This window comes from Inquilinus limosus (assembly GCF_002195995.1).
Taxonomy (GTDB): domain Bacteria; phylum Pseudomonadota; class Alphaproteobacteria; order DSM-16000; family Inquilinaceae; genus Inquilinus; species Inquilinus limosus_C.
The window spans coordinates 1-51,403 of sequence record NZ_NHON01000052.1; the positions used below are offsets into that span (position 1 = coordinate 1).

Annotated in this window: 49 protein-coding genes and 1 riboswitch; of the genes, 22 read left to right on the forward strand and 27 right to left on the reverse strand. The window is 71.8% G+C overall.

The window, feature by feature from the left end:
* Positions 1-295: hypothetical protein (locus BWR60_RS23380; RefSeq protein WP_218823639.1), on the reverse strand; the 295-nt coding region annotated here is incomplete at its 3' end.
* A 178-nt stretch (positions 296-473) separates the two neighbouring features.
* Here BWR60_RS23380 and BWR60_RS23385 point away from each other — a divergent pair.
* Positions 474-1,301, forward strand: a complete 828-nt coding sequence (locus tag BWR60_RS23385; RefSeq protein ID WP_179221916.1) for a universal stress protein — start codon at positions 474-476, stop codon at positions 1,299-1,301.
* Between the two features lie 537 nt (positions 1,302-1,838).
* A complete protein-coding gene (locus BWR60_RS23390) occupies positions 1,839-3,350 on the forward strand; it encodes an aminoacyl--tRNA ligase-related protein (protein ID WP_088153452.1) in 1,512 nt (503 codons plus the stop codon).
* Here the strand turns inward: BWR60_RS23390 and BWR60_RS23395 are convergent.
* Complete coding sequence (locus tag BWR60_RS23395; RefSeq protein WP_088153454.1) at positions 3,344-4,561, reverse strand: MFS transporter; 1,218 nt, start codon at positions 4,559-4,561, stop codon at positions 3,344-3,346. The two genes, BWR60_RS23390 and BWR60_RS23395, sit on opposite strands and share 7 nt — an antisense overlap.
* 33 nt (positions 4,562-4,594) lie before the next feature.
* Positions 4,595-5,548 (reverse strand): arginase family protein, encoded by a 954-nt coding sequence (locus BWR60_RS23400; RefSeq protein WP_230983156.1) that lies wholly within the window; start codon positions 5,546-5,548, stop codon positions 4,595-4,597.
* 147 nt (positions 5,549-5,695) lie between these two features.
* On the opposite strand from BWR60_RS23400, the gene BWR60_RS23405 reads away from it, so the two are divergent.
* On the forward strand, positions 5,696-6,691 hold the full coding sequence (locus tag BWR60_RS23405) for an aldo/keto reductase (protein ID WP_088153456.1): 996 nt from the start codon (positions 5,696-5,698) through the stop codon (positions 6,689-6,691).
* A gap of 172 nt (positions 6,692-6,863) precedes the next feature.
* Here the strand turns inward: BWR60_RS23405 and BWR60_RS23410 are convergent, their stop codons facing one another.
* Entirely contained in the window at positions 6,864-8,129 is a 1,266-nt protein-coding gene (locus BWR60_RS23410) for an NAD(P)/FAD-dependent oxidoreductase (RefSeq protein ID WP_088153458.1), read from the reverse strand.
* A 189-nt stretch (positions 8,130-8,318) separates the two neighbouring features.
* Between BWR60_RS23410 and BWR60_RS23415 the strand changes: the two genes are divergently transcribed.
* Positions 8,319-9,281, forward strand: coding sequence for a hypothetical protein (locus BWR60_RS23415; RefSeq protein WP_144445723.1), 963 nt, complete (start codon positions 8,319-8,321; stop codon positions 9,279-9,281).
* A gap of 13 nt (positions 9,282-9,294) precedes the next feature.
* Here the strand turns inward: BWR60_RS23415 and BWR60_RS23420 are convergent, their stop codons facing one another.
* A complete protein-coding gene (locus BWR60_RS23420) occupies positions 9,295-9,921 on the reverse strand; it encodes an FMN-binding negative transcriptional regulator (protein ID WP_088153462.1) in 627 nt (208 codons plus the stop codon).
* 209 nt (positions 9,922-10,130) lie between these two features.
* On the opposite strand from BWR60_RS23420, the gene purB reads away from it, so the two are divergent.
* Positions 10,131-11,420, forward strand: coding sequence for an adenylosuccinate lyase (purB, locus tag BWR60_RS23425; RefSeq protein ID WP_088153464.1), 1,290 nt, complete (start codon positions 10,131-10,133; stop codon positions 11,418-11,420).
* Positions 11,421-11,576: 156 nt separating this feature from the next.
* On the forward strand, positions 11,577-12,728 hold the full coding sequence (locus BWR60_RS23430) for a trans-sulfuration enzyme family protein (protein WP_088153531.1): 1,152 nt from the start codon (positions 11,577-11,579) through the stop codon (positions 12,726-12,728).
* Between the two features lie 225 nt (positions 12,729-12,953).
* Here BWR60_RS23430 and BWR60_RS23435 read toward each other — a convergent pair whose 3' ends face one another.
* Together BWR60_RS23435 and BWR60_RS38730 are read right to left on the reverse strand one after the other, a co-directional pair.
* Positions 12,954-14,726 (reverse strand): ABC transporter ATP-binding protein, encoded by a 1,773-nt coding sequence (locus BWR60_RS23435; RefSeq protein ID WP_088153466.1) that lies wholly within the window; start codon positions 14,724-14,726, stop codon positions 12,954-12,956.
* Positions 14,723-16,444, reverse strand: a complete 1,722-nt coding sequence (locus BWR60_RS38730; RefSeq protein WP_275542398.1) for an ABC transporter ATP-binding protein — start codon at positions 16,442-16,444, stop codon at positions 14,723-14,725. The genes BWR60_RS23435 and BWR60_RS38730 overlap by 4 nt, the downstream gene beginning before the upstream one ends.
* A gap of 275 nt (positions 16,445-16,719) precedes the next feature.
* On the opposite strand from BWR60_RS38730, the gene BWR60_RS23445 reads away from it, so the two are divergent.
* Complete coding sequence (locus BWR60_RS23445) at positions 16,720-17,001, forward strand: hypothetical protein (RefSeq protein ID WP_144445724.1); 282 nt, start codon at positions 16,720-16,722, stop codon at positions 16,999-17,001.
* 109 nt (positions 17,002-17,110) lie between these two features.
* Positions 17,111-17,461, forward strand: a complete 351-nt coding sequence (locus BWR60_RS23450) for a hypothetical protein (protein WP_088153470.1) — start codon at positions 17,111-17,113, stop codon at positions 17,459-17,461.
* 19 nt (positions 17,462-17,480) lie between these two features.
* Here the strand turns inward: BWR60_RS23450 and BWR60_RS23455 are convergent, their stop codons facing one another.
* The 8 genes from BWR60_RS23455 to BWR60_RS23490 form a co-directional block, all read right to left on the reverse strand.
* Positions 17,481-18,359 carry a phosphotransferase family protein gene (locus tag BWR60_RS23455; RefSeq protein WP_088153472.1) on the reverse strand — a complete coding sequence of 293 codons (879 nt, stop codon included), beginning with the start codon at positions 18,357-18,359 and terminating at the stop codon, positions 17,481-17,483.
* Positions 18,360-18,363: 4 nt separating this feature from the next.
* Positions 18,364-18,945, reverse strand: a complete 582-nt coding sequence (locus tag BWR60_RS23460) for a histidine phosphatase family protein (protein ID WP_088153474.1) — start codon at positions 18,943-18,945, stop codon at positions 18,364-18,366.
* A gap of 254 nt (positions 18,946-19,199) precedes the next feature.
* Positions 19,200-20,309: an ABC transporter substrate-binding protein gene (locus BWR60_RS23465; protein WP_230983157.1), complete on the reverse strand. Its 1,110-nt coding sequence runs from the start codon at positions 20,307-20,309 to the stop codon at positions 19,200-19,202.
* Positions 20,306-22,711: a TonB-dependent siderophore receptor gene (locus tag BWR60_RS23470; RefSeq protein ID WP_179221917.1), complete on the reverse strand. Its 2,406-nt coding sequence runs from the start codon at positions 22,709-22,711 to the stop codon at positions 20,306-20,308. The genes BWR60_RS23465 and BWR60_RS23470 overlap by 4 nt, the downstream gene beginning before the upstream one ends.
* A gap of 151 nt (positions 22,712-22,862) precedes the next feature.
* On the reverse strand, positions 22,863-23,813 hold the full coding sequence (locus tag BWR60_RS23475; protein WP_088153478.1) for a FecR family protein: 951 nt from the start codon (positions 23,811-23,813) through the stop codon (positions 22,863-22,865).
* Positions 23,814-23,881: 68 nt separating this feature from the next.
* Positions 23,882-24,397, reverse strand: a complete 516-nt coding sequence (locus tag BWR60_RS23480) for a sigma-70 family RNA polymerase sigma factor (protein WP_088153480.1) — start codon at positions 24,395-24,397, stop codon at positions 23,882-23,884.
* Positions 24,398-24,635: 238 nt separating this feature from the next.
* Complete coding sequence (locus tag BWR60_RS23485; RefSeq protein ID WP_088153482.1) at positions 24,636-25,700, reverse strand: dipeptidase; 1,065 nt, start codon at positions 25,698-25,700, stop codon at positions 24,636-24,638.
* 82 nt (positions 25,701-25,782) lie between these two features.
* Positions 25,783-26,697, reverse strand: a complete 915-nt coding sequence (locus BWR60_RS23490; RefSeq protein WP_088153484.1) for a LysR family transcriptional regulator — start codon at positions 26,695-26,697, stop codon at positions 25,783-25,785.
* 118 nt (positions 26,698-26,815) lie between these two features.
* Here BWR60_RS23490 and BWR60_RS23495 point away from each other — a divergent pair, with 118 nt between their 5' ends.
* Both BWR60_RS23495 and BWR60_RS23500 read left to right on the forward strand, forming a co-directional pair.
* Positions 26,816-27,529 carry an SDR family oxidoreductase gene (locus tag BWR60_RS23495; RefSeq protein ID WP_088153486.1) on the forward strand — a complete coding sequence of 238 codons (714 nt, stop codon included), beginning with the start codon at positions 26,816-26,818 and terminating at the stop codon, positions 27,527-27,529.
* Positions 27,530-27,562: 33 nt separating this feature from the next.
* Positions 27,563-28,357, forward strand: coding sequence for an SDR family NAD(P)-dependent oxidoreductase (locus BWR60_RS23500; protein WP_088153488.1), 795 nt, complete (start codon positions 27,563-27,565; stop codon positions 28,355-28,357).
* A 114-nt stretch (positions 28,358-28,471) separates the two neighbouring features.
* Here the strand turns inward: BWR60_RS23500 and BWR60_RS23505 are convergent, their stop codons facing one another.
* Positions 28,472-29,392 carry a helix-turn-helix domain-containing protein gene (locus tag BWR60_RS23505; protein WP_088153490.1) on the reverse strand — a complete coding sequence of 307 codons (921 nt, stop codon included), beginning with the start codon at positions 29,390-29,392 and terminating at the stop codon, positions 28,472-28,474.
* Between the two features lie 131 nt (positions 29,393-29,523).
* On the opposite strand from BWR60_RS23505, the gene pobA reads away from it, so the two are divergent.
* Positions 29,524-30,690, forward strand: coding sequence for a 4-hydroxybenzoate 3-monooxygenase (pobA, locus tag BWR60_RS23510; protein ID WP_088153492.1), 1,167 nt, complete (start codon positions 29,524-29,526; stop codon positions 30,688-30,690).
* A gap of 153 nt (positions 30,691-30,843) precedes the next feature.
* Here pobA and BWR60_RS23515 read toward each other — a convergent pair whose 3' ends face one another.
* Both BWR60_RS23515 and BWR60_RS23520 read right to left on the reverse strand, forming a co-directional pair.
* Positions 30,844-32,457, reverse strand: coding sequence for a GMC family oxidoreductase (locus tag BWR60_RS23515; RefSeq protein ID WP_088153494.1), 1,614 nt, complete (start codon positions 32,455-32,457; stop codon positions 30,844-30,846).
* A 10-nt stretch (positions 32,458-32,467) separates the two neighbouring features.
* A complete protein-coding gene (locus BWR60_RS23520) occupies positions 32,468-33,685 on the reverse strand; it encodes a mandelate racemase/muconate lactonizing enzyme family protein (protein WP_088153496.1) in 1,218 nt (405 codons plus the stop codon).
* 224 nt (positions 33,686-33,909) lie between these two features.
* Here BWR60_RS23520 and BWR60_RS23525 point away from each other — a divergent pair, with 224 nt between their 5' ends.
* From BWR60_RS23525 to BWR60_RS23550, 6 genes are read left to right on the forward strand one after another with little or no spacing between them, the layout of a single operon-like run.
* On the forward strand, positions 33,910-35,070 hold the full coding sequence (locus tag BWR60_RS23525) for an extracellular solute-binding protein (protein ID WP_088153498.1): 1,161 nt from the start codon (positions 33,910-33,912) through the stop codon (positions 35,068-35,070).
* Positions 35,067-35,948, forward strand: a complete 882-nt coding sequence (locus BWR60_RS23530) for an ABC transporter permease (protein WP_218823641.1) — start codon at positions 35,067-35,069, stop codon at positions 35,946-35,948. Before BWR60_RS23525 ends, BWR60_RS23530 begins: the two co-directional genes overlap by 4 nt.
* A complete protein-coding gene (locus BWR60_RS23535) occupies positions 35,945-36,763 on the forward strand; it encodes an ABC transporter permease (protein WP_088153500.1) in 819 nt (272 codons plus the stop codon). Before BWR60_RS23530 ends, BWR60_RS23535 begins: the two co-directional genes overlap by 4 nt.
* Before the next feature lies 1 nt (position 36,764).
* The gene (locus BWR60_RS23540; RefSeq protein ID WP_088153502.1) at positions 36,765-37,847 is read left to right on the forward strand and encodes an ABC transporter ATP-binding protein; all 1,083 of its coding nucleotides are present in this window, start codon (positions 36,765-36,767) and stop codon (positions 37,845-37,847) included.
* Positions 37,840-38,685, forward strand: a complete 846-nt coding sequence (locus tag BWR60_RS23545; protein ID WP_088153504.1) for a glycerophosphodiester phosphodiesterase — start codon at positions 37,840-37,842, stop codon at positions 38,683-38,685. Before BWR60_RS23540 ends, BWR60_RS23545 begins: the two co-directional genes overlap by 8 nt.
* Positions 38,686-38,744: 59 nt before the next feature.
* Positions 38,745-39,872 (forward strand): mechanosensitive ion channel family protein, encoded by a 1,128-nt coding sequence (locus BWR60_RS23550; protein WP_179221918.1) that lies wholly within the window; start codon positions 38,745-38,747, stop codon positions 39,870-39,872.
* 192 nt (positions 39,873-40,064) lie between these two features.
* On the opposite strand, the gene BWR60_RS23555 is transcribed toward BWR60_RS23550, so the two are convergent.
* Positions 40,065-40,916: an inositol monophosphatase family protein gene (locus BWR60_RS23555; RefSeq protein WP_088153506.1), complete on the reverse strand. Its 852-nt coding sequence runs from the start codon at positions 40,914-40,916 to the stop codon at positions 40,065-40,067.
* A gap of 130 nt (positions 40,917-41,046) precedes the next feature.
* On the opposite strand from BWR60_RS23555, the gene BWR60_RS23560 reads away from it, so the two are divergent.
* Both BWR60_RS23560 and BWR60_RS23565 read left to right on the forward strand, forming a co-directional pair.
* Positions 41,047-41,394 carry a TfoX/Sxy family protein gene (locus BWR60_RS23560; RefSeq protein ID WP_088153508.1) on the forward strand — a complete coding sequence of 116 codons (348 nt, stop codon included), beginning with the start codon at positions 41,047-41,049 and terminating at the stop codon, positions 41,392-41,394.
* 6 nt (positions 41,395-41,400) lie between these two features.
* Positions 41,401-42,090, forward strand: coding sequence for an endonuclease III domain-containing protein (locus BWR60_RS23565; RefSeq protein WP_088153510.1), 690 nt, complete (start codon positions 41,401-41,403; stop codon positions 42,088-42,090).
* A gap of 112 nt (positions 42,091-42,202) precedes the next feature.
* On the opposite strand, the gene msrA is transcribed toward BWR60_RS23565, so the two are convergent.
* From msrA to BWR60_RS23580, 3 genes are all read right to left on the reverse strand, one after another.
* The gene (gene msrA, locus BWR60_RS23570) at positions 42,203-42,814 is read right to left on the reverse strand and encodes a peptide-methionine (S)-S-oxide reductase MsrA (RefSeq protein ID WP_088153512.1); all 612 of its coding nucleotides are present in this window, start codon (positions 42,812-42,814) and stop codon (positions 42,203-42,205) included.
* 89 nt (positions 42,815-42,903) lie between these two features.
* Positions 42,904-43,467 carry a histidine phosphatase family protein gene (locus BWR60_RS23575; RefSeq protein ID WP_088153514.1) on the reverse strand — a complete coding sequence of 188 codons (564 nt, stop codon included), beginning with the start codon at positions 43,465-43,467 and terminating at the stop codon, positions 42,904-42,906.
* A 24-nt stretch (positions 43,468-43,491) separates the two neighbouring features.
* Positions 43,492-43,812 carry a zinc ribbon domain-containing protein YjdM gene (locus BWR60_RS23580; RefSeq protein ID WP_230983158.1) on the reverse strand — a complete coding sequence of 107 codons (321 nt, stop codon included), beginning with the start codon at positions 43,810-43,812 and terminating at the stop codon, positions 43,492-43,494.
* Positions 43,813-44,000: 188 nt separating this feature from the next.
* Positions 44,001-44,149: riboswitch (cobalamin riboswitch) on the forward strand.
* Between the two features lie 32 nt (positions 44,150-44,181).
* Between BWR60_RS23580 and BWR60_RS23585 the strand changes: the two genes are divergently transcribed.
* On the forward strand, positions 44,182-44,397 hold the full coding sequence (locus BWR60_RS23585; RefSeq protein ID WP_088153516.1) for a CbtB domain-containing protein: 216 nt from the start codon (positions 44,182-44,184) through the stop codon (positions 44,395-44,397).
* A gap of 11 nt (positions 44,398-44,408) precedes the next feature.
* Positions 44,409-45,176, forward strand: coding sequence for a CbtA family protein (locus BWR60_RS23590; protein WP_088153518.1), 768 nt, complete (start codon positions 44,409-44,411; stop codon positions 45,174-45,176).
* A gap of 3 nt (positions 45,177-45,179) precedes the next feature.
* Here BWR60_RS23590 and BWR60_RS23595 read toward each other — a convergent pair whose 3' ends face one another.
* Together BWR60_RS23595 and BWR60_RS23600 are read right to left on the reverse strand one after the other, a co-directional pair.
* Positions 45,180-45,827 carry an HAD-IA family hydrolase gene (locus BWR60_RS23595; protein WP_088153520.1) on the reverse strand — a complete coding sequence of 216 codons (648 nt, stop codon included), beginning with the start codon at positions 45,825-45,827 and terminating at the stop codon, positions 45,180-45,182.
* A gap of 34 nt (positions 45,828-45,861) precedes the next feature.
* Complete coding sequence (locus tag BWR60_RS23600; RefSeq protein WP_088153522.1) at positions 45,862-46,473, reverse strand: DUF1287 domain-containing protein; 612 nt, start codon at positions 46,471-46,473, stop codon at positions 45,862-45,864.
* Positions 46,474-46,664: 191 nt separating this feature from the next.
* Here BWR60_RS23600 and BWR60_RS23605 point away from each other — a divergent pair, with 191 nt between their 5' ends.
* On the forward strand, positions 46,665-48,467 hold the full coding sequence (locus BWR60_RS23605; RefSeq protein WP_088153524.1) for an IlvD/Edd family dehydratase: 1,803 nt from the start codon (positions 46,665-46,667) through the stop codon (positions 48,465-48,467).
* A 112-nt stretch (positions 48,468-48,579) separates the two neighbouring features.
* On the opposite strand, the gene BWR60_RS23610 is transcribed toward BWR60_RS23605, so the two are convergent.
* From BWR60_RS23610 to BWR60_RS23620, 3 genes are read right to left on the reverse strand one after another with little or no spacing between them, the layout of a single operon-like run.
* Positions 48,580-49,392, reverse strand: coding sequence for a purine-nucleoside phosphorylase (locus tag BWR60_RS23610; protein ID WP_088153526.1), 813 nt, complete (start codon positions 49,390-49,392; stop codon positions 48,580-48,582).
* Positions 49,393-49,415: 23 nt separating this feature from the next.
* Positions 49,416-50,324 (reverse strand): ABC transporter permease, encoded by a 909-nt coding sequence (locus tag BWR60_RS23615; RefSeq protein WP_179221919.1) that lies wholly within the window; start codon positions 50,322-50,324, stop codon positions 49,416-49,418.
* Positions 50,324-51,349, reverse strand: coding sequence for an ABC transporter permease (locus BWR60_RS23620; protein WP_088153528.1), 1,026 nt, complete (start codon positions 51,347-51,349; stop codon positions 50,324-50,326). Before BWR60_RS23620 ends, BWR60_RS23615 begins: the two co-directional genes overlap by 1 nt.
* Positions 51,350-51,403: the final 54 nt, after the last annotated feature.

Sequence of the window (51,403 nt, forward strand, 5' to 3'; positions counted from 1 at the left end):
CGGCGGTGCTGCCGGCCGGCACGGCCGTGCCGGCCGGCAGCACCGCCGGCCCGGCCATCCCGGCCGCGGCGGCGGCGCAGGCCAGGGTGCAGCAGAGGTCGCCATGCGGCTGATCGGGCGCCGCCGGCGCCTTCGGGTCGGTGCGGCCGGAGGCGACGGCGCAGAGTGCCGACAGCGGGTCGAGGGCCGACGCCTCGGCGGCGCGCACCAGACCGGCCTGGGACCACAGCGCCTGGATGATCAGGGCATAGCCCAGCAGCACGGCCACCGCCGTGCGCCTCCAGCCCGCCTGCATCCAGTGTCCCCGCCGCATCCGACCACCGTCCTGTCAGGACGCGTCGCGGTCAAGGGGCCGCGATGGGCAAAGCGACGCAGCCCGACGCAGCCGCACGGCAGCCATGGCACCGAAACGGTGGATCACAGGTTTCTCAAGGTGAACAATGACTCAGAAACTTGAGAACCCCGGAGGTTCCATGACCATCCAGCACCTGCTCGTCCCCCTCACCGGCCATGCCGGCGACGCCGCCGCGCTCGACGCCGCGCTGCGCGTCGCCCAACGCTTCGACGCCTCGGTCGAGGTGCTGTCGCTGCGCCCCGACCCGCAGCGGGTCCTGGCCTATACCGGGGCCGAGATGGCGGTCGCCACCAGCATGCTGCTGGAGGGCGCCGAGAAGGCCTCGAACGAGGTCGCCGCCCGCAACCGCGCCGTGTACGAGGCCGCGAAGGCCGAGACCGGCGCCGGGCCGGAGGTGGAGTTCCGCGAGGACACCGGCAGCGAGACCGCGGCCGTCGCCCGCCGCGGCGCGGTGGCCGACCTGATCGTGACGCCGGGCCCGGGCCAGGACCCGAATGCCAGCCGGGCGGTGCTGGAGGCGGCGCTGTTCGAGACCGGCCGCGGCGTGCTGATCGTCCCCGGCCCGGTGGCGGAGGATTTCGCCGACCGCATCCTGGTGGCCTGGGACGGCGGCAAGGAGGCGTCACGCAGCGTCGCCGCCGCCCTGCCCTTCCTGGAGGCGGCGACGGCGGTCAGCGTCTACACCCGCGACGAGGGCGAGGACCGCTGCACCGCGGCCGAGCTGGTGCGGTATCTCAGCCGCCACGGCGCGCCGGCCAACCGCATCGCCGACGCGGATCCGAAGCAGGGCGTCGACGCCGCCATCCTGGCGGCGGCGCAGCAGGCCAATGCCGGGCTGATCGTCATGGGCGGCTACAGCCACAGCCGGTTCCGCGAGATGATCCTGGGCGGCGTGACCGAGCACATGCTGTTCCACGCCGACCGCCCGGTGCTGATGGAGCATTGAGCGGGCCGTTGAGGCCGGAGCGGATTGCAAAAGGCCATAACGTGTTGCCTCTCCCGCTTGCGGGAGAGGTCGGAGGCGCTTGCGCCTCCGGGTGAGGGGATTTCGTCGAGGCCGGGACCCGCCCTCACCCGGTCTCGCTGCGCGAGCCCGACCTCTCCCGCCAGGCGGGAGAGGCAACACGTGAAGACGCTCGATATCAGCCCCTGACCGATGTCGTGGCGCGCTTCCCGTGTCGGGGCCGATCCGCTAGTCTCATCCCGCCGTCATCCCCGACGGCACCTTCGAACGAGGATTTCCGGTGACCATCGCCGGCACCCAGCGCGCCCCCCTCTCCCCCGCCTGCGGCGGCGGATGGGTCGTGCCTGCCCTCGTTCCGACCATCGGGCGACCGTTCCCGGCGCGCTGACCGCGTCCGGACCGTCCAGCCAGGCTTCTGAAGCTCACGCAACGCTCCCGGGCCCGGTCCGCGCCGCGGTCCCGTGCGTCGTTGCGTCCGGACCGTCCGTCCCTGCTGTCTCTCCCGCCAGGAACACTCCGATGACTCAGACGAAAGCCACCTCCGTCACCCCCACGCGCGCGGACGATTATGCCGGCTGGTACCAGGCCGTTGTGCGCGCCGCCGATCTGGCCGAGCCCGCCCCCGTGCGCGGCTGCATGACGATCAAGCCCTGGGGCTACGGCATCTGGGAACGCATCCAGGCCATCCTCGACCGTCGGTTCAAGGAGACCGGGCACCGCAACTGCTACTTCCCCCTGTTCATCCCCCTGCAATACCTGCAGGCGGAGGCCGAGCATGTCGAGGGCTTCGCCGCCGAGGTGGCGATGGTCACGCATCACCGCCTGGCCAATGTCGGCGGCCGTCTGCAGGTCGACGCGCCCCTGGAGGAGCCCCTGGTCGTCCGCCCCACCTCGGAGACGATCGTCGGCGAGGCGTTCTCGCGCTGGATCCAGTCGCATCGCGACCTGCCCGTGCTGATCAACCAATGGGCCAATGTGGTGCGCTGGGAGAAGCGGCCCCGCATCTTCCTGCGGACCTCGGAGTTCCTCTGGCAGGAGGGGCACACCGCCCACGCCACCGAGGCCGAGGCGGTGGAAGAGACCGGGCGGATGCTGGGCATCTACCGCGAGGTGGCGGAGGACGCCTTGGCCCTGCCGGTCATCGCCGGCCGCAAGACAAGACGGGAAAAATTCCCCGGCGCCGTCACCACGTTGTGCATCGAGGCGATGATGCAGGATGGCCGTGCCCTGCAATCCGGCACCTCGCACTTCCTGGGGCAGAACTTCGCCCGCGCCGCCGGCATCCGCTTCACCGACGCGGACGGCGCGATCCGGCTGCCCCACACCACCTCCTGGGGCGCCTCGACCCGGCTGATCGGCGCGCTGATCATGACCCATGGCGACGATGACGGGCTGCGCCTGCCGCCCGCGGTGGCGCCCGACCAGGTGGCGATCCTGCCCGTGCTGCGCGGCACGCCCGAGGATGCCGCGGTGCTGGCCCGCTGCGACGAGATCGCCGGGCGGCTGCGACGCGAGTCCTGGCGCGGCGAGGCGGTGCGGGTGACGATCGACCGGCGCCCCGGCAGCGGCTCGGCCAAGCGCTGGGACTGGGTGCGCAAGGGCGTGCCCGTGATCGTCGAGCTCGGCGCCCGCGACCTGGCCGGCGGCAAGGTCATCGCCTGGCGCCGCGACCGGCTGCGGGACGGCAAGGCGGAGGCCGGGCTGGACGAGTTCGTCGCCGCCCTGCCCGGCCGGCTGTCCGAGATCCAGGCCGCCCTGGCCGCCGAGGCCCGGGGCTGGCGCGACACCCGGCTGCGCGACGCGGCGACGCTGGACGAGGCCCGCGCCCTGCTCGGCGACGGCGGCGCCGAGGGCTACCGCAGCGGCGCCGGCTTCGTCCGCCTGCCCTGGAGCGGGTCGGAAGCGGAGGAGGCCGCTTTGGCCGAGACCGGCGTGACCATCCGCTGCCTGGTCCCGGCCGAAGGCCCCGCCCCTTGCGCCGTCACGGGCGTGGCGACGACCGACCGCGCGATCCTGGCGCGGGCCTACTGACCCGCGGCGGCCGCCCGGCGGGGCAGCAGCCACACGGCGCCGGCCAGGCCGATCACGGTCAGGCCGGCGCCGGCCAGGAAGGTGGCGCCGGGGCCGACCCAGCTCCACAGCCCGCCCGCCAGCGCGCTGGCCAGCAGCAGCGCCAGCCCGCTGGCCAGGTTGAACAGGCCGAAGCCGGTGCCGCGCCGGTCGGCCGGCACGGTCTCGGCCACCAGCGCCGCCAGCAGCCCCTGGGTCATGCCCATATGCAGCCCCCACAGCGCGGTGCCGGCGATCACCGCCCATACCCCGCCGTCGAGCGCCAGCACCAGGTCGGCCGCGACCAGCACGGCGAAGCCGAGGACCAGCAGCCGCTTCGGGTCGTGGCGGTCGGACAGCACCCCGACCGGATAGGCGGACAGGGCATAGGCGATGTTCATCACCACCAGCACCAGCGGCACCAGGGCCAGCGCCAGCCCGGCCTCCTGCGCCCGCAGCACCAGGAAGGCCTCGCTGAACCGCGCCAGGGTCAGCACCGCCGCAACCGCCACCACGCGCCAATAGGCACCGCCCAGCCGGCGCAGCTCGTCGCGCCGGATCGGCGACCGCGCCGTCTTGGCCGGCCGCGCCGTGTCCGGCTCACGCACGCCGCCGATGAGGATGGCGACCGAGATCGCGGCCGGGATCGCCGCCAGCCAGAACACCAGCTGGATGTCGCCGCCGCTGGCCAGCATCAGCCCGATCGCCAGGAGCGGCCCGGCGAAGGCGCCGACGGTGTCGAGCGACTGGCGCAGCCCGAAGGCGGCGCCGCGGATCGCCGGCGGCGTCAGGTCGGCCACCAGCGCGTCGCGCGGCGCGCCGCGGATGCCCTTGCCGACCCGGTCGACGAAGCGCGCCGTCAGCACCAGCCCGGCGCTGCCGGCCAGCGGGAACAGCGGTTTGGACAGCGCGCCGAGGCCGTAGCCGATCACGGCCAGCAGCTTGCGCCGGCCGAACCAGTCGCTGAGCACGCCCGAGAACACCTTGACGATCGAGGCGGTGGCCTCGGCCACCCCTTCGATCAGCCCGATCACGACGGCGCTGGCGCCGACGGTGGTGAGGAGGAAGACCGGCAGCAGCGCGTGGATCATCTCCGACGAGATGTCCATGAACAGGCTGACGAAGCCCAGCATCCACACGCCGCGCGGAATGGCAACGCGGACGCCCGAACCGGCAGGAGTTTCGGCGGCCATCAGCTGCTCCGGTCGCGACAATCGGCGATGGCTCTACGGCCGGCGGCAGGCGGCTGTCAACGGCGCCAGCCCCTCGGTCAGCGTCTCCACCAACCCCCGTGCGTATCCGCCGTCCGGATCCAGGTCGGGGTCGTAGATGGTGACGGTCAGGCCGAGGCAGCGCGGCGAGGCCACGAAGCCGCGCAGCAACGCCGCCAGCCCATCGAAATCCAGCCCCGGGCTGCCGGGCGAATCCACCGCCGGCATCACCGCCTGGTCGAGGATGTCGACGTCGAGATGAACCCAGAACGGGATCTCCGGCGTCCGGTCCAGCACGGCGAAGCCGCGGCGCAGCGCGTCCGGCACCCCGCGCTCCAGCAGCTCGAACATGTCGATCCGGGTGATCGCAGTGTCGGCGATGTCCTCCCAGCCCCAGTCGGGGTCGCGGCCCTCGCGCTCGCCGATCTGGATCGCCCGCTCGGCCGGCACCAGCGGGTCCGGGATGCCATCCCAGCGCAGCATCAGCGGGTCGCCCAGCCCGATCGCCAGCGCCAGGTCCATGCCGGCCGCCGAATGCAGCGGGAAATCCTCGTAGTTGCCGGGGTGGCGGAAATCGCTGTGGCCGTCGAGATGAACCAGCGCCAGCTCCGCATGCCGCCGAGCCCCGGCCAGCGCGCCGATCAGGATCGCGCAGTCGCCGCCGACCACGACGGGAAACAGCCGGTCGCGCAAAGCCGCATCGACCGCATCCGCGACCCCTTCGTTGAAGCGCCGGATCGCCGGGCCGTTGCGCAGCACCGTCCCCGGTTGCTTCCCGGTGCTGTAGCGCGGCCGCGCCAGGTCGACCGTGCGGTCGGGCCGGAGCGCGCTCTCCAGCCCTGCCTCGGTCAGCGCCTGCGGCCCCCGCCAGGTCCCCGGCTCATGCCCCGGCCGCAGCGGGCGGAGGCCGAGATTGGACGGCGCCCGGATCAGCGCCATGCCGGCGATGCCGTCGGTCGGATGTCCCATGGTTCCCTCCCCCGTCCAGCCGCAGTATGGCCGGCTGTGAAGTCTCTTCCAAGGTGATGGGCCGGCGCGCCGGGTACCGCGGCGGCGTGCCGGCGCCATATCCGGCCCGTCACCACGACACGGCACGATTTCTGGAAGGACCTCATCATGCGCCTGCCCCTCGACCACGCGCAGGGCTTCGGCGGCGCGCCGCTGGGCAACATGTTCCGCGCCATCCCGGAGGACGAGGCGATCGCCGCCGTCCGCGACGCCTGGGATGCCGGCATCCGCTATTTCGACACCGCGCCCTTCTACGGCGCCGGCCTGTCCGAGATCCGCATGGGCCGGGCGCTCAAGGACAAGCCGCGCGGCGACTACGTTCTCAGCACCAAGGTCGGCCGGCTGATCCTGGACGAGATCGAGACCGGCGCGCGCGACCAGGGCGAGAAAAGCGGGCTGTTCGCGGCCGGGCTGCCGAACAAGGTGGTCTACGACTATTCCGCCGACGGGGCGCTGCGCTCGATCGAGGACAGCCTGAAGCGCATGGGCACGGACCGCATCGACCTGGTCTGGATCCATGACGTGGCCGAGGATTTCCACGGCGACCGCTGGCGCGAGGTGCTGGACCAGGCGCTGGACGGCGCCGGCCGGGCCCTGACCCGGCTGCGCGAGGAGGGCGTGATCGGCGGCTGGGGCCTGGGCGTCAACAAGGTCGAGCCCTGCGAGATCGCGCTCGACCGCGCCGACCCCGACGGCTTCCTGCTGGCCGGCCGCTACACCCTGCTGGACCATCGCACCGCCCTGGCCGGGCTGATGCCGAAGGCCGGGCGGCGGGGCGCCGGCATCGTCGTCGGCGGGCCGTACAATTCCGGCATCCTGGCCGGCGGCGCGCATTACGAGTACCAGGCGGCGACGCCGGAGATCCGGGCCCGGGTCGACGGGCTGAAGGCGGTGGCGGCGGAGTTCGGCATCGACCTGCGCGCCGCGGCGCTGCAGTTCCCGCTGGCGCATCCGGCGGTGGCCGCGATCATCCCCGGCGCCAGCCGCCCCGGCCGCAGCGCCGAGAATCTGGCCCTGGCGGCGGCGCCGATCCCCGCCGGCTTCTGGCAGGCCCTGCGCGACCGCCAGCTGATCGCCCCGGAGGCGCCGACGCCAAAGGGCTGAGCATCGCGTCGCCTCCCTCGCGGGATGTCCCTGCCCCTTGCCGTCATTGCGAGGAGGCGAAGCCGACGAAGCAATCCAGGGGCCAGTGCGAACCAGCCCCTGGATTGCTTCGCTGCGCTCGCAATGACGGTGTTGAAGAGATCTCGCAAGCGGGAGAGGCGGCGCGGACCGCCTACTCCTCCTCCTGCTCCCGCCCGGTGATGAGCCGGGCGCTGCGCTGGCCGGTGGTGTAGATCCACAGCCAGCTCAGCGCCACGGTCAGGCGGTTGCGCAGGCCGATCAGGAAGTAGATGTGGGCGAAGCCCCAGATCCACCACGCCAGCCAGCCGCGCAGCTTGATCCAGCCGAAATCGATCACCGCCGCCCGCTTGCCGATGGTGGCCAGGCTGCCGGCATGCTTGTAGCGGAACGGGCGGGGCTCCGCCTTGCCCTCCAGCCGCGCCCGGATGGTGTCGGCGACATGCTGGCCCTGCTGCTTGGCGGCCGGGGCGATGCCGGGCAGCGGCTGGCCGTTCCAGGCGTCCAGCCGGGCGGTGTCGCCGACCACGAAGATCTCGGGATGGCCCGGCAGGGTCAGGTCGGGCGCGATCATCACCCGGCCGGCGCGGTCGGCCTCCGCCCCCAGCCACACAGCGGCGGGCGAGGCCTGGACGCCGGCGGCCCAGATCACCGTCTTCGCCGGGACCCGCTCCGCCCCCAGCTTCACGCCGTCGGCGTCGCATTCGGTCACGGCGTGGCCGGTCAGGATCTCCGCCCCCAGCCGCTCCAGCGCCGACTTCGCATAGGCCGACAGGTCCTCCGGGAAGGCCGAGAGCACGCGCGGCCCGGCCTCGACCAGCAGGATCCGCGCCTCCTTCGGGTCGAGCGCGCGGAAGTCGCGGGCCATGGTGTGGTGCGCCAACTCGGCGATGGTGCCGGCGACCTCCACCCCGGTCGGGCCGGCGCCGACGATAACGAAGGTCAGCAGCGCGCGGCGCACCGCGGGGTCGGTCTCGACCTCCGCCCGCTCGAACGCCAGCAGGATGCGGCGGCGGATCGCGGTGGCGTCGTCGATGTCCTTCAGGCCGGGGGCGAAGGGCTCCCAGTCGTCATGGCCGAAATAGGCGTGCCGCGCGCCGGTCGCGACCAGCAGCGTGTCGTAGGGCACCGGCGCCTCGCCGTGCAGCTGCACCTGCCGGGCGGCCTTGTCGATGCCCGTGACCTCGCCGAGGATGGTCCGCACCTCCGGCCGCCCGGCCACCAGGTTGCGCACCGGCCAGGCGATCTCCGACGGCGCCAGCGACGCGGTGGCGACCTGGTACAGCAGCGGCTGGAACAAATGGTGGTTGCGCCGGTCGATCAGGGTGATGTCGACCGGCGCGCCCTTGAGGCGGAGCACCGCCTGCAGCCCGCCGAAGCCGGCGCCGATGACGACCACGCGGTGACGCGCTTCGGTCATGATGGTCCTCGCCCTCAATCCTGCACCACCGTCCGCTATCGCGGTGCAGCATGCAAGGGCGGCGGCGTCACGTCCTCGGCGGCGCTCTGCCAGGGCCGGGCGCCAGGCCGGACCGAATGGGTTTCCTATCCTGGGTATCGCAGGTAGAATTGTCCGGCTTATCTGCGCAAGCTGGATAGGAGATGCAGCATGTCCTTTCGGATCGACACCGGCGCATCTATCCAAGGCGGGCGACCGACGCCGGCCTCATGGGCACAACGGCAAGCCTTCAACGACGCCATCTCGCAATCGCGGCCCATCTCCGGGGAAGCGGCAGGGACGGGCATGGCTGACGACCCCGGCAAGGGCGAGGTCGGCGAAAAGGGGACGGGCTGGATCGACTGGATCGAGCGGCTGGTGAGGGAGGCCGTGGCGAGACGGGAAAAGCTGGAGCGCTACAAGGCCGACGAGTCGAAGCAGTCCCCGACCGCGGCGAAGATCATCGCCGAGGCGGAGCGGCTGGGCGTGCCGATCCATGTGCTCAGCGATCAGGATTACCGGAGCCGTTATCCCGGCACCGGAGGCGTGACCAGCAATGGCGAGGTCTATATTCCGGAATCGGCGCTGAACACGAATGGCAATCCGGTCCTCGAGCATGAGCTGCTGCATGCCATCTTCGGCCGGAACCCCGAGATCTTCGACAATGCGCGGCCGCTCGACGAACGCATCAAGCGTGCGCGCGACCTGTTCCACGGAATGGGGCTCGATGCCGATGACGGAGAGCGCTTTGTGCGCGCGATCGATGGCTGGCCGCCGGAACGGCATGTCGACGCGGATCACACCCAAGCCTATGTCAGCGGTGTCGACATCGCCCGCGAGAAGGCCGGGCTGCCCCCGCTGACGGACGCGCAGCGGGACGAGCTCTATGCCGGGGCGGCGGAGCGGGAGGCCGCGCTCGGCATCCAGCGCGGGCCCCTTGCGGACTACGCCAAGGCGGAGTCGCCCTTCCTGCGCATGATGGCTCTCGCCCGGGCCGAGGCGCAGTGGGCGGCGACGCCCCAGGGCCGTGCCCACCCGCCATCCGGCAATACGGTGGAGGAGCGCGCCGCGAGCCTGACGGCCATCATCGACAAGCTTGCCAGCGAGGACCGGCTGCTGAAGTTCAAATCCTAGCCGGCGCAGACCGTCAGCCCGGCTCGACCGGCACCAGCGCCGCGACGTCGTCCCGGCCCTCGGCGCCCAGCCCCTCGGCTACGCCGGCGCGGTCGGCGGCGGGACGGTTCTGGCTCATCTTCCACTTGCCCTCCAGCCGGGCGATCGGCAGGGCGAAGCCGACGATGCCCTTGAGATGGGCGCGCACGAAGTCCGGCGGCGCGTCGCTCACGGCCCAGGGCGCGGCCCGGCCGCCCTCGTGCCGCACCGTCAGGCGGGTCACCAGGTCCAGCAGCCGGTCGGCATCGTCGAACATCTCCAGCGGCCCGCTGGCGTGGATGGCGACGTAGTTCCAGGTCGGCACCACCTTGCCGGTCTGGCGCTTGGTCTCGTACCAGGACGGGGTGATGTAGGCGTCTGGCCCCTGGAAGATCGCCAGCGCCTCCGTCCCGGCCACGCCGCCGGCGGCATGCGGGTTGGCCTTGGCGAGGTGGCCGTACAGCGTGCCGTTCGGCCCGGCTTCCGCATCCAGCAGCATCGGCACATGGCTGGCGACCAGCCCGTCGGCGCCGAGGCTGACCAGCGTGGCCAGGCCGGCCTGGCGGATGGCATCGTGCAGGATCTCGATCCGGTCTTCCCGGAAGGCGGGCGGGACATACATGGCAGTGCCTGGGCAGCAGGGTGGTGCTGCACAGATGGCGATGAATCGGTCTGGCCGCCAGGACCAATCGGCCTGAAGCGGCCAGTCCAATCCGGCACGGCGCACCGGCGGCATGCAGTTTCGGCAAGGCCCTGCGCTTCCGCCCTGCCGCCGCATCCTGCTATATCCGGCCCCAGCCTCCTTCCCTGCCCCGCATCTGGACCACGCCGATGATCCCCCGCTACAGCCGCCCCGAGATGACCCGGATCTGGGAGCCGGAGAACAAGTACCGGATCTGGCTGGACATCGAGGTCGCGGCGCTGGAGGCGATGGCCCAGCTGGGCATCGTGCCGGAGACGGCGGTCAAGGCGGTGCGTGAGCGCGGCAACTTCAATGTCGAGCGGATCGACGAGATCGAGCGCGAGACCCGGCACGACGTCATCGCCTTCCTGACCAACCTGGCCGAGTATGTCGGGCCCGAGGCGCGCTTCGTGCACCAGGGCATGACCTCGTCCGACGTGCTGGACACCACGCTGTCGATCCAGCTGTCCCAGGCGATCGACCTGCTGATCGCCGATGTCGACGGCCTGCTGGCCGCCCTGAAGCGCCGGGCGGAGGAGCACAAGACCACCCTGACCGTCGGCCGCAGCCACGGCATCCATGCCGAGCCGACCACCTTCGGCCTGAAGCTGGCCGGCCACTGGGCCGCCTTCCGCCGCAACCGCGACCGGCTGGTGCAGGCGCGGCGCGAGATCGCCACCTGCGCCATCTCCGGCCCGGTCGGCACCTTCGCCTCGGTCGATCCCTTCGTCGAGCGCTACGTCGCCGGCAAGCTGGGGCTGCAGGTCGAGCCGGTGTCGACCCAGGTGATCCCGCGCGACCGCCACGCCATGGCCTTCGCCGTGTTCGGCGTCGTCGCCTCCTCGATCGAGAACCTCGCCATCGAGATCCGGCACCTGCAGCGCACCGAGGTGCGCGAGGCGGAGGAGTTCTTCCACCAGGGCCAGAAGGGCTCGTCGGCGATGCCGCACAAGCGCAACCCGGTGCTGACCGAGAACCTGACCGGCCTGGCCCGGCTGGTGCGCGCCGCGGTGGTGCCGGCGATGGAGAACGTGGCGCTGTGGCATGAGCGCGACATCAGCCATTCCTCGGTCGAGCGGATGCAGGCGCCGGACGCCACCGTCACCCTGGACTTCGCCCTGTCGCGCCTGACCGGCGTGGTCGACAAGCTGCTGATCTATCCGGAGCGGATGAAGGCCAATCTGGAATCGCTCGGCGGGCTGGTGTTCTCGCAGCGCGTGCTGCTGGCCCTGACCCAGGCCGGAATCAGCCGCGAGGCCGCCTACACCCTGGTCCAGCGCAACGCGATGAAGGTGTGGCACGAGGGCGGCAGCTTCCTCGACCGCCTGGACGAGGATCCGGAGGTCACGATCCCGCGCGAGGCCCTGGCCCACGCCTTCAGCTACGACTTCTACACCAAGCACGTCGACGACATCTTCGCCCGCGTGTTTGCGGAATAGTACTGGCGGTTCAAATCACTCACCGTCATGGCGAGCCCCGCAGGGGCGTGGCCATCCAGGGGCCGGTGCGAGCAGCCCTGGATGGCCACGTCGCTGCGCTCCTCGCCATGACGATAAGAATATGATTTCCCGCGAATAACTGCCGGAGGCCGGATGATGGACAAGAGCAAGCTTTCCGCCGCCAGCATCGCGGCGCAGGCGCTGGGGTGGGTCGACCCGGTGACCAGGGCGGTCACCCCGGCGATCCACCCCTCCTCCACCTATATCCGCGACCCGGACAACCAGTACCGGTCCGGCCGCATCTACGCCCGGGACAACAATCCGAGCTTCGACCAGGCCGAGGCGGTGCTGGCGGCGTTGGAGGGGGCGGCGGGCGCCGCCGTCTTCGCCTCCGGCATGGCGGCGGCGACCGCGGTGTTCCTGGCGCTGGCGCCGGGCGACCATGTGCTGGCGCCGAAGGTGATGTACTGGTCGCTGCGCAACTGGCTGGTGACCGAGGCCACCCGCTGGGGCCTGAAGATCGAGCTGGTCGACACCCACGACATCGACGCCCTCCGCGCCGCGCTCAGGCCCGGCGAGACCAAGCTGGTGTGGCTGGAGACGCCGGCCAACCCGCTGTGGACCGTGACCGACATCGCCGCCGTGGCCGAGACGGCGCACGCCGCCGGCGCCCGGGTGGCGGTCGATTCCACCGTGGCGACGCCGGTGCACACCCGGCCGCTGGATCTCGGCGCCGACCTGGTGATGCACTCCGCCACCAAATACCTGAACGGCCATTCCGACGTGGTCGCCGGGGCGCTGGTCACCGCCCGCGACGACGAGACCTGGCAGCGGATCAAGCGCATCCGCGCCCAGCACGGCGCCATCCTCGGCCCGTTCGAGGCGTGGCTGCTGCTGCGCGGCATGCGCACGCTGGTGCCGCGGGTGCGCCAGGCCTCGGCCACGGCGCTGGCGATCGCCGAGCATTTCCGCGGCCATGAGCTGGTGTCGGCCGTGCTGTATCCCGGCCTGCAGGACGCGCCGGGCCATGCGGTCGCCGCCCGGCAGATGCAGGGCGGCTTCGGCGGCATGCTCTCGCTGCGGGTCAAGGCCGGCGCTGCGGCGGCCATCGCCACGGCGGCGACGGTCGAGCTGTGGAAGCGCGCCACCTCGCTGGGCGGGGTCGAGAGCCTGATCGAGCACCGCGCCAGCGTCGAGGGCCCCACCAGCCCGGTCCCCGACGACCTGCTGCGCCTGTCCGCCGGCATCGAGGACCCCGCCGAGTTGATCGCCGACCTGGAGCAGGCGTTGAGGGCCGCCGTCGCTTAAATCAGGGCGCACCCTTTTGCGTTGCCTCTCCCGCTTGCGAGACTTCTCAGACTCCAGCACCGTCATTGCGAGCGCAGCGAAGCAATCCAGGGGCCGGTGCGCACCGGCCCCTGGATTGCTTCGTCGGCTTCGCCTCCTCGCAATGACGGAGAGGGGTAGGCGTTGCGCTCCCACGCGGGTGAGAGAGGCCACGATCTTCTCCGGCCAGGGCGCTTCGTCCTCCCCTCACACCTCCAGCACCCCATCCACCGCGGCGGCGACCAGGCGGGCATAGGGGCCGCCGCCGCGCAGCAGCTCCTCGTGCCGGCCGGTCTCGGCGATGCGGCCGCCCTCCAGCATCAGGATCCGGTCGGCGCTGCGGATGGTCGACAGGCGGTGGGCGATGACCAGCGTGGTGCGGCCGCGGCGCAGGTCACGCACCGCCGCCTGCAGCGCCTGCTCGCTCTCCGTGTCCAGGTTCGACACCGCCTCGTCCATCACCAGCACCGGCGCGTTCTGCAGGAAGGCGCGGGCGATGGCGATGCGCTGGCGCTGGCCGCCGGACAGCCGCGCCCCGCGCTCGCCGCAGCATGTGCCGTAGCCCTGCGGCAAAGCGCGGATGAAGCCGTCGGCCTGGGCCAGCCGGGCCGCCTGCCGCACCTCTTCCTCCGTCGCCTCCGGCCGGCCGAGGCGGATGTTGTCGAGGACCGGCAGGTCGAACAGATGCACGTCCTGCGGCACGATGGCGACGCGCCGGCGCAGCTCCGCCAGCGGCAGCTCGCGCAGGTCGTGGCCGCCCAGCGTGATGCGCCCGGCCGCCGGGTCCCAGAACCGCATCAGCAGGCTGGCGCAGGTGCTCTTGCCGGCGCCGGAGCGGCCGACCAGCGCCACCGTCTCGCCGGCCGCGATGGCGGCGTCGAAGCCGCGCAGCACCGGTCCGCGCTCGTCGTCATAGCCGAAGCCGACGCCCTCGAACCGCACCTCCGGCGCCAGCCCCTCACCCGGCCGCTCCTGGCCGCGATCCTCGACCTGCGGCGCCTGGCGCAGGATGGTCAGCACCCGCCGCGTCGCCGCCTGCAGCGCGCCGAGCTGGCGGCCGGTCTCGGTCACCTGGGTGATCGGCGCCAGCGCTGTTCCCGCCAGCACCAGGGCCGGCGGGAACAGCGCCATCGGCAGCACGCCCTGCGCCACCAGGCTGGCGCCGGTGGCCAGCACCGCCAGCACGGCCAGGGCCAGCAGGATGTCGATCGCCGCCGCCTCCAGCCCCGCCCGGACGCCGTAGCGCAGCTGGTGGCCGTGGAGATCCGCCGTCCGCCGCATCAGCCGGTCGAGAGTGCGGCGGCCATGGCCGAAGATCGCCAGCTCGCGCAGGCCCTGGATGCCCTCGACCACCTCGGCGTTCAGCCCGCCCAGCTCGGCCCGCAGCGCCTCGCCCTGCTGCCCGGCGCGGCGCGCCAGCCAGAACGGGATCGACGCCACCAGCGGCAGGAACGGCGCCAGCACCAGCGCCAGCAGCGGGTGGATCAGCGCCAGCCCGGCCAGCGCCGCCAGCGGCACCAGCGCGGCGCCGACGTAGTCGCCGAGCAGATGGGCGAAGAAGCTCTCCAGCATCTCGGCGTCGCCGGTGGCGGTGCCGGCCAGGTCGCCGGTGCGGCGGCCGAGGACATAGCCGGGCGCCGCCCGCTCCAGCCCGTCGAACAGGCCGAGTTGCAGCTGCTCGATCAAGGCGAAGGCCAGGTCGTGGCCGAAATACGACTGGCCCCAGCGGGCCAGCGCCGTGACCAGCACCCCGGCGGCGAGAGCCCAGGCGGCTGGCCCCAGCATCGGCCCGGCCGTGCCGGTGATGGCGCCGCCGACCAGCCAGGCGCCGGTGGCCAGCGTCGCCAGCATGCCGAGCTGGGCCAGCGTGCCGCACAGCGCGGTCAGGGCCAGCCCGGCGGGCCGGCGGGCGGCGACCGGCAGCAGGTCGCGCAGGCGATAGCGGGGCGAGGCCCCGGCGGTCAGCTCCACGGCGGTCATGCGACGGCTCCCTGGGCCTGGGCGAGACGGGCATAGCGGCGGCCATCCGCCAGCAGCGCCTCGTGCCGCCCCTCCTCGACCACCCGGCCGCCGTCGAGCACCAGGATGCGGTCGGCCTTGCGGATGGTGGACAGGCGGTGGGCGATGACGAGGGTGGTGCGGTTGCGGAACAGCCGCTCCAGCGCGTCCTGGATCGCCTGCTCGCTGGCGGCGTCGACGCTGGACGTCGCCTCGTCCAGCACCAGGATCGGCGCGTTCTTCAAGAGCGCCCGGGCAATGGCGATGCGCTGGCGCTGGCCGCCGGACAAGAACGCGCCACGCTCCCCCACCTCGGTATCGTAGCCCTCGGGCAAAGCCAGGATGAAGTCATGGGCGTTGGCGGCGCGGGCGGCCTCCACCAGCTCGTCCAGCCCCGCCTCCGGCCGGGCGATGCGCAGGTTGTCGGCGACCGTGCCGGGGAACAGGTGGGTGTCCTGCGACACCACCGCGATCTTCTCGCGAAGCACGGCCAGCGGCAGGTCGCGGATGTCGATGCCGCCGACCCGGATGCCACCGCGGGCGGGATCGAAGAAGCGCAGCAGCAGGGCGACGATGGTCGACTTGCCGGCGCCGGACGGTCCGACCAGGGCCACGACCTCGCCCTCCTCCACCCGCAGCGACACCTCGTCCAGCGTCGGCCCCTCCGCCCCGTCATAGGCGAAGCCGACGCGGTCGAAGGCGATGCTGGCGGCCAGCGGCGCCGGGGTCGGCAGGCGCGGCGCGTCGACCACCGCCGGCCGGGCCGCCAGCAGCGCCGCGATCTCCTTGCCGGCGCCGATGCCCGCCCAGGCGGCGTGCAGCGCCTGGTCCATGCGCTCGATCGGCCGGAACGCCTCGCGCGCCAGGAACAGCGCGGTCAGCAGCGCCATCGGCGCCAGTTCGCCGGCCGAGACCCGCCAGGCGCCCCAGGCCAGCACCACGGCGACGCCGCCGAGCGAGCACAAGGTCGTCACCCCGTCGCGCATCAGCGTGACGCTGAGCTCGCGCATCGCTTCCCGGCGCAGCGTCGCGGCATGGGCCGACAGTTCCTGCCGCCGCCGGCCGACGGCGTTGAACGCCTTCAGCGTCACCAGCCCCTGGATGCTGTCGAGCAGGAAGGCGCCGAACACGGCCATGGCCGCGAAGATCCCGGTCGACCGCGGCATGCGCCAGGCCAGCCACAGCGAGTTGGCCAGCGGCGCCAGCACCACGAACACCGCGAGGATCGCCGCCGAGGTCAGGTCCAGAACGGCCAGGCAGGCCAGCACCGCGAGCGGGCCGAGCACCGCGACGATCACCGCGGGCAGGTAGCGCGCGACATAGGCCTCGACCGCCTCGACCCCGCCGACCAGCGTGGCCTGGATCTCTCCGGTCCGCCGCTCGGTGGCGAAGCCGGGGCCGAGTTGCAGCAGCCGCTCGAACAGGCGGCGGCGCAGCGCCAGCTTGGTCCGCTGCGCGGCGCGCTGGGCCGCAAGCTCCGCCAGCCAGACCAGCCCCGCCCGCAGCAGCACGAGGCCGGCCAAGAGGCCGATCCAGGGCAGCACCGGCCCCTGCCCCTGCAGCAGCCCGCCGGCGACCAGCGCCAGCAGCACGCCCTGGCCGAGATTGGCCGCAGTGACGGCCAGCCCCAGCCCGGCGCCCAGCGCCACCTCGCCCCCGACCGGCCCTGCCAGGGCCAGCATCGTCCGGTTGATCATCATGACGGCCATGCCTCCGCAACCCGATGAAGCCGCTTCCGCGAAGTCGGCCGATCATTGATGACTGACCGGCGGTCATTGAGTCAATCGAGAAATGCAAATGAGAGTTGATTGCATTTAGAAGCGGTGAGGCATCACCATCAGCCCGGCCCTAGGAAATGGCTCCGGCCATCCCCCGCACCGCGACCCTTCGCTGCCGCATGAACAGGATGTTGCGGGGAACCGGAACAAATCGCCCGCCCGTGTCTTGTTTGGCCATCATGCTGATGGCAGACCGAATGACGACCGACGGCCGGAGCCTCGCGCAGACGCTGCACTTCTGGCTTCGCATCCAGGGCCAGAACTGGGAGGACGGATTCCCGCCCAGCCCGGAGGAGGCGGCGTGGATCAGCCAGGCCCTGGCGGCGGCGCGGTACGGCAGCCTGGCGCGCAGCCAGGAATGCATTCTGCACGCGATCCTGCGGGATCTGGCCCCTCCACCGGAAGCCGGGGACTACAGTCTCGACAGCTTCCGCAGCGACCTCTCCGCCTTCCAGGCGCGATATGTCGACGGCGGCTAAAATCCCTGAAAAATCCGTAAGATAAATTATCCCGTTCCAGCGAGCTTCCGGGTTGCCAAATGGCCCGATCCAAGGGATCGTGCACCATCGATTTCCGGGAGGTCGCATTATGGATCGGCCGACGCGCATCGTTCCACCGATCCGCTTCACCTCGACGGCCGGCGACGAGGCGTCGATCACCGTCGCGACCGCGCTGGTCGAGCATCTCGACGCGCTCTACGACAGGCTGCTCGACCCCAGGCGCGGCGAGGCGCATGCCGCAGGCCCGCTGCGGACGAAGCATCTCGACACCATCGAGCGGCTGCTGTTCCGGGCCACCGAGGAGATGGACCAGGGCGCGGTGCAGTTGAGCGACGGGCTGCGGACCCAGGCGGCGCTGCTGATCGGCCAGTACGGGCCGCTGGCGGCCGCGGCGGCGCGGCCCGACCTGGCCAGGCAGTCCAGCCGGGCCGCCATCTGACCCTTCCGGGCCGGGACGCCTAGACGGGCTCCGCCGCCGCGACCCAGTCCACGACGCTGCGCACCATCATCGGCAGATGCTCCGGATCGTCGGCGAGTTCGGCCAGCTCCCACAGCCGGTGCGTGCCGGTGAGAATGGCGATCCGCCGGCGGTCGAGCGCCAGTCCGGTCAGCGCCTCATAGGCCGTCGCCAGCCGGGCGCTCAGGTCGGGCGAGACGAAGCCGGAATAGACGAACTCCTGGTGCAGCGGCCCGATGCCGGAATCGGCGAAGTCGTAGATGCCGTTCAGCCGCTGCCGGCCATGGTCGAAGGCCATGTTCCAGCCATGGCCGTCGAAGAAGCCGTAGACCGGCGGGTGCGGCTCGGGCGGCAGCCGGCCATAGGCGTCCAGCAGCCGTTCCGCCGCCGGGCGCAGCGCCGGCGGCAATGCCGGCAGCGCCTTGCCGCCGATCCGGTCCGCCCCCCCCCATTCCTCGACCGGCCCGGCGCCGGCGGCCGCCATCCGGCCGGGGTCGAGCCGATGCAGCCCGGCATGGAAGCGGGCCAGGTCCTCGGCCAGCCGCCGGCGCGCCGCCCCCGGCAGCCCGGCATAATGCTCCGCCAGCAGGTGCTCGCCCGGGATCTTGGCGTGCCGCGAGAACAGCGGCGGCCCCTCCACCAGTTCGAGATCGGGGACCGGCAGCGCCGCCGCGGGCCGGACCAGGCCCAGCAGCGCGGCCTCCTTGCGCAGCCGCTGCGCCGCCGGCTCGTGCCGCGGGAACTTGAAGACCAGCCCGCCATCCGCCTCGACCGCCGTCGAATCCCAGCTCTCCGCCAGGATCCGGAACTCCGACGCGGCCAGGTCCGGGAAGGCGCGCAGGATGGCGGCGCGGCAGGCGTCGAGGTCGGCTGCGGCCATCAGGCTATTTCAGGTTCCAGCGGCGGATCACCGGTTCGGTCAAGTCGTGCTCATAGCCCAGGACGCTGATGCTGGCGGTGTCGAGGACGAAGTTCGCCCCGCCCTCCGGCGGCAAGCCCAGCCATCGTGCCGCCAGCACCCGCAGGAAATGCGAGCTGGAGAAGGCCACCACGGGGCCGCCGGCCTCGCGGAATTCGCGGATGATGCGGTCCGCCCGCGCCCCGACATCGGCCGCGGCCTCGCCTTGCGGGCAGCCGTCGCGGAACAGCTGCCAGCCGGGGCGGTCGGCCAGGATCTGCCTGGTGGTCAGCCCCTCATAGGCGCCGTAATCCCATTCGGCCAGGTCGTCCCTGACCACGGCGCGCGCGCCGAAGCCGGCCAGCTCGCAGGTGGTGCGGGCGCGCTGCGACGGGCTGGTCCAGACGGTGGCGACCGACAGCCCCTGCAGCCGATCGGCCACCCGGCGAGCCGCCTCTGCCCCCGCCTCTGTCAGCGGGATGTCGGACCGGCCGGTATGCTTGCCGGTGGCGCTCCACTCCGTCTCCCCGTGGCGGACGAGGGTCAGTTCGGGATAGGGGCTGCTCATCGCCTGTCCTTCGGTAATGCGCGGTGTTCCGGGCCGGGCCGCGCTCGGGAGCGCAAGGCTAGCCGCATGCCCGCCGGCCGCCAAGCGCTCCCGCTCCTGCGGAAGCGGTCAGAGGTCGTTTGGAAATGCGCTGATGCGAGTCGGCTGGCGGTGGTTTCGAGAACCGGCGCGCAGCGGACGTTAAAGTCCGTGAGCACCGGAAGCGCAGAAACCGCCGTCAGACGGCCGCAGCAGTAGCATTTACAAGCGACCTCTCAAGGATCGAGCGAGACCCAGTACGTGCCGGTGAACGGCACGGCCAGGAAGCGGCGGTTGATCTCCGCCAGCGTCGCCGCGGGGTCGAGGTCGCCGAACAGCTCCGGCCGGATCCAGCGCGCCATCGCCTCGATGCCGACGATGGCCAGCGGGCCGCCATTGAAGAAGTTCCACAGCGCATGCACCCGCCCCTGGCGCATTGCCGCCAGCCCGGCCAGGCCGGGCCCGGAGGCCAGCGCCGCCAGCTTCGCCCGAGCGACCGCCGCATCCACCCCGCTGCCGATGCTGATGCTGCCGGCCTGGTCGAGCTGCGGCAGGCCGGTGGCGATGTAGACCTCCGGGTCCGCCGCCAGCACGTATTCCGGGTCGAGCTGGCCGCCATTCGGCGTCGGGAACCGGTCGGCGCCGATGTTGCGGCCACCGACGAGCGTGATGACCTCGCCCAGGCTGCCGCTGCCGGCCGACCAGCAGCAGGCCCACAGGCCGGGATAGGCGTGCAGCATCACCCGCGGCCCGGGCGGGGCGCCGGCCATGCGGTCGCGGATCCGGCGCAGCCGCTCCTCGCTGAAGGCGATGAAGGATTCCGCCGCCTCCTCCCGCCCCAGCGCCCGGCCGAGCAGCCGCAGGCTGGGCGCGGTGTGGGTCAGCGGCGACTGGTAGAAATCGACGAAGATCACCGGGATGCCGGCCTGCTCGAAGGGCGCGGCGACGGCCTCGGGGCTGGTCGCCGCCGCCTGCCAGGCGCTGAAGATCGCCAGGTCCGGTGCCACCGCCAGCGCCTTCTCCATCGAGAAGGTCTCGCCGCTGCCCAGACCGACCACCGGCAGCTCCGCCACCGCCGGGAAGCGCGCCCTGAACAGGGCATAGGTCGCCGGGTCCTGCTTCTCCAGGTCGCCGCCCCAGCCGGCCAGCCGCGACACCGGGTCGGGGTCGAGCAGCGCCAGGGTGATCAGCTGGAAGCCCTCGGCCAGCAGGATCCGCCGCGGCTCATGCCCGATCGTCACCGTCCGGCCGAGGATGTCGGTGACCGTGCGCGGCCATTCGGCCCGGGCCGGCAGCGCCGCCATCAGGGCCAGCAGCAGCGCCGCCCACAGCGCCCGGCGCCTCACCAGTTGTAGCCCAGGGTCAGCTTCACCACGCGGCCGTCGCCGTAGTAGCAGGCGGTCGGGCTGCTGCAGCTGGCGACATAGGTGCGGTCGAACAGGTTGGAGGCGTTCAGCGCGACCCGCCAGTTGTCGCGGCCGTAGCTGACCGCCGCGTCGAACACGGTGGAGGCCGGCACCTTCAGCGTGTTGGCGGCATCGGCATAGCTGGCGCCGACATAGCGCACGCCGCCGCCGAGGCCGACGCCCTCGAGGCTGCCATGCTGGACCTTGTAGTCGAGCCACAGCGAGCCGAGCTCCTGCGGCACGCCGATCGGCACCTTGCCCTTGTCGACGTCGTTGCTCTTGGTCACCTCCAGGTCGTAGCGGGTGTAGGAGGCGACCAGGCTCAAGCCCTCGGCCAGGCTGGCATTGGCCTCCAGCTCCACGCCGCGGGACCGGACCTCGCCGGTCTGCACCTGGTTCAGGATGTTGTTCGGGTCGGTGGTGGTGGTGTTCTCGCGCCGCAGGTCGAACAGGGCGGCGGAGAAGAAGCTCTCCATCCCCTCCGGCTGGTACTTCACCCCGACCTCGATCTGGTCGCCGGTCTCCGGATCGAACGGCCGGCCGTAGAAATTGGTGCCGACCACCGGGTTGAAGAAGGTCGAGTAGCTGACATAGGGGGCCAGGCCGAGCGCCGATTTGTAGAGCAGCGCGATGCGGCCGGTGAAGGCGCCGTCGCTGGAGGTGGTGCTGGTGTCGTTCAGATGGTTGTCGATCGAGGAGGTGACCCAGTCGTAGCGGCCGGTCGCGGTCAGGAACCACTGGTCGTCCCAGCTGATCTGGTCCTGCACATAGACGCCGAGCTGGCTCATCACCTGCCGGTTGAGGATGTAGCGCGAGGCCTTGCCGGGGATCTGGCCGTAATGCGGATGGACGATGTCGAGCGGCGCGGCCGGGCCCGACGCCTGGTCGTCATCGATCTGGTAGCGCTTGTAGTCCAGCCCGACCAGCGCGGTGTGCTGCAGCGGCCCGGTGTCGAACCGCGCCTCGGCCTGGTTGTCGACGGTGACGAAATTCACCTCGGGCCGGGTCTGGTAGTTCAGGCGGGCCAGCTGGGTCTGCGCCGCATCGGCATAGCCGACGCCGAACATGCCGTCATGGAACAGGTCGAGATGGGCGAAGCGGAAGTTCTGCCGCACCGTCCAGGTGTCGTCGAAGCGGTGCTCCAGCTGGTAGCCGATCATCGCCTGGTTGCGGACGAACTTGTCGTAGCCCGGCTCGCTGGTGAACAGGTCGCGCGGGATGCGGCCGAAGCCGGCCCGCTTCACCGTGCCGACATAGGGCAGGAAGCCCTGCGCCTGGTTCAAATCGTCATGCTGATAGCTGGCCAGGATGGTCAGCGTCGTGTCCTCGTTCGGCTTCCAGGTCAGGCTGGGGGCGATGAAGCCGCGGAAATCCTCGGCCTTCTCGGTCTCGGTGCCGCCGGAATGGACCAGCGCGGTCACCCGGTACAGCCACTGGCCGTCCTGGTCCAGCGGGCCGCCGATGTCGAAGGCGCCGAAGGCGCGGCCGTGCTCGTCGATGCCGGCCTCGGCCGAATGCAGCGTCTCCTCCGGCGGCCGCTTGCTGACCAGGTTGACCAGGCCGCCCGGCGACCCGCCGCCATAGAGGAAGGAGGACGGGCCGCGCAGCTGCTCGATCCGCTCCAGCCCATAGGGCTCCGCCCGCCAGCCGGCCAGGGCGGTCGAGAACAGCGACAGCCCGTCCCGGAACAGCCCGTCCTGATAGGCCCGGAAGCCGCGGATATAGAACCAGTCGAAGCGGGAGTCGGTGCCGAAGGGCTGGGCGCGCACGCCGGGGGAATAGCGCAGCGCCTCGTCCACGGTGCGGACCGCCTGGTCCTCCATCTGCGGCCGGCCGATCACCGAGACCGAGGCCGGCGTCTCGATCAGCGGTGTGTCGGTCTTGCTGCCGGTGGCGCTGCGGCCGGCGACATAGCCGTCGACCGGCCCCCAGGCCGTGCCGCCGGCGCCGGTGACGACGATCGGGTCCAGCGTCAGCCCGCCGCCGGCCGCATCGCCGCCCGGCACCCGTTCCAGCGTCACCGTGTCGGCGCCGGTGAAGCGCCAGGTCAGGCCGGTGCCGGACAGCAGGCGGCGCAGCGCCTCGTTGCGCGGCATGGTGCCGGTGACGCCGGGCGAGGCTTCGCCGCGCGCCAGCTCCGCCGGATACAGCAGCTGCAGCCCGGCGGCGTCGCCGAACTGGGCCAGGGCGGCGGCCAGCGGCCCGGCCGGGATGTCGAAGCGCGTCGCCGGCGCCGCCTGCGCCACCACGGTGTCCGCCTGGCCGAAGGCGGCGGCGGGCGCCAGCGCCGTGCAGGCCAACAGCATCACGGCCAGCCCGGCGCCTCGATTCCGGGCCGACATCCCGCCCGCCCTGCCCGGCAAGGCCGTCCGATCACTCTGCATCATTGTCCCACGCGTCGCGTCCGAGTTAGGAGTGAGACGCAATCGCGCCGCCCTCGCCGAGATGACGGATCGGCCCTGCCGCCCCCTCACCTCGCGGATCGAAAAAAGTTCAGGCCGGCCGCAGCACGACCAGGTAGCGGGTCAGCGACACCACGCGCACCGGCAGGGTGCGGGTGATGGCGTCGAGCGCCGCGTCGGGGTCGGAGACGTCGAAGATGCCACTGACCCTGAGCTCGGCCAGCGCGCCGTCGGTCATCGCCACCGTGCCGCTGCGATAGCGCCCGAGCTCCGCCACCACCTGGCGCAGCGGCCGGTCCTCGAACACCAGCTTGCCGCGCCGCCAGGCAGTCTCGGCCTGGCCCCCGGCCCGGCGCACGGCGCCGAGCCCGGCGGGGCCGTAGGACACCTGCTCGCCGGCGGCGACCCGGGCCTCCGCCACGCCGTCGGCCCCTGGCGCGGTGACCGACACCGCGCTTTCCGTCACCGCCACCGTGACCTCGCCGGCCCAGCGATGGACCACGAACTGGGTGCCGAGGGCGGTGCTGCGACCCGGCCCGGCGGCGACGCGGAACGGCCGCGCCGGATCCTTCGCCACGGTGAACAGCGCCCGGCCGCGGTCGAGCGAGACCTGCCGCAGCGAGTCCGAGAAGGCCAGCGACAGGGCCGATCCGGCGTCGAGATCGACCCGCGTGCCGTCTTCCAGCATCACCGTGCGCAGCTCGCCGGTGCCGGTCCAGATGTCGCTGGTGAGGGCCGCCGGCAGCCCCGTCACCGCCACCGCCCCGCCGAGCCCGGCGAAGGCCAGGCCGCCGGCCAGGACCCGGCGCCGGCCGAACAGCGGCGCCTTGGCCCGTGATGTCGCGCGGGGCCGCGGATCGGGGATGCGGCCGAGATCCGCCCACAGCCCGGCCAGGGCATCGATCTCGCGGCCATGCGCCGGGTCGGTGGCCAGCCAGGCCTCGAAGGCGGCGCGGTCGGCGGCCGAGGCCTCGCCGGAATGGATCCGGACGAACCACTCTAATGCCTGATCCCGGGCGGCGGGCTGGAGATCCATGGTCATGTCTTCGGTCGTTCGCGGCGGTGCCCGTCAGCAAAGACGAGTCCGCCGGGCCCTTCCCTCACCTTCCGTCAGTCGAGCAGGTCGCGCATGCGGTCGCGGCAATGGGCCAGGGCCTTCATCACATGCTTCTCCACCATGCTCTTCGAGATGCCGAGCCGCGCGGCGATCTCGCCATGGCTCAGCCCGTTGAATTTGTGCAGCAGGAACACCTCCCGGCATTTCGGCGGCAGCTCCGCCACCGCCCGCTGCAGCAGTTGCAGCCGCTGGCGGTGGTCCAGCACCGCATCCGCGCCCGGCGCGTCGCAGGGGCGGTCGTCGCCGAGCTCGGCCGGCGCCAGGGTGCGGGCGCGGGCGGCGTCGCTGCGCAGCCGGTCTTTCGCGAGGTTGTCGGCGATGCGGAACAGATAGGCCTGGGGGTTCTGCAGCTCCGGCACCGCCTCGGCCCGGTGCAGCCGCAGCCAGGTGTCCTGGGCCACGTCTGCCGCCGCGCTGGGGCTGCCCAGCCGACGGGTCAGATGGCGCAGCAGCTCCTGGTAATGGTGCGTCAGCAGCACCAGCAGCGAGGACCGGTCCTGCTCGGCCATCCGACCTTGATTTCACCCCCGGAACGAGACCGGCGCGACCTTAGTTCAAATGCAAATCATTCGCAATTGCGGATTTAGCCCCCGTGGTCATTCGCTTCTGAGCCCGTTTGAGAATGCGCTGGTGTGAGTCGGCTGGTGGTGGTTTCGAGAACCGGAGCGCAGCGCACGTTGGTGCGTGAGCACCGGAAGCGGAGAAACCGCCATCAGACGGCCGCACCAGGTGCATTATCAAATGGGCTCAGTTCCCCCAGGTCCGTTCCAGCACCCCGAACCAGTTCTCGGTGCCGAGCTTGCGCAGCAGCGCGTCATCGTAGCCATGGGCGCGCAGCGCCTCGAACAGCCGCGGCAGCCCGGCCACGTCCTTGATCGCCGCCGGCACCGTGGCGCCGTCATAGTCGGAGCCCATGCCGACGCCGTCCTCGCCCAGCCGCTCGATCAGCGCGTCGAGGTGCCGGACCATGACCTCCAGGTCGGTGTCGGCGTTCATCGACCCGTCCGGTCGCAGGAAGGCGGTGGCGAAGTTGAGGCCGACCATGCCGCGGCTCTCGCGGATCGCGTCGAGCTGCCGGTCGGTCAGGTTGCGGGCATGCGGGCAGACCGAATGGGCGTTGGAATGGGTCGCGACCAGCGGCGCCGAGGACAGCTCCGCCACGTCCCAGAAGCCCTTCTCGTTCAGATGCGACAGGTCGATCAGGATGTGGCGGTCATTGCATTCCCGCACCAGCGCGCGCCCTGCATCGGTCAGGCCAGGCCCCGTGTCCGGCGTGCTCGGGAAGGTGAAGGGCACGCCATGGCCGAAGGCGTTCGGCCGGCTCCAGACGATGCCGAGCGAGCGCAGCCCGGCGGCATGGAGCAGGTCGAGCATCCGGAAATCGGTGTCGATCGCCTCGCAGCCCTCGATGTGGAACACCGTGGCCAGCGAGTCGCGGGCGATGGCGGCGCGGATCTCGCCGACGCTGCGGCAGACGCTGAGGCCCCCCGCCCGCTCCAGCCGCAGCAGGATCGACGCCATGGCGATGGTCGAGGCCTGGGCGTCGGCCAGCCCCAACTCCGCCGGCAGCGGCACGGTGTAGCTGCCGCCCTTCATCCGGTCGATCGGGCTGCCGGAGTTCTGCACCGGCGGCGGGAAGATCGCGAACATGCCGCCGACGAAGCCGCCTTTTCGCGCCCGCGGAAGGTCGAGATGGCCGGTCGCGGTGCCCTCGATGAAAGCCGCCTCTGCCGAAGCGGCATGGGACTTCAGGAGGCGCAGCAGGACGTCATTATGCCCGTCGAAGACAGGAGTAAGCGCAGGCTCGGTCATCAGGAGTCCATCGTCTCGGGAGCGCGGCCGGGTCGGCCGGATGTCCGCGAGTTGAGCAGCCCCGGCGCACCCTGGCAAGGCATCATGGCTCGCCCAGCCGCCGGGCGGCGACGCGCAGCTCGGCGCCCAGCACGTCGAGGAAGGCGCGGGTCTTCGGCGCCAAATGCCGGGCCGAGGGGAACACCGCCTGGACCGGCGAGGCCGGCGACTGCCACCCCTCCAGCACCCGGACCAGCCGGCCGGCCGCCAGGTCCCCGGCCACGTACCAGATCGACTTCAGCACGATGCCGGCGCCGGCCAGCGCCGCCTCATGCGCCACCTCGCCGTCATTGCTCATGATCGCGCCGGAGACGGCGACCTCGACCGGCGGCGCGCCCGGGCGGACAAAGCTCCATTCCGTCATCGGCGGGTCGCCATAGACGATGCAGGCGTGGCCGGCCAGATCCGCCGGCGTCTCCGGCCGGCCGTGCCTGGCCAGATAGTCGGGGGCGGCGCAGGCCACCCGCCAGTTCGGCGCCAGCTCCCGCGCCATCAGCGTGCTGTCGGGCAGCGCCGCCTGGCGGATGGCGATGTCGAGGCCGTCCCGCACCAGGTCCAGCACCGCGTCGGTGGCGGTCACCTGCACCCGCACTTCCGGGCAATCCGCCTGGAACCGGGCCAGGATCGGGGCGATCCAGCGGCGGGCGAAGGCGGCCGTGGTGGTCACCCGCAGCAGGCCGCGCGGCCGGCCGTCGCCGCCCACCGCCTCCTGCGCCGCCTCCAGCTCCGCCAGGATGCGCAGCGCCCGCTCGTGGAAGGCAGCACCCTCCTCCGTCAGGCTGAGCCGCCTTGTGGTGCGCTGCACCAGCCGGGCGCCGAGCGCCGCCTCCAGCCGCGCCAGCCGCTTCGACACCACCGCCAGCGACAGGCCGAGCTCCCGCGCCGCACCCGACAGGCTGCCGGCGGCGGCGATGCGGGCGAAGACGGCGATATCGGCCAGGTTCTCGATCGCACCCATTCTCAACGATCCGGAAAGAGTGGTTCTCCACGGACGAGTATTATTTCCAGAACGCGGAGGGTCCAGATCTTCGCGACGACCGGCCGAAGGGGCCGGCGGCGATGGAAGGAGACGGGCGATGGGCGATCTTTCAGGCCAGCGCGTGCTGGTGGTGGGCGGCAGCTCCGGGCTCGGCCTGGCGACGGCGCAGGCGGCCGCCAGGCTGGGTGCTACGGTGACCGTGGCCTCGCGGTCGCAGGAGAAGATCGACGCGGCGGTGGGGGCGATCGGAACCGGTGCCGAGGGCCGGGTGCTCGACACCACCTCGGACGCCGCGGTCGAGGCCTTCTTCGCCGGCGGCACGGTCTACGACCATGTCGTGGTCACCGCGGCCCAGACCAAGGCGGCGGCGGTGCGCGAGCTGCCGCTGGCCGACGCCTTCGCCTCGATGAACTCGAAGTTCTGGGGCGCCTACCGCGTCGCTCGCGCCGCGCCGATCCGCGACGGCGGGTCGCTGACCTTCGTCACCGGCGTGCTGGCGATCCGGCCGCGCAAGGGCGCCGCGATCCAGGGCGCGATCAATGCCGGGCTGGAGGCGCTGGCCCAGGGCCTGGCGCTGGAGCTGGCGCCGGTGCGGGTCAACGCGGTCTCGCCCGGCCTGGTGGTGACGCCGCTCTACGACCGCATGGCCGCCGAGGCGCGCCAGGCGATGTACGACCGCGCTGCGGCAACGCTGCCGGCCGGGCTGGTCGGCCGGCCGGAGCATATCGCCACCCAGATCCTGGCCTTCATCGCCAACCCTTACGCCACCGGCAGCACCGTTTATATTCATGGCGGCAGCGCCCTGGTCTGACGGCCGGCCCTTTCCGCCTCACGGAGCTCACCCATGAAGATCGACCTGTCCGGTAAGTCCGCCCTCGTCACCGGCTCCACCGCCGGCATCGGCTTCGCCATCGCCCAGGGGCTGGCGGCCGCCGGGGCGGAGGTGATCGTCAACGGCCGCAAGCCCGCCGCGGTGGCGGAGGCGATCGGGCGGATCGGCCAGGCCGTGCCCGGCGCGACGCTGCGCCCGGCGGTGGCCGACGTCTCCACCGCCGCCGGCTGCGCCGAGCTGGTCGCGGCGGTGCCGGAGGCCGACATCCTGGTGAACAATGTCGGCATCTTCGAGATGAAGGAGTTCTTCGACATCCCGGACGAGGACTGGCTCCACATCTACGACGTCAACGTCATGTCCGGCGTGCGCCTGTCGCGCGCCTACATGAAGGGCATGCTGGCGCGGAACTGGGGCCGGGTGGTGTTCATTTCCTCCGAATCCGGCCTGAACATCCCGACCGAGATGGTGCATTACGGGGTCACCAAGACGGCGCAGATCTCCCTGGCCCGCGGCCTGGCCAAGCTGACCCGCGGCACCGGCGTCACCGTCAACTCGGTGCTGCCGGGCCCGACCATGACCGAAGGCGTCGGGGAGTTCCTGCGCGAGGTGGCGAAGGAGTCGGGCAAGTCGATCGAAGACGCGGCGACCGACTTCGTCCGCACCCATCGCCCGACCTCGATCCTCGGCCGCATGGCGACGACCGAGGAGGTCGCCAACATGGTGGTCTACGCCGTCTCGCCCCAGGCCGCCGCCACCAACGGCGCCGCCCTGCGGGTGGATGGCGGCGTGGTCGATGCGCTGACCTGAGAGCCCGCCCGATATCGCTACTGGTGCGGCCGTCTGACGGCGGTTTCTCCGCTTCCGGTGCTCACGCACCAAACGTGCGCTGCGCTCCGGTTCTCGAAACCACCGCCAGCCGACTCACACCAGCGCGATCTCGGACGGGCTCTGACTTAAGGCATGAGCCCGCGTTTGGCCGTCGCCGCCGCGGCGGAAGTCGCGCGGCGACCGGCCCGTCTCCTTCGTGAACAGCCGGGAGAAATAGGCCGGGTCGTTGAAGCCGAGGGCATAGGCGGCCTCGGCCACCGGAGCGTTGGTGTAGAGCAGCAGGCGCTTGGCCTCGAGCAGCAGCCGGTCCTGGATCAGCCGGGCCGGCGGCGCGCCGGCCACCCGGCGGCAGGCGGCCCAGAGCTGCTTCGGGCTGACCGCCAGGGCCCGGGCATAGTCCTCGACCTCGTCATGGGCGCGGTAGCGCTGCTCGATCCGCTCGCGGAACCGGGCCACCAGCAGCGCCTGCGGGCCGGGCGCCGCCCGCTCCCCCTCCCCGGCCTGCGGCGCCAGGCGCAGCACCTCGACCAGGATGCCGACCAGCAGCGCCTCCACCGCCGCGGCGCGGCCGGGCGCCAGCCAGGCCAGCTCGCGCGACAGCCGGCCCAGGCTGGCGCGCAGGAAGCCCTGGTCCGCGACCGGGATCACCGCCAGCGCGGCGAAGAGCGGCCGGAACTCCGGCTCGCGCCGCACCAGCTCGCGCAGATAGGCGTCCGACACGGTGAGGACCGAGCCGACCGTCTCCGGCTCGAAGTCGAAGCCGTGCACCAGCCCGGCCGGCACCAGCAGCAGGCAGGGCGCCGGCAGCCGGATCGACCGGCCCTCGGCCCGCACCACGCCGCCGCCGCGGGTGAAGTGGAAGACATGGTTCAGGTTGACGTGGGAATGGGCCCCGATGGTCCAGTCGCTGGGCCGGCTGCGATCCTCCAATGCCTCCAGATGCAGGAAGCGGTCATCGACCGTCCGCGGCGCCTCGCCATAGAGGAAGAAGCTGGGAATCGTCGGTGTCTGCATGGCGGCATGGCCCTGTGAGCGCCGGCCTCGCCCGGCCGGCCCGGGAAGAAATGTCCAAGTTTTACGCGGTCGCGTCCATGGCTTTCCGCGCCGCCGCGCCTAGCCTTCCCGGAACGACAGGCGAGGGCCCCATGCGCACCCAGATCGCGATCATCGGCGCCGGACCAGCAGGCATGGTCCTGGCCCATCTGCTGCACCGCGCCGGCATCGACGCCGTGGTGCTGGAGCGCCGCAGCCGCGACTATGTCGAGGGCCGGGTCCGCGCCGGGGTGCTGGAGCAGGGCACGGTCGACCTGCTGGACCGGCTCGGCCTCGCCGACCGGCTGCGCCGCGAGGGCCTGCCCCATGCCGGCACCAACCTGGCGGTCGACGGCGAGATGTTCCGCATCGACATGCAGGCCCTGACCGGGTCCTGCATCACCGTCTACGGCCAGCAGGAGGTGATGCGCGACCTGTTCGACGGCGCCGGGGACCGCGGCCTGCGGGTGGCGTTCGAGGCCGGGGACGTGGCGCTGCACGATATCGACACCGGTCACCCCTTCGTCACCTGGCGACAGGACGGCGCCGAGCAGCGCCTGGACTGCGACTTCATCGCCGGCTGCGACGGCTTCCACGGCGTCAGCCGCGGCTGCATCCCGGAGGGCGTGCGGCGGGAGTTCGAGCGGGTCTACCCCTTCGGCTGGCTCGGCGTGCTGGCCGAGGTGCCGCCGGCGCATCACGAGCTGATCTACGCCAACCACGAGCGCGGCTTCGCCCTGGCCAGCATGCGGTCGGCCCAACGCAGCCGCTACTATGTGCAATGCCCGCTGGACGACCGGGTCGAGGACTGGCCGGACGACCGGTTCTGGGATGAGCTCTGCCTGCGCCTGGGCCCGCAGGCGGCGGTGGTGCGCGGCCCGTCCTTCGAGAAGAGCATCGCGCCGCTGCGCAGCTTCGTGTCCGAGCCGATGCGCCACGGCCGGCTGTTCCTGGCCGGCGACGCCGCCCACATCGTGCCGCCGACCGGCGCCAAGGGGCTGAACCTGGCGGTGTCCGACGTGGTCATGCTGGCCGAGGCCTTCGAGGAGTATTACCGCGATCACTCGGCCGCCGGGATCGATGGTTACTCCGTCCGTGCCCTGGCCCGGGTGTGGAAGGCGGAGCGCTTCTCCTGGTGGTTCACCGGCCTGACCCACCGTTTCCCCGACACCGGCCCGCTGGAACGCCGGCTGCAGCGGGCCGAACTGGACTACATCCGCAACTCCCGCGCCGCCCAGACCGTGCTGGCCGAGAACTATGTCGGGCTGCCGATCGTGTGACGCGCTGCCGAAGCGCCTTTCCGCCCCCTCACCGTCATTGCGAGGAGGCGAAGCCGACGAAGCAATCCAGGGGCCACGCCAAACCGCCCTGGATTGCTTCGCTGCGCTCGCAATGACGACGGTGGCGGTTGCGAGAGGGTATCTCCCCAATCCTCAGTCCGCATCCGCCAGGATCATCCCGGCGCCCTTCTCCGCCACCATCATGGTCGGGGCGTTGATGTTGCCGGCGGTGACGTTGGGGAAGATCGAGGCGTCGACCACGCGCAGGCCCCGCAGCCCGTGCACCCGCAGCCTTGCATCGACCACCGCGGTCGCCGCATCCGGCCCCATCGCGCAGCTGCCGCACAGATGGTAGATCGAGCCGCTGTTGGCCCGGAACCAGTCCAGCACCGCGTCGTCGCTCTCGGCGCCGGCGGAGGGCGGCATCTCCTCCGCCGTGATCGCGGCCAGGCTCGGCGCCGCCATGATCCGGCGGGCCAGCCGGCTGCCCTGCAGCACCTCCGCGATGTCGCGGTCGGTCGACAGGTAGTTCGGCCGGATCTTCGCCGCCACCGCCGGGTCGGGCGAGGCGATGGCGATCTCGCCCCGGCTGGTCGGCCGGCAGGAGTTGAAGGCCAGCAGGAAGCCCGGATAGGGCTCCGGCTTCAGCCCGGCCTTCGGGCTGTCCGGAATGCGGTAGGACAGCGGGTTGAAATACATCTGGATGTTCGGCCGGGGCTCGTCCGGCGCGCCGCGGAAGAAGCCGCCCGCCTGGTTGACGCTCATGGCGAAGGGGCCTTTGCGGGTCAGCAGGTATTGCAGCCCCAGCCGGGCCTGGCCCCAGGGGCTGCCGAAGATCCCGTTCAGCGTCGGTACCCGTGACCGGTAGTAGAAGCTGGCGCAGAGATGGTCCTGCAGGTTGCGGCCGACCGCCGGCAGGTGATGCGAAACCGCCACCCCGGCCTGGGCCAGCTGGGCGCCGTCGCCGATGCCGGAGAGCTGCAGCAGCTTCGGCGTGTCGACCGCGCCGCAGGCCAGGATCACCTCGCGCCGGGCCGTGACGATCCGGGTCTCCGCCCCCTGCCGGATCTCGACGCCGGTGGCGCGGCCGGTGCCGTCCAGCACCACCCGCAGGGCCAGGGTGTCGCGCTCGACCGTCAGGTTGCGACGGCCCAGCACCGGGCGCAGATATTCGGCGCTCGACGACGACCGCCGGCCGTCGCGGGTGTTGACGTCATAGACGCCGGCACCCTCGATCGAGGCGCCGTTGAAGTCGCTGGTGGCCGGCAGCTGCAGCTCGCGGCAGGCGGCGAGATAGGCGTCGGTCACCGCATGGGTGCCGCCGCGCATCGGCGTGACATGGATCGGCCCGTCGCCGCCATGCCATGGCGAGGCACCGCCGGCATGCGTCTCCAGCTTGCGGAAGGCCGGCAGCACATCGTCATAGCCCCAGTCGGGGTTGCCGGCCGCCGCCCAGTCGTCGAAATCCGCCGCGGCGCCGCGCACGAACACCATGGCGTTGATCGAGCCGGAGCCGCCCTGCACCTTGCCGCGCGGGACGTAGATTCGCCGGTTGCCCAGCGCCGCCTCCGGCTCCGACCAGTACATCCAGTTGACCCGCGGGTTGGTGTAGCTGCGGGCGTAGCCGACCGGGATGCGGAACCAGAAGGAATCGTCGCGGCCGCCGGCTTCGAGCAGCAGCACGCTGTGCCGGCCGCTCTCGCTCAGCCGCGCCGCCAGGATGCAGCCGGCCGAGCCGGCGCCGACGATGACGTAGTCGTGGGTCATGAGGCGCCGCTCACCCCCGCGCCGGGGCGAACTGCTTCACGTCGGCGGGCTCGGGCGCCATCTGCAAATGCAGCCGGTCGCCGGTGTAGGGCGTGTGCCTCGCCACCACCTCCAGGTTCAGCTCCACCCCGAGCCCCGGCTCGCGCGACGGGATCAGGTAGCCGTCGTCGAAGGCCAGCGGCGTCTTCAGGATCTCGCCGTGGAAGCCGCCATAGTCGAGGATCGATTCCTGGATCAGGAAGTTCGGCGAGCAGGCGCCGACCTGGATGCTGGCGGCGGCAACGACCGGGCCGCAATACACATGCGGCGCCAGCTGGGCGTAGTAGGCCTCGGCCATCGCGGCGATCTTCTTGGTCTCCAGGATGCCGCCGACCCGGCCGATATCCGGCTGCAGGATCGAGGCGGCGCCGAGCTCCAGCACCCGCTGGAACTCGTATTTCGTGCACAGCCGCTCGCCGGTCGAGATCGGGATCGAGGTGGCGCGCGCCACCTCGGCCATCGCCGCCTCCTGCCCCGGCGGCACCGGCTCCTCGAACCACAGCGGGTCGTACGCCTCCAGCCGCTTGGCCAGGCGGATGGCCGAGGACGGCACCATCTGGCCGTGGGTGCCGAACAGGATATCGGCGCTGCTGCCCACCGCCTCGCGCACCTTGCGGCAGAAAATCTCGCAGCGGTCCATCACGCCGAGCGAGACCTGGTGCCCGGAATAGGCGGTGTAGGGGCCGGCCGGATCGAACTTCACCCCGGTGAAGCCCATCCTGACCATCTCGACGGCGCATTCGGCGGCCAGGTCGGGGTCGTTGAAGTCGAACTCCCCGGCCGCATTCTTCGGGTAGAGATAGGTGTAGGCGCGCAGCTTCTCGTGCACCAGCCCGCCGAGCAGGTCATAGACCGGCCGGCCGGCCGCCTTGCCGATGATGTCCCAGCAGGCCATCTCCAGCCCCGAGACGATGCCCATCATCGTCGGGTCGGGCCGCTGGGTGAAGCCGCTGGAATAGGCCGACCGCCAGAACCGCTCGATCCGGTGCGGGTCGTGGCCTTCCAGGTGGCGCTGGAAGACGTCCGCGATCAGCGGCACCATCGCCTGGGGGTGGAAGGCGGTCGAGTAGATCTCGCCGACGCCCTCGATGCCGTCATCGGTCTTCAGCTGCACGAAGATCCAGTACATGCCGCCGACATGCGGCGGCGGGACGGCGACGACATGGGTCTGGAGCGATGCGATCTTCATGCGGCGGCCTTTCGCTGGGGCCGGCGCCCGGCGCGTCGCGGCCCCGGCCATGATGGATCGGCGGCCTTCCCCCATCCAGACCGGCGGCGACGGAAAATCCCGTGCAAACGACGTCGCCTCCCGGCCCGTCACACGCGGGTGGCCGGTCTGTCATCACCCTGTCATGCTCCGCCTCTAAGGCAGCATCCGGGGGGACCACACCGGACCAATCTTCGGGGGGCAGCATGATCCATCGCCGTCAGATCCTTTCGGCCGGCGTCGCCGCCGGCGCCATCGCCCTGGCGCCGCGGCGCCAGGCCTACGCCGCCGCGACGCGGATCGACGTCTACACCGCCAGCGACGCCAATGTGTCGGACTGGTGGACCAACACGCTGAAGCCCGCCTTCGAGGCCGCGCATCCCGATCTCGAGATCAATGTCGTGATCTCGCGCGGCGCCGGCAGCGGCGGTGTCGTGGCGATCGCCGACCGGGCGTTGGCGGCGCTCAAGGCAGGCGCCGACCCGCAGGTCGATTTCTTCGAGCAGCACGACCCGCGCCTGCCCAAGGACGGCATCGAGGCCGGGCTGTGGATCCGCCTCGACGCAGGCGCCGTTCCCGGCTATGGCCGGGTCAACCCGCTGGCGGTCGAGACGCCCTACGGCCTGCCCTATCGCGGCTCCCAGGTCGTGCTGGCCTATGATTCGGACAAGGTGGCCGAGGCCGAGGTGCCGAAGGACTGGCCCGGCCTGGTCGCCTGGATCAAGGCCCATCCCGGCCAGTTCATCTATGGCCGGCCGGACAAGGGCGGCTCCGGCCGCAACTTCGTGGTCCGCGCCATCCACGAGGCCAATGGCCGCGACCCGGCGCAGTTCATGGTCGCCAACTACTCGAAGCAGGCGGCGGAGGAGCGGCTGCCCAAGGCCTGGCCGCTGCTGAACGACCTGGCCCCGTCGCTGTACGAGAAGGGCGCCTATGCCGCCGGCAACACCCCGACGCTGCAGCTGCTGGCCAGCGGCGCGGTGTCGATGATCCCGGCCTGGTCCGACCAGGCGCTGCAGGGCATCGCGCAGGGCGTGCTGCCGCCGTCGATCAAGCTGTTCCAGCTGCAGGATCTCGCCCTGTGCGGCAGCTTCGCCGATGCGGTCGTGCCCAGCAATGCGGCGCACAAGGACGCCGCCCTGGCCCTGGCCGACTTCCTGCTGACCGACGCGATCCAGGTCTCGGTCGTCAAGGATCTGGGCGGCTTCCCGGGCGTCGATTGGGCCAAGCTGCCGGCCGAGCTGAAGGACCAGTTCGCCGCGGTGATCCCGAAATCGATCCCGACCTATCCGGGCGGCGACTGGGAGGCGGCGATGAATGACGGCTGGTACCGCAACGTCGCCCCCAATATCGACCGGGCGAAGTGACCGAACGGGCCGCCCCGTCCCTGCGCGCGACCATGGTCCGGCAGCAGGCCCTGGGCCTGCTGCTGGTGGCCGCGCCGGTGCTGCTGGTCGTGGCGCTGGTGCTGGTGCCGGCCCTGTCCGCGATCCTGGCCACGCTGCGGGTCGAGGTCGACGGCCGCAGCGTGCTGTCGCTGGCGAACTACGCCGATTTCTTCGCCGACCCGCAGAGCCGCCGCAACCTCGGCTTCACCCTGTGGACCACGGCGGTGGCGACGGCGCTGCTGCTGGCCCTGTGCCTGCCGCTGGCGCTGTACCTCCGCTTCGCCACCGGGCGGCTGCCGGCGGTGGTGCAGGGCATCGCCGTGTTCCCGCTGTTCGTGCCCGGCATCATCGTCGCCTATGCGCTGATCCGATCGATCGGGCCGAACGGCCTGCTGGCCACGATCCTCGCCGCCTTCGGCATCGGCGGCTATGTCTCGCCCTATCTCGGCCCCTGGGGCCCGGTGATCGGGCTGGTGTGGGAAGGCGTGCCGCTGACCCTGCTGGTGCTGCTGTCCGGCCTGGCCCAGGTGCCGCTGCCGGCGATCGAAGCGGCGCGGGACGTCGGCGCCGGGCCGGTCCGCATCCTGGTCAGCATCGTCCTGCCGCTGATCCGCAACTCGCTGCTGATCGCCTTCGCGCTCGAATTCCTCAACATCTTCGGCGCCTTCACCCTGCCCTATCTGCTCGGCCCCGCCTCGCCGGAGATGATGGGCGTGTACATGCAGCGCACCTTCAGCGACGTGCGCGACCCGATCGCCGCCCAGACCCAGGCCGTCGTCACCTTCCTGATCTGCGCCGCGGTCGGCGTGCTGTATGTCCGCGCCATCTCGAAGTCGCGTGCCCGGGGCGCGCCGTGACCGCCGCCCGGAGCCTCGTCCGCCGCCTGCCCGGCCCGCTGCTGGCGACGGTGCTGGGGGTGGCGATCATCGTGCCGATCGCCACCGTGTTCCTGTGGGCCTTCGCCGAGGCCTGGCGCTACCCGGCGCTGCTGCCGACCCAATGGGGCCTGCGCTTCTGGGACATGACCCTGGCCCGGGCCGATGTCTGGTCGGCACTGCGCACCTCGCTGGCGCTGGCGGTGACCGTCACCGCCATCTCCGCCGCGATCTGCCTGCCCGCCGCCTACGCCTTCGCCCGGCTGGACTTCCCGGGCAAGCAGCTGCTCCTCCTGTCCTTCCTGGCGACCCAGGCCTTCCCGAAATTCGGCCTCTATGTCGCCATCGCCGCCATCTTCCTGCAGCTCGGCCTGGTCGGCACCTTCGCCGGCGTCGCCATCATCCAGGTGCTGAACACGCTGCTGTTCATGATCTGGATCCCGGTCGCCGCCTTCCAGAACGTGGACCGAAGGCTGGAGGAGGCGGCCCGGGACGTCGGCGCCGGCCCGTTCCGCACCTTCTGGCACGTCACCCTGCCGCAGGCCGGCCCGGCCATCGCCGCGGCGCTGCTGCTGAGCTTCGTCGGCACCTTCTACGAGACCGAGGGCGCCTGGCTGATCGGCGCGCCGACGGTGCGGACCATGCCGATCCTGATGATCTCGCTGATCAACAACCAGCTGGTGATCCAGTACGGCGCGGTGCTGTCGGTGCTGCTCTGGGTCCCGTCCTTCGTCGCGCTCCTGTTCGCGCGCAACATCCTCAGCGCCCGCACCATCGCGCGCGGGCTGGGAGCCTAGCATGGCCACGCTCGCGCTCGACCGCCTGACCAAGCGCTTCGGCGAGACCGCCGCGGTCGACCGGGTGTCGCTGGCCATCGGCGATGGCGAGCTGGTCTGCCTGCTCGGCCCGTCCGGCTGCGGCAAGTCGACCGTGCTGCGCATGATCGGCGGCTTCGAGACGCCGAGCGACGGCCGGATCGCCATCGACGGCGCCGATATCGGTGCCCTGCCGCCGAACCGCCGCCCGACCGGCATGGTGTTCCAGAGCCACGCGCTGTGGCCGCACATGACCGTGTCCCGCAACATCGCCTTCGGCCTACGCCTCAGGCCGCTGTCGCGTGGCGAGGTCGACCGCCGGGTCGACGGCGTGCTGGAGCTGGTCGGGCTGGCCGGCTACGGCAACCGCTATCCCGGCCAGCTGTCCGGCGGCCAGCAGCAGCGCGTCGCCATCGCCCGCTGCGTCGTGCTGGAGCCGAAGATCCTCTTGATGGACGAGCCCTTCTCCGCCCTCGACGCCCATCTGCGGGTGCGGCTGCGCGAGGAGGTGCGGGCGATCCAGCGCCGGCTGGGCCTGACCACCGTCTTCGTCACCCATGACCAGGAGGAGGCGATGACCCTGGCCGACCGCATCGTGGTGATGAAGGACGGGCGGATCGAGCAGGTCGGCCGGCCCGGCGAGATCTATGCCCGGCCGGAGACCGAGTTCGTCGCCGGCTTCATCGGCACCATGACCCTGGCCGGGGCGCGGGTCGAGGCCGGCCGCCTGCGCTGGCAGGGCCTGGCGGCGCCCTGCGACCTGCCCGACGGCCCCTGCACCCTGGCGCTGCGGCCGGAGGATCTGGTTCCCGTCCCCGCCGGCACGCCCGACACCGTGGCCGGCCGGGTCGCCCGGCTGGTCGATCTCGGCGCCGTGCGGATGGCCGATGTCGACATCGGGGGCGGCGCCGTGCTGAAGCTGCAGCTCGGCCGGGCCGACGGCATCGCCGAGGGCGCCGCGGTGACGCTGCGCCCCGCCCGCTGCGCGGTGTTCCGCGCCGGCGAGCCGGCCCGCCACCTGACCCTGGCCGAACCCGCCCGGAAACCGGAGCAAGCCCATGCCTGACGGCATCGCGATCATCGCCGACGGCCATACCACCCGGCTGAAATGGCACCGGCTGCAGCGCCGGCCCGAGGACATCCCCTTCACTCCGGCCCGGCTGCGCGAGGGCATGGCGCTGGGCACATCGATGGAGGTGGATCTGCGCCGCCGCGCCGATGGCGGCTTCGCCTGCCTGCATGACGATACGCTGGACCGCGAGACCACCGGCCATGGCCCGGTCGCGGTCGCCGGCGTCGCCGACCTGCGCGCCCTGTGGATGCGCGGCAAGGACGGCACGCCGGCCGGGGAGCGGCTGCTGCTGCTGGAGGACCTGGCCGAGCTGGCGGCGGCCGGGGCCGATCCCGCCACCCTGGTCCAACTCGACCTCAAGGAGACGGATGCGGTGCTGGACGGCCGCAGCGTCGACGCCTTCCGCGCCGCGCTGGCGCCGGTGGCCGGCCGCTTCATCCTGAGCGGCGGCGACTGGGCTGCGGTGCGACGCCTGGGCGCGGCGGTGCCCGGGCTGCGCCTGGGCTTCGACCCCTGCGACGACGACACGCTGGGGACGCTGGTCACTGCCACGGATGCCGGGCGCTTCATCGCCGCGGCGCTGGACCGGGCGCCCGAGGCGGCGATGATCTACCTGTCATATCCGATCGTGCTGCGCGCCGACGCGCTGGGCGTCGACCTGATCGCCGCCTGCCACGCCGCCGGCAGGACGGTCGACGCCTGGACCCTGAACCCCGACCATCCGGGCGCCGCGGCCGCGCTGGCCCGGCTGGTGGCGCTGCGCGCCGACCAGATCACCACCGACGCCCCCGGCGTGCTTGAGGCGATGTTCGGGGCGGCACAGCGACCCTAGGCGGAACCCATCGCGTCCCTCCGCATTGCCATGCAGAGGGACACGGACGGGAACCGCCGATGACCGAGACCATCGACCGCTGGCTGGACTGGTTCCAGGCCCAGCTGCCCTGGATGCCGGCCTGGGCGATCAGCCTCGGCCTGCTGGCCCTGGCCGTGGTGGTCGCCAGGGCCGTCCACCGCATCCTGTTCCGGATCGCGACCGGGATCGTCGCCGGCAAGGACCTGAAGGACCTGTTCTGGCGGTCGCTGGTGTCGCGGACCGAAGGGCCGACGCGGCTGGCGGCGATGATCGTGGCGATCTCGGCCACGGCCACCATCGCGCCGCTGACCGATGGCCAGCTCGGCATCGTCCGCCAGATCCTGCTGCTGGCCTTCATCGCCCTGCTCGGCTGGGTGGCGCTGACCGCGCTGCACATCTGGATGACCGTCTATCTGCGCCGCTTCACCCTCGACGCCGAGGACAACCTGCTGGCGCGCAAGCACGTCACCCAGACCCGGATCCTGCGCCGGGTCGCGGCGGTGCTGATCGTGATGGTCACCCTCTCCGCCGCGCTGATGACCTTCGAGGAGGTGCGGCAATACGGCATCAGCCTGCTGGCCTCCGCCGGCGCCGCCGGGCTCGTCATCGGCCTGGCGCTGCAGCCGGTGCTGAAGAACGTCTTCGCCGGCATCCAGCTGGCGATGACCCAGCCGATCCGCCTCGACGACGCCATCCTGGTCGAGAATGAATGGGGCAATGTCGAGGACATCACCTCGACCTATGTCGTGGTCCGGCTGTGGGACTGGCGGCGGCTGGTGCTGCCGCTGAGCTATTTCATCGAGAAGCCGTTCCAGAACTGGACGCGCGAGAGCTCGGCCCTGATCGGCAGCGTCTTCCTCTATCTCGACCACACCGCGCCGGTGGAGGAGATGCGGCGCAAGCTGGACGAGATCGCCAAGGCCTCGCCGCTGTGGGACCGCCAGGTCGCCGGGCTGCAGGTCACCGACTTCCGCGAGCAGGTGATGGAGGTCCGCATCCTGGTCAGCGCCCGCACCTCCGGCCGCACCTTCGACCTGCGCTGCGAGGTGCGGGAGAAGATGATCGGCTGGCTGCAGCAGGCCCATCCGCACGCCCTGCCCCGCTGGCGCGGCGAGGTGCAGGAAGCCCAGGAGGCGGTGCTCCAACGGGCGGGCAGCCGGGGCTAGAGCAGGGTCGGTCTTGACGTTCCTCGCGTTGCCTCTCCCGCCTGGCGGGAGAGGTCGGGCGCCCGCAGGGCGACCGGGTGAGGGCTGGTCCCGGCCTCGACAAACTCCCCTCACCCGGAGCCGCTTCGCGTCTCCGACCTCTCCCGCAAGCGGGAGAGGCAACGCAAAAGTCCGATTCCGGATCAGTTGGCTTTAACTGCCGCTCAGCAACCCGACCAGCCACGGATGCAGCCCGGCATTGGCGCCGAGCACGGCGCCGGTCGCCGGGATCGGGCCGCCGTCGAAGCCGGTGGCGACGCCGCCGGCCTCGCGCAGCACCAGCACCGCGGCGGCGTAGTCCAGCGGCGAGAGGCCATCCTCGAAGAAGGCGTCGTGCCGGCCGGCGGCGACATAGCACAGGCTGAGCGCGGCGGAGCCGAGCCGGCGCACCCCGGCGGCGCGGTCGATCACCGCCCGCAGCGCCCGGTGATAGGCCTCGACATCGATGCTGCGCACCTGGCCGGGGATCGGCAGGCTGGCGCCGACCAGCGCCTCCTCCGGCGCCACCGCCCGGTCGATGCGCAACCGGCGGCCGTTGAGGAAGGCGCCATGGCCGCGCTCGGCGACGAAGGCCTCGCCCAGGCTGGGGTCCAGCACCACGCCGGCCGCCGTCTCGCCGCCCTCGACCAGGGCGATGGCGATGCCGAAGAAGGGCATCCCCCAGGCGAAGTTGGTGGTGCCGTCGATCGGGTCGACCAGGAAGGTGCCGGCGCCCTCGCGGCCCCCCTCGCGCCGGATCGCCGTGCCCTCCTCGCCGGTGATGGCGTGGTCCGGGAAGGCGGCGGACAGCGACGCCGCCACCGCCGCCTCGGACCGCCGGTCGGCGGCGGTGACGAAGTCGCGCGCGCCCTTGCGCTCCAGCGCCGCGCCCTCCCAGCGCCCGGCATCGGCCCGGAGCGTCCGGATCGCCTCGGCCCCGGCCAGCGCCGCCGCCAGCATCCGCCAGCTGCGGTCGGTCGGGGCCAGGGCGGCGGTGTCGGCGGGCAGCGCGGGCGGTCGAAGCATGGCGGGTCTCGGCGTGGGATCGTGGCTCCTTATCCCATGCGGCCCGCAGGTGGCCAAGGCGTCGAATCTCGCTTGCCATGTTCTTTTTTTGTTCCTAACATCCGCCATCGCCTTTCCTCGGGGATCGAGCATGGCGGCCCGTAACAGCTTCATCGACTTCCTGCGCGACCAGATCGCGCCGCTCGGCCCGATCACGCCCCGGCGCATGTTCGGCGCGACCGGCCTGTTCTGCGAGGGCGTGATGTTCGGCGTGGTGGCGGAGGACGCCCTGTATCTGCGGGTGGACGACCACAACCGTGCCGCGTTCAAGGAGGCTGAGAGCCACCCGCCGCTCAGCTACGAGAAGCAGGGCCGCGTCATCGACCTGTCCTTCTGGCGCGTGCCGGACCGGCTGTTCGACGAGCCCGACGAGCTGATCGACTGGGCCCGGTCGGCGCTGGCCGCCGCGCACCGGGTCGCCGGCTCCCGCGCCCGGTGACCGGCCATGCAGCTGTCCCTCGCCCTCGACGACGATCCGCCCCTGCCCCGCATCCGCGACCGGCTGCTGGCGCGGCTCGGGCCCCGGCGCGGCGCCCGGCGCCGCGACCCGGTCAGCCAGCTGGTCCGCAGCATGCTGGGCTCCAAGACCCGGGATGAGGTGTCGCTGCGCGTGTTCCGGGAGCTGCGCCGGCAGTACCCGTCCTGGGACTGGCTGTGCGAGGAATCGCCCCGCGCGGTGCTGCGCATCATCTGGCCGGTGAACCTGGCGGATGCGAAGGCCGGGCAGCTGCCGCAGGCCCTGCGCATGATCGTCGCCTGCACCGGCCGCCTGTCCCTCGACCACCTGGCGGATCTGGACGAGGAGGCGGCGATGCAATGGCTGCGCCGCCTGCCCGGCGTCGGGTCGAAGATCGCCGCCGCGGTGCTGAACTTCAGCACGCTGCGCAAGCGCGCCTTGGTGGTCGACCGGCACCTGCTGCGGCTCGGCGGCCGTCTGGGGCTGCTGCCCGTCGATGCCGATTTCGACGCCGGCCACGAGTTGCTCATGCGCCAGCTGCCGGAGGCGTGGGACGCCGAGGACCTGGCCGAGCTTCACCGGCTGATGAAGCTGCTGGGCCAGACCGTCTGCACCGCCCACGCCCCGGCCTGCGACGGCTGCCCGCTGCGCGACCTGTGCCCGCGCAGGGGAGTATGAAGTTGTCGGCCCGGTGATTGTCATTGCGAGGAGGCGAAGCCGACGAAGCAATCCAGGGGCCGGTGCGCACCGGCCCCTGGATTGCTTCGCTGCGCTCGCAATGACGGTTCGGTCAGCCCGCCTTGGCCGACGCTTTCAGCATGTCGCCATGCACCGCCTTCAGCTTCTCGACCTTCGGCGTCGAGACCGCGCGGATATAGGGCTGGTTCGGGTTCCGGGCGGCATAGTCGTGATGGTACGCCTCGGCCTCGAAGAAGGCCTCCAGCGGCACCACCTCGGTCGTCACCGGCGCGTCGAACAGCCGGTCGCGTTCGATCTGGGCGATATAGGCCTCGGCCACCTGCTTCTGCGCCTCGTCGGCCGTGAAGATCGCCGAGCGGTACTGGCGGCCGACATCGTTGCCCTGGCGGTCCTTCTGGGTCGGGTCGTGCGCGATCGAGAAGAACAGCTTCAGGATCTGGCCCAGGCTGATCGTGCCGGCGTCGTAGGCGACCTCGATCACCTCGACATGGTCCGTGGTGCCGGTGCAGACGGTGCGATAGTCGGCTGTCTCGCGGGTGCCGCCGGCATAGCCGGGCCGCACCGACAGCACGCCGTCCAGCTGGCTGTACACGGCCTCGGTGCACCAGAAGCAGCCGCCGCCCAGCACGATCGAATGGCGGCCCTGCTGCGGCGGGTCCAGCTCGGGGGCGGGGAAGGTCCAGGGATCGATCTTCAGGGCCATGGCATGTCTCCGGCGGCCGGACGCGGCCGCGACTGCGTTGCTTCCCAAAGGATGAGATCGCGCCCCCGGCGGGACAAGCCCCCCGGCCGTCAGGGCAGGCTTGAGACGCGCCAGGCCCAGCGCCGGCCGTCATGGCTCAGCTCGGTGACGCCGAGCGGCGCGATGTCGATGCGCCAGAAGGACGAGGCCGGGGCCTCCAGCACATGCAGGAGCGCGCCCCGGATCACCGCCGCATGGGTGACGGCGACGCCGTGGCCGCCGTCGCCGGCCCGGGCGTCGAGCCAGGCGGCGGCCCGGCGCAGCAGGTCCGACAGCGCCTCGCCGCCATGCGGGGCGGCGTCGGGATCGGCCAGCCAGGCGATGACGCCCTCCGGCTCCTCGGCCTGGACCTGCTCGAGCCGCCGGCCGGCCCAGCGGCCGTGATCGGCGTCGCGCAGCGCCGGCTCCGCCGCCGCGTCGAGCCCCAGCGCCGCCGCCGTCTGCCGCGCCCGCAGCGCCGGGCTGGTCCAGGCCCGGTCGGCCCGCCGGATCGCCGGCTTCAGCGCGGCCGCGCGCAGCAGGGCGCGGTCCTCCAGCGGCTCGTCGGCCGGGAACGCCCCGGACCGGGTGGCGGCGGTGGCGCCGTGGCAGATCAGGGTCAGTCGGGTCGGCATGCCGAGGACGCCCGCCTGGATGCGCTATCGCTTGCGCACGAATTCCGTGCGCAGGACAAGGCCCTTGATCCCCTCGGTGCGACAGTCGATCTCCTCGACGTTGTCGGTGAGGCGGATCGACTTGATGACCGTGCCCTGCTTCAGGGTCTGACTGGTTCCCTTCACCTTCAGATCCTTGATGAGAGTCACCGAATCGCCATCGGCAAGGGCGTTGCCGGCAGCGTCGCGGACCACGAGCCGATCCGTGCTGGCGGCCACCTCCGCGGCCGGACGCCACTCGCCGGTCGCCTCGTCGTAAACATACTCGTCGTTCTCGTCGGCCACATTCGCCTCTGTCGTCAGCAAGGTCTTTTCCCGATCGGCCCGGTGCCCGGCAAGCGCTGCAAGGTTCGATCCGCAGGATGGTCCCGGCGGCGCCGCTTATAGCACCCCGCCCAGACCGGGCGATATCCGCGACAGAAGACCCTTTCACCCTGCGCAGCAGGACGCTCCGTGCCCTCGGCGAAACCGCCCGCCGGCAGAGCGGCTTCGATTGACAGAAGCCGGGCCGCGACCCATGCTGCGCCGGTTCGCCATGGATGCGGAAGCCGGTGCAATTCCGGCACGGTCGCGCCACTGTGACCGGGACGGCGTCTTTGATGCTGGTCCGGGAGTCAGACCCCGTCATGGCCCGGGTGCATATCAACGGGACGCGAATCCCAGGGGAGCGCTATCATGTCCGACCTTACCGCCGCACGTCCCATTTCCGTTCCCGTCGGACCGATCCCGGTCGGCGAGGTGCTGCCCTGGGCGGTGTTCGCCGGGCTGATCCTGCTGCTGGCGGTGTATTTCGTCGGCGCCGAGCAGGGCGCGACCTCCCTCTTCTCCGGCAGCTATGTGCACGAATTCGTGCATGACGGCCGCCACCTCCTCGGCTTCCCCTGCCACTGAGGCCAACCGCCATGGTTGGAAGCCTGTTGCTGCGCGGCATGCTGGTCGGCGTGCTGGCGGGGCTGCTGGCCTTCGGCTTCGCCCGGATCTTCGGCGAACCGCAGGTGGACCGGGCCATCGCCCTGGAAGGGACGCTGGGCCATTCGCATGAGCATGGCGACCACGCCGCGGCCCCGGCCGCCGAGCCGGAGGAGCCGGAGCTGGTCAGCCGCGAGACCCAGGCCGGCCTCGGGCTGCTGACCGGCGCCGTGGTCTACGGCGCCGCAGTCGGCGGGCTGTTCGCGCTGGTCTTCGCCTTCACCTATGGCCGGGTCGGCCGCCTGGACGCCCGCGCCACCGCGGCGCTGCTGGCGCTGGCCGCCTTCGTTGCCCTGGTGGTGGTGCCCGATCTGAAATACCNGGCTGGTGCGCCCGCCGTCGGCAACCCGGACACGATCGGCGAGCGCACCAGCCTGTTCTTCATCATGCTGGCGATCTCCGTCGCCGCCCTGGTGCTGGCGGTCAACCTCGCCCTCGGCCTGGCCCGGCGCCATGGCGGCTGGACCGCCGGGATCATCGCCGGCGCGATCTACATCGCCGTCATCGCCGTGGCGCAGATCGCGCTGCCGGCGGTGAACGAGGTGCCGGAGGGCTTCCCGGCCGACCTGCTGTGGCAGTTCCGCATCGCCTCGCTGGGCATGCATGCGGTGCTGTGGACCACCATCGGCCTGGCCTTCGGCGCCCTGGCCGAGCGGTCCTTCGCCCGCCGCGGCAACGGGCGCCTGGCCTTCTCGCGGTGAGCCTCAGCCGGCCGTGACCGCAGCCGGCAGCAGGTCCGCGAAGCGCCTGAGCCGCGCCGGCTCCTCCACCGGAACGGCCCGGCCGGTGCCCCAGTCGACGATCCGGCAGGGCACCCCGGCCGCCCGGGCGCAGGCCAGGTCGATGCCGGTGTCGCCGACATAGACCGTCTCGCCCGACGCCACGCCCAGAAGATCCAGCGTGTGCAGCAGCGGCCGCGGGTCCGGCTTCACATGCGGCGTGGTGTCGGCGCCGACCACCGCCGATAGATGCGGCAGCAGCCCGAGCCGGTCGAGCACCTGTTCGGCCAGCACCTGCGGCTTGTTGGTGCAGACGCCGAGCTTGATCCCGGCCGCCCGCAGCGCCGGCAGGGCGGTCGCCGCATCGGCGTAGAGCGTGGAGTCCGCCACCGGCCGGGCGGCGTAGTGGTCCAGGTAGATCCGGGTGTCGCGGTCGACATCGGCGTCCGGCAGGCCCAAAGCGCGGTGCAGCTTGACCACCAGCATCCGCGCCCCCTCCCCCACCAGCGTCTCGATGAAGGACACCTCCTGCGCCGGCGCGCCGCGATCGGCCAGCATGAGGTTCACCGCATGGGCGATGTCGGGCGCGCTGTCGACGAGCGTGCCGTCGAGATCGAAGATGGCGGCTTTCATGCTGGAACTGCCTGCTTGGGGGAACCGCGCCGGCCTAGCCGGTGATGAAGCGGTAGCGGCCCGTGACCGGAAAGTCGAGCAGCCGATCCTCCCGCCGCGCCCCGCCGCCGATGTTGTGCACCACCAGCGGCGCCCCGCTGGGGCCGGCCCGGCCGGTCACGACGGCGATGTGCGGCAGGTTGCCCGGCAGCATCTGCGTCACCAGGTCGCCCTCGGCGAAGCCGGCCGGCGCGGCGTCGGCCGGCAGTGCCCGGCCCCGGCGGCGGAAGAAAACCTGCAGATTCGGCACCCGCCGGTGGTCGATGTTCGGGTCCGGCCGCGACAGGCCCCAGGCGCGGGGATAGCGGGCGAAGTTCGCGCGCATGTCCTCATGCACCAGGCGCTGCAGGTCGATGCCGAAGGCGTCGCGATAGGCGCGGATGACGACATCGGTGCAGACGCCGCGGTCGCGCGGCACGTCCCCGCCCGGATAGGCCAGCCGGGCATAGGCGGGGTCGTAGGTCACGGTCACGCCGATCTGCGCCTCGGCCGCCGCCGCCAGTCGCGCCGGCCAGTCCGCCGGCGCCGCCGCCCGGGCGGCGCGAAGGGCCGGGCCCAGCCCGGCGGCCAGGGCCGCGCCCACCAGCATCCGACGCCGACCGATCATGCCACCCTCCCCGCCCATGGACCGGCCGCATCCCAGCACCGGGAGATGGCGGGATCAGGGCAGGCTCAGCATCGTCCGGCGCCTCGCGAATCCATCTGTATCTGGCACCCGGCCCGGTGCCATAGTATATCGTCGTACAATTACGTTGCAGTCAGCGCCGACAACGAGCGGTGCGTGGAGGAAAACAAACGATGGCCGGCCAAGACCGATCCCGGACCCTGCGGTCCCAGCAGTGGTTCGACAACCCCGACGATCCGGGGATGACGGCCCTGTATATCGAGCGCTACCTGAATTTCGGGATCACGCGCGAGGAGCTCCAGTCCGGCAAGCCGATGATCGGCATCGCCCAGACCGGGTCGGACCTGTCGCCCTGCAACCGGTATCACCTCGAGCTGGCCAAGCGGGTCAGCGCCGGCATCCGCGCCGCCGGCGGCATCCCGTTCGAGTTCCCCTGCCACCCGATCCAGGAGACCGGCAAGCGCCCGTCGGCCACGCTGGACCGCAACCTGACCTATCTGGGGCTGGTCGAGCTGCTGTACGGCTATCCGCTCGACGGCGTCGTGCTGACGGTCGGCTGCGACAAGACCACCCCGGCGCTGCTGATGGCGGCCGCCACCGTCAACATCCCGGCGATCGCCCTGTCGGTCGGCCCGATGCTGAACGGCTGGCACAAGGGCGAGCGGGTCGGGTCCGGCACCATCGTCTGGCGGTCGCGTGAGCGGCTGGCCACCGGCGAGATCGACTACAACGAGTTCATGAACATCGTCGCCGCCTCGGCCCCGTCGGTCGGCTACTGCAACACCATGGGCACGGCCTCGACCATGAACTCGCTGGCCGAGGCGCTGGGCATGCAGCTGCCCGGCTCGGCCGCCATCCCGGCGCCCTATCGCGAGCGCGGCCAGATCGCCTACGAGACCGGCCAGCGCATCGTCGAGATGGTCGAGCAGGACATCAAGCCGTCCGACATCATGACCCGGCAGGCGTTCGAGAACGCCATCGTCATCAACTCCGCCATCGGCGGGTCGACCAACGCGCCGATCCATCTGAACGCCATCGCCGCGCATCTCGGCGTGCCGCTGGACAATGACGACTGGGAGAAGGTCGGCCACGAGATCCCGCTGCTGGTCAACCTGCAGCCGGCCGGCGAGTATCTCGGCGAGGACTACCACCAGGCAGGCGGCGTGCCGGCCGTGGTCGCCGAGCTGCTGAAGGCCGGCCTGCTGCCGCATCCGGACGCGGTCACGGTCAACGGCCGCACGATGGGCGACAATTGCCGCGACGTCGAGACCCTGAACCATGAGGTGATCCGCCCGGTCGACCGGCCGCTGAAGGCCCATTCCGGCTTCCTGAACCTCAAGGGCAACCTGTTCGACAGCGCGATCATGAAGACCAGCGTGATCTCGCCGGAGTTCCGCGACCGCTATCTGTCGAACCCCCAGGACCCCGAGGCGTTCGAGGGCAAGGCCGTGGTGTTCGAGGGGCCGGAGGATTACCACCACCGGATCGAGGATCCGGCGCTGGAGATCGACGCCTTCTCGATCCTGGTGATCCGCGGCACCGGGCCGATCGGCTATCCCGGCGCGGCCGAGGTGGTGAACATGCAGCCGCCGGCGCGGCTGATCCAGAAGGGCGTCCATGCCCTGCCCTGCATCGGCGACGGCCGGCAGTCCGGCACCTCGGGGTCGCCCTCGATCCTGAACGCCTCGCCCGAGGCGGCGGCGGGCGGCGGCCTGGCCCTGCTGAAGACCGGGGACAAGGTCCGGGTCGATCTGCGCCAGCGCAGCGTGAACGTGCTGGTCTCGGATGACGAGCTGGCGCGCCGTCGGTCCGAGCTGGAGGCCCAGGGCGGCTTCAAGTACCCGGACCATCAGACGCCGTGGCAGGAGATCCAGCGTGCCCTGACCGACCAGCTGGCCGAGGGCATGGCGCTGAAGCCGGCGCTGAAGTACCAGCGCGTCGCCCAGACCAAGGGCGTGCCGCGCAACAACCACTAGCCATCGCCACTCGCCGTCATTGCGAGGAGGCGAAGCCGACGAAGCAATCCAGGGGCCAATGCGAGCGGCCCCTGGATTGCTTCGCTGCGCTCGCAATGACGGGCTAGCGGTATCAGATGGCTCTTACCAGGTCGTGGAACAGCCCGCCCATCCGCTCCGCCGTGCCCTTGGCCACGTCGAGGATGTGGTGGTGGTCGAGGTCGGCGCCCGGCAGGCCGGCGGCGAGGTTGGTGACCAGCGACAGGCCCAGCACCTCGGCGCCGAGATGGCGGGCGGCGATCGCCTCCAGCACCGTCGACATGCCGACCATGTCGCCGCCCCAGCGGCCGACCATCTGGATCTCGGCCGGCGTCTCGAACATCGGGCCGGGGAAGCCGACATAGACGCCCTCGGTCAGGGTCGGGTCCAGGGCCTGCGCCGCCTGGCGCAGGCGGGGCGAGTAACAGCCGGTCAGGTCGACGAAGCGGGGCCCCAGCCGGTCGGGATTCGGCCCGAACAGTGGCGACACGCCGGTGAAGTTGATGTGGTCGCGGATCAGCACCGGCTCGCCCGGCGTCATGCCCGGCCGCAGGCCGCCGCAGGCATTGGTCAGGATCACGATCCCGGTGCCCGCCAGCACCGCGCTGCGCACGCCGTGCACCACCTTGGCCGGCGGATGGCCCTCATACAGATGCACCCGGCCGGCCATCACCAGGATGCGCCGGTCGCCGGCCCTGACGCTGCGGAACACGCCCTTGTGGCCCAGCACCGTGGTCGGCGGGAAGCCCGGGATCTCGGCGAAGGGCACTTCGGCCACGGTCTCGCCGATCCGGTCCACCGCCGGGCCCCAGCCGGAGCCGAGCACGATCGCGGCGTGATGGTCGGCGCCGAGCTTCTGCTTCAGGACCGCAGCGGCGGCTTCCGCCAGGACATAGGGGTCTTCCATCGCGGCGTCTCCTCTTCGGGCGTTCAGGCCACGGCCCCGCGCCGGCGCCGCCCGCGGGCGATCACCAGCGCGACCAGGGTGATGACATAGGGTGCCATATCGGTGAGCTGGTTCGGCAGCCCCCGGCCCTGCAGCCGCAGCCCGGCGGCATCGGCGAAGCCGAACAGCAGGCAGGCGAGCGCGACGCCGACCGGATGGCCGCGGCCCAGCATCACCGCCACCACCGCGATCCAGCCGCGCCCGGCGCTCATATCCTCGGCGAACAGGGTGACGCTGCCGAGCGACAGCTGCGCCCCGGCCAGGCCGCACAGCGCGCCGCCGGCCAAGACCGCGGCGATGCGGATGCGGGCGACGCCGGCGCCCAGCGTCTCCGCCGCGTCCGGCCGCTCCCCCACCCCGCGCAGCCGCAGGCCCCAGACGGTGCGGAACAGGAACACGGCGATCACCGCCACCAGGATCCAGGCCGCCCAGGTCAGCACGGTGTGGCTGCCGAAGACGCGGTTGAACCAGGGCACCGCCGCGATCCGCGGCAGCACCACGCGCGGCAGGTCCTGCATGGTCGGGTCGGTGAAGACGCCGGAGACGCCGAACAGGATGCGCAGCAGGAAGGCGGTCAGGCCCGAGGCCAGCAGGTTGAGGCCGATGCCGATGACGATCGGGTCGCCACGGAACCAGGTCGAGCCGAAGGCCAGGATGGCGGAGAACGCCATGGTTCCGGCCAGGGCCACCAGCAGCCCGCCGGCGACGCTGCCGGTGGCCCAGGTGCCGGCGATGGCGCAGAAGGCGCCGATCAGCATCTGGCCTTCCAGCGCGATGTTGAACACGCCGGCGCGGTCGCACAGCACCCCGGCCAGCGCGGCCAGCAGGATCGGCGTCACCGCCTGGATGGTCTGGGCGAACAGCACCGCGTTGAACAGCGACAGCCAGTCCATCACTTTCGCCTCAGGCCGTGGCGCATGGCCAGCAGCAGGATGATCACCGCCTGCAGCACCAGGGTCAGCACCCGCGGCACCTCGGTCGCCCGCTCCATGGCGAAGCCGCCGGTCTGCAGCGCGGCGAAGAACAGCCCGGCGCAGACGGCCCCGATCGGCTCGCCCATCGCCAGCAGCGCCGCCATCAGCCCGGACCAGGTGTAGGCCGGCGACAGCAGCGCGTTGTCGGTGAAGCGGAACTGGTCGCCCAGCACCAGCATGGCGCCGACCAGCCCGGCCACGGCGCCGCTGGCGAACAGGGTGCGCACGGTCTGGCGGCCGAGATCGACGCCGCCATAGGCGACAAAGCGCGGGTTCAGGCCGCGCAGCCGCAGCTCGTAGCCGCCGGTGCCGCGCCGGTCGGCGAACACCACCGCGGCGATCACCAGCAGCAGCAGGACCAGGCCCCAGGTGATCGGCGTGCCCGGCACCAGCACCGGCAGCCGCGCCGCCTCCTCGACCCGGTGGGTCTCGGGCATGCCGGTCGACGGGTCGCGCAGCGGGAACCGCGCCAGGTAGGAGCTGACGCCGCGGGCCGGGTAGCTGAGCAGCAGGGTCGAGATCAGCAGCGGCACGCCGAACCGCATCTCGCCCCAGGCCGCCAGCGCGGCATAGGCGCCGGAGACGGCCATGGCGGCCAGGATCGCGGCCACGAGCCGGACCTCGCCGGGGGCCGGCAGGTACAACGCCACCACAGCCGCCACCAGCCCGCCCAGCACCAGCTGCCCGTCGCCGCCGAGATTGACCATGCCGCCGCGCAGCGGGATCGCGGCCACCAGGGTCATGCCGACCAGCGGCACGGCCCGGGCGATGGTCTCCGTCAGGTTCGGCCCGACCAGGGCGCCGCTCAGGATCTCGCCATAGACCGCGACCGGATCATGCCCGGCGGCCAGGGTGATCAGCGCCCCGATCACGAGCCCGCCGAGGATCGCCCACAGCACGGAGGAGGTCGCGGCGCCGCGCAGGGCTGTAGCGGCGGTGGTCATGCTTGCCTCGGATGGAACAAAACCGAGTCCCCCCTCCCCTCGCGGGAGGGGGGT

Excerpts from the sequence above, each read along its gene's own strand:
- BWR60_RS23385 (WP_179221916.1), top strand. The coding sequence starts at position 474 with ATGACCATCCAGCACCTGCTCGTCCCCCTCACCGGCCATGCCGGCGAC.
- BWR60_RS23390 (WP_088153452.1), top strand. The coding sequence starts at position 1,839 with ATGACTCAGACGAAAGCCACCTCCGTCACCCCCACGCGCGCGGACGAT.
- BWR60_RS23395 (WP_088153454.1), bottom strand. The coding sequence starts at position 4,561 with ATGGCCGCCGAAACTCCTGCCGGTTCGGGCGTCCGCGTTGCCATTCCG.
- BWR60_RS23400 (WP_230983156.1), bottom strand. The coding sequence starts at position 5,548 with ATGGGACATCCGACCGACGGCATCGCCGGCATGGCGCTGATCCGGGCG.
- BWR60_RS23405 (WP_088153456.1), top strand. The coding sequence starts at position 5,696 with ATGCGCCTGCCCCTCGACCACGCGCAGGGCTTCGGCGGCGCGCCGCTG.
- BWR60_RS23410 (WP_088153458.1), bottom strand. The coding sequence starts at position 8,129 with ATGACCGAAGCGCGTCACCGCGTGGTCGTCATCGGCGCCGGCTTCGGC.
- BWR60_RS23415 (WP_144445723.1), top strand. The coding sequence starts at position 8,319 with ATGTCCTTTCGGATCGACACCGGCGCATCTATCCAAGGCGGGCGACCG.
- BWR60_RS23420 (WP_088153462.1), bottom strand. The coding sequence starts at position 9,921 with ATGTATGTCCCGCCCGCCTTCCGGGAAGACCGGATCGAGATCCTGCAC.
- purB (WP_088153464.1), top strand. The coding sequence starts at position 10,131 with ATGATCCCCCGCTACAGCCGCCCCGAGATGACCCGGATCTGGGAGCCG.
- BWR60_RS23430 (WP_088153531.1), top strand. The coding sequence starts at position 11,577 with ATGGACAAGAGCAAGCTTTCCGCCGCCAGCATCGCGGCGCAGGCGCTG.
- BWR60_RS23435 (WP_088153466.1), bottom strand. The coding sequence starts at position 14,726 with ATGACCGCCGTGGAGCTGACCGCCGGGGCCTCGCCCCGCTATCGCCTG.
- BWR60_RS38730 (WP_275542398.1), bottom strand. The coding sequence starts at position 16,444 with ATGATGATCAACCGGACGATGCTGGCCCTGGCAGGGCCGGTCGGGGGC.
- BWR60_RS23445 (WP_144445724.1), top strand. The coding sequence starts at position 16,720 with ATGACGACCGACGGCCGGAGCCTCGCGCAGACGCTGCACTTCTGGCTT.
- BWR60_RS23450 (WP_088153470.1), top strand. The coding sequence starts at position 17,111 with ATGGATCGGCCGACGCGCATCGTTCCACCGATCCGCTTCACCTCGACG.
- BWR60_RS23455 (WP_088153472.1), bottom strand. The coding sequence starts at position 18,359 with ATGGCCGCAGCCGACCTCGACGCCTGCCGCGCCGCCATCCTGCGCGCC.
- BWR60_RS23460 (WP_088153474.1), bottom strand. The coding sequence starts at position 18,945 with ATGAGCAGCCCCTATCCCGAACTGACCCTCGTCCGCCACGGGGAGACG.
- BWR60_RS23470 (WP_179221917.1), bottom strand. The coding sequence starts at position 22,711 with ATGTCGGCCCGGAATCGAGGCGCCGGGCTGGCCGTGATGCTGTTGGCC.
- BWR60_RS23475 (WP_088153478.1), bottom strand. The coding sequence starts at position 23,813 with ATGACCATGGATCTCCAGCCCGCCGCCCGGGATCAGGCATTAGAGTGG.
- BWR60_RS23480 (WP_088153480.1), bottom strand. The coding sequence starts at position 24,397 with ATGGCCGAGCAGGACCGGTCCTCGCTGCTGGTGCTGCTGACGCACCAT.
- BWR60_RS23485 (WP_088153482.1), bottom strand. The coding sequence starts at position 25,700 with ATGACCGAGCCTGCGCTTACTCCTGTCTTCGACGGGCATAATGACGTC.
- BWR60_RS23490 (WP_088153484.1), bottom strand. The coding sequence starts at position 26,697 with ATGGGTGCGATCGAGAACCTGGCCGATATCGCCGTCTTCGCCCGCATC.
- BWR60_RS23495 (WP_088153486.1), top strand. The coding sequence starts at position 26,816 with ATGGGCGATCTTTCAGGCCAGCGCGTGCTGGTGGTGGGCGGCAGCTCC.
- BWR60_RS23500 (WP_088153488.1), top strand. The coding sequence starts at position 27,563 with ATGAAGATCGACCTGTCCGGTAAGTCCGCCCTCGTCACCGGCTCCACC.
- BWR60_RS23505 (WP_088153490.1), bottom strand. The coding sequence starts at position 29,392 with ATGCAGACACCGACGATTCCCAGCTTCTTCCTCTATGGCGAGGCGCCG.
- pobA (WP_088153492.1), top strand. The coding sequence starts at position 29,524 with ATGCGCACCCAGATCGCGATCATCGGCGCCGGACCAGCAGGCATGGTC.
- BWR60_RS23515 (WP_088153494.1), bottom strand. The coding sequence starts at position 32,457 with ATGACCCACGACTACGTCATCGTCGGCGCCGGCTCGGCCGGCTGCATC.
- BWR60_RS23520 (WP_088153496.1), bottom strand. The coding sequence starts at position 33,685 with ATGAAGATCGCATCGCTCCAGACCCATGTCGTCGCCGTCCCGCCGCCG.
- BWR60_RS23525 (WP_088153498.1), top strand. The coding sequence starts at position 33,910 with ATGATCCATCGCCGTCAGATCCTTTCGGCCGGCGTCGCCGCCGGCGCC.
- BWR60_RS23540 (WP_088153502.1), top strand. The coding sequence starts at position 36,765 with ATGGCCACGCTCGCGCTCGACCGCCTGACCAAGCGCTTCGGCGAGACC.
- BWR60_RS23545 (WP_088153504.1), top strand. The coding sequence starts at position 37,840 with ATGCCTGACGGCATCGCGATCATCGCCGACGGCCATACCACCCGGCTG.
- BWR60_RS23550 (WP_179221918.1), top strand. The coding sequence starts at position 38,745 with ATGACCGAGACCATCGACCGCTGGCTGGACTGGTTCCAGGCCCAGCTG.
- BWR60_RS23555 (WP_088153506.1), bottom strand. The coding sequence starts at position 40,916 with ATGCTTCGACCGCCCGCGCTGCCCGCCGACACCGCCGCCCTGGCCCCG.
- BWR60_RS23560 (WP_088153508.1), top strand. The coding sequence starts at position 41,047 with ATGGCGGCCCGTAACAGCTTCATCGACTTCCTGCGCGACCAGATCGCG.
- BWR60_RS23565 (WP_088153510.1), top strand. The coding sequence starts at position 41,401 with ATGCAGCTGTCCCTCGCCCTCGACGACGATCCGCCCCTGCCCCGCATC.
- msrA (WP_088153512.1), bottom strand. The coding sequence starts at position 42,814 with ATGGCCCTGAAGATCGATCCCTGGACCTTCCCCGCCCCCGAGCTGGAC.
- BWR60_RS23575 (WP_088153514.1), bottom strand. The coding sequence starts at position 43,467 with ATGCCGACCCGACTGACCCTGATCTGCCACGGCGCCACCGCCGCCACC.
- BWR60_RS23585 (WP_088153516.1), top strand. The coding sequence starts at position 44,182 with ATGTCCGACCTTACCGCCGCACGTCCCATTTCCGTTCCCGTCGGACCG.
- BWR60_RS23595 (WP_088153520.1), bottom strand. The coding sequence starts at position 45,827 with ATGAAAGCCGCCATCTTCGATCTCGACGGCACGCTCGTCGACAGCGCG.
- BWR60_RS23600 (WP_088153522.1), bottom strand. The coding sequence starts at position 46,473 with ATGATCGGTCGGCGTCGGATGCTGGTGGGCGCGGCCCTGGCCGCCGGG.
- BWR60_RS23605 (WP_088153524.1), top strand. The coding sequence starts at position 46,665 with ATGGCCGGCCAAGACCGATCCCGGACCCTGCGGTCCCAGCAGTGGTTC.
- BWR60_RS23610 (WP_088153526.1), bottom strand. The coding sequence starts at position 49,392 with ATGGAAGACCCCTATGTCCTGGCGGAAGCCGCCGCTGCGGTCCTGAAG.
- BWR60_RS23615 (WP_179221919.1), bottom strand. The coding sequence starts at position 50,324 with ATGGACTGGCTGTCGCTGTTCAACGCGGTGCTGTTCGCCCAGACCATC.
- BWR60_RS23620 (WP_088153528.1), bottom strand. The coding sequence starts at position 51,349 with ATGACCACCGCCGCTACAGCCCTGCGCGGCGCCGCGACCTCCTCCGTG.